This is a genomic window from Staphylococcus sp. HMSC063F05, from assembly GCF_001837075.1.
GTDB lineage: Bacteria > Bacillota > Bacilli > Staphylococcales > Staphylococcaceae > Staphylococcus > Staphylococcus epidermidis.
Genome location: NZ_KV831357.1, coordinates 820 through 50,032 on the forward strand (window position 1 = coordinate 820; position 49,213 = coordinate 50,032).

35 protein-coding genes and 3 pseudogenes are annotated in these 49,213 nt (G+C 31.9%); 26 read left to right on the forward strand and 12 right to left on the reverse strand.

What is annotated here, in order from left to right:
• The 10 genes and pseudogenes from HMPREF2576_RS12665 to HMPREF2576_RS08625 form a co-directional block, all read left to right on the forward strand.
• Window positions 1-694, forward strand: a pseudogene (locus HMPREF2576_RS12665) (adhesin); the annotation flags it as partial.
• A gap of 142 nt (window positions 695-836) precedes the next feature.
• Window positions 837-2,036 carry an accessory Sec system protein translocase subunit SecY2 gene (gene secY2, locus HMPREF2576_RS08585; RefSeq protein ID WP_001831846.1) on the forward strand — a complete coding sequence of 400 codons (1,200 nt, stop codon included), beginning with the start codon at window positions 837-839 and terminating at the stop codon, window positions 2,034-2,036.
• Window positions 2,037-2,053: 17 nt separating this feature from the next.
• Window positions 2,054-3,610: an accessory Sec system protein Asp1 gene (gene asp1 / locus HMPREF2576_RS08590; protein WP_002470356.1), complete on the forward strand. Its 1,557-nt coding sequence runs from the start codon at window positions 2,054-2,056 to the stop codon at window positions 3,608-3,610.
• On the forward strand, window positions 3,591-5,159 hold the full coding sequence (gene asp2, locus HMPREF2576_RS08595; RefSeq protein ID WP_010959331.1) for an accessory Sec system protein Asp2: 1,569 nt from the start codon (window positions 3,591-3,593) through the stop codon (window positions 5,157-5,159). Before asp1 ends, asp2 begins: the two co-directional genes overlap by 20 nt.
• Entirely contained in the window at window positions 5,146-5,718 is a 573-nt protein-coding gene (asp3, locus tag HMPREF2576_RS08600; protein WP_002437878.1) for an accessory Sec system protein Asp3, read from the forward strand. The genes asp2 and asp3 overlap by 14 nt, the downstream gene beginning before the upstream one ends.
• On the forward strand, window positions 5,711-8,101 hold the full coding sequence (gene secA2 / locus HMPREF2576_RS08605; protein ID WP_001832960.1) for an accessory Sec system translocase SecA2: 2,391 nt from the start codon (window positions 5,711-5,713) through the stop codon (window positions 8,099-8,101). Before asp3 ends, secA2 begins: the two co-directional genes overlap by 8 nt.
• Window positions 8,102-8,118: 17 nt before the next feature.
• A complete protein-coding gene (gene gtfA / locus HMPREF2576_RS08610) occupies window positions 8,119-9,627 on the forward strand; it encodes an accessory Sec system glycosyltransferase GtfA (protein ID WP_001831876.1) in 1,509 nt (502 codons plus the stop codon).
• Window positions 9,620-10,960 carry an accessory Sec system glycosylation chaperone GtfB gene (gene gtfB / locus HMPREF2576_RS08615; RefSeq protein WP_002470351.1) on the forward strand — a complete coding sequence of 447 codons (1,341 nt, stop codon included), beginning with the start codon at window positions 9,620-9,622 and terminating at the stop codon, window positions 10,958-10,960. Before gtfA ends, gtfB begins: the two co-directional genes overlap by 8 nt.
• 105 nt (window positions 10,961-11,065) lie before the next feature.
• On the forward strand, window positions 11,066-11,413 hold the full coding sequence (locus tag HMPREF2576_RS08620) for a magnetosome magnetite crystal formation protein family (protein ID WP_001831842.1): 348 nt from the start codon (window positions 11,066-11,068) through the stop codon (window positions 11,411-11,413).
• Window positions 11,414-11,582: 169 nt separating this feature from the next.
• Complete coding sequence (locus HMPREF2576_RS08625) at window positions 11,583-12,062, forward strand: peptide-methionine (S)-S-oxide reductase (RefSeq protein WP_070856300.1); 480 nt, start codon at window positions 11,583-11,585, stop codon at window positions 12,060-12,062.
• 147 nt (window positions 12,063-12,209) lie between these two features.
• Here the strand turns inward: HMPREF2576_RS08625 and HMPREF2576_RS08630 are convergent, their stop codons facing one another.
• The gene (locus HMPREF2576_RS08630; RefSeq protein WP_001831851.1) at window positions 12,210-12,566 is read right to left on the reverse strand and encodes a hypothetical protein; all 357 of its coding nucleotides are present in this window, start codon (window positions 12,564-12,566) and stop codon (window positions 12,210-12,212) included.
• A 340-nt stretch (window positions 12,567-12,906) separates the two neighbouring features.
• Here HMPREF2576_RS08630 and HMPREF2576_RS08635 point away from each other — a divergent pair, with 340 nt between their 5' ends.
• The 3 genes from HMPREF2576_RS08635 to HMPREF2576_RS12350 all read left to right on the forward strand — a co-directional run bounded on the left by HMPREF2576_RS08635 (window position 12,907) and on the right by HMPREF2576_RS12350 (window position 15,479).
• A complete protein-coding gene (locus HMPREF2576_RS08635) occupies window positions 12,907-14,079 on the forward strand; it encodes an MFS transporter (protein ID WP_002470355.1) in 1,173 nt (390 codons plus the stop codon).
• Window positions 14,080-14,240: 161 nt separating this feature from the next.
• Entirely contained in the window at window positions 14,241-14,930 is a 690-nt protein-coding gene (locus HMPREF2576_RS08640) for a flavin reductase family protein (RefSeq protein ID WP_002470347.1), read from the forward strand.
• Between the two features lie 393 nt (window positions 14,931-15,323).
• The gene (locus HMPREF2576_RS12350; RefSeq protein WP_070861197.1) at window positions 15,324-15,479 is read left to right on the forward strand and encodes a hypothetical protein; all 156 of its coding nucleotides are present in this window, start codon (window positions 15,324-15,326) and stop codon (window positions 15,477-15,479) included.
• A gap of 197 nt (window positions 15,480-15,676) precedes the next feature.
• On the opposite strand, the gene HMPREF2576_RS08650 is transcribed toward HMPREF2576_RS12350, so the two are convergent.
• Complete coding sequence (locus HMPREF2576_RS08650; RefSeq protein WP_001831885.1) at window positions 15,677-15,853, reverse strand: hypothetical protein; 177 nt, start codon at window positions 15,851-15,853, stop codon at window positions 15,677-15,679.
• 313 nt (window positions 15,854-16,166) lie between these two features.
• Complete coding sequence (locus tag HMPREF2576_RS08655) at window positions 16,167-16,595, reverse strand: organic hydroperoxide resistance protein (protein WP_001831844.1); 429 nt, start codon at window positions 16,593-16,595, stop codon at window positions 16,167-16,169.
• Between the two features lie 249 nt (window positions 16,596-16,844).
• On the opposite strand from HMPREF2576_RS08655, the gene HMPREF2576_RS08660 reads away from it, so the two are divergent.
• Entirely contained in the window at window positions 16,845-18,875 is a 2,031-nt protein-coding gene (locus HMPREF2576_RS08660; protein WP_002470364.1) for an LPXTG cell wall anchor domain-containing protein, read from the forward strand.
• A 367-nt stretch (window positions 18,876-19,242) separates the two neighbouring features.
• On the opposite strand, the gene HMPREF2576_RS08665 is transcribed toward HMPREF2576_RS08660, so the two are convergent.
• Entirely contained in the window at window positions 19,243-21,210 is a 1,968-nt protein-coding gene (locus HMPREF2576_RS08665) for an amidase domain-containing protein (protein WP_002469034.1), read from the reverse strand.
• A gap of 287 nt (window positions 21,211-21,497) precedes the next feature.
• On the opposite strand from HMPREF2576_RS08665, the gene HMPREF2576_RS08670 reads away from it, so the two are divergent.
• Entirely contained in the window at window positions 21,498-24,356 is a 2,859-nt protein-coding gene (locus HMPREF2576_RS08670; protein WP_002456326.1) for a YhgE/Pip domain-containing protein, read from the forward strand.
• 310 nt (window positions 24,357-24,666) lie between these two features.
• Here HMPREF2576_RS08670 and manA read toward each other — a convergent pair whose 3' ends face one another.
• The 4 genes from manA to HMPREF2576_RS08690 form a co-directional block, all read right to left on the reverse strand.
• Window positions 24,667-25,617, reverse strand: a complete 951-nt coding sequence (manA, locus tag HMPREF2576_RS08675) for a mannose-6-phosphate isomerase, class I (protein ID WP_001831892.1) — start codon at window positions 25,615-25,617, stop codon at window positions 24,667-24,669.
• 15 nt (window positions 25,618-25,632) lie between these two features.
• Window positions 25,633-27,573, reverse strand: a complete 1,941-nt coding sequence (locus HMPREF2576_RS08680; protein WP_070856302.1) for a fructose-specific PTS transporter subunit EIIC — start codon at window positions 27,571-27,573, stop codon at window positions 25,633-25,635.
• 84 nt (window positions 27,574-27,657) lie between these two features.
• Complete coding sequence (locus HMPREF2576_RS08685; protein WP_070856305.1) at window positions 27,658-29,529, reverse strand: BglG family transcription antiterminator; 1,872 nt, start codon at window positions 29,527-29,529, stop codon at window positions 27,658-27,660.
• Between the two features lie 317 nt (window positions 29,530-29,846).
• A complete protein-coding gene (locus HMPREF2576_RS08690) occupies window positions 29,847-29,981 on the reverse strand; it encodes a beta-class phenol-soluble modulin (protein ID WP_001831873.1) in 135 nt (44 codons plus the stop codon).
• 299 nt (window positions 29,982-30,280) lie between these two features.
• Here HMPREF2576_RS08690 and HMPREF2576_RS08695 point away from each other — a divergent pair, with 299 nt between their 5' ends.
• The gene (locus HMPREF2576_RS08695) at window positions 30,281-31,060 is read left to right on the forward strand and encodes a (S)-acetoin forming diacetyl reductase (RefSeq protein ID WP_001831826.1); all 780 of its coding nucleotides are present in this window, start codon (window positions 30,281-30,283) and stop codon (window positions 31,058-31,060) included.
• Window positions 31,061-31,540: 480 nt separating this feature from the next.
• Here HMPREF2576_RS08695 and HMPREF2576_RS08700 read toward each other — a convergent pair whose 3' ends face one another.
• The 3 genes and pseudogenes from HMPREF2576_RS08700 to HMPREF2576_RS08710 all read right to left on the reverse strand — a co-directional run bounded on the left by HMPREF2576_RS08700 (window position 31,541) and on the right by HMPREF2576_RS08710 (window position 34,183).
• Window positions 31,541-32,455: a DUF1672 domain-containing protein gene (locus HMPREF2576_RS08700; protein ID WP_002487793.1), complete on the reverse strand. Its 915-nt coding sequence runs from the start codon at window positions 32,453-32,455 to the stop codon at window positions 31,541-31,543.
• A gap of 103 nt (window positions 32,456-32,558) precedes the next feature.
• Window positions 32,559-33,475, reverse strand: a pseudogene (locus tag HMPREF2576_RS08705) (DUF1672 domain-containing protein).
• Window positions 33,476-33,679: 204 nt separating this feature from the next.
• Window positions 33,680-34,183: a hypothetical protein gene (locus HMPREF2576_RS08710; protein ID WP_001831854.1), complete on the reverse strand. Its 504-nt coding sequence runs from the start codon at window positions 34,181-34,183 to the stop codon at window positions 33,680-33,682.
• A 336-nt stretch (window positions 34,184-34,519) separates the two neighbouring features.
• Between HMPREF2576_RS08710 and HMPREF2576_RS08715 the strand changes: the two genes are divergently transcribed.
• From HMPREF2576_RS08715 to HMPREF2576_RS08755, 9 genes and pseudogenes are all read left to right on the forward strand, one after another.
• Window positions 34,520-35,758: an ArgE/DapE family deacylase gene (locus HMPREF2576_RS08715; RefSeq protein ID WP_070856306.1), complete on the forward strand. Its 1,239-nt coding sequence runs from the start codon at window positions 34,520-34,522 to the stop codon at window positions 35,756-35,758.
• 486 nt (window positions 35,759-36,244) lie between these two features.
• Complete coding sequence (locus tag HMPREF2576_RS08720) at window positions 36,245-37,768, forward strand: M4 family metallopeptidase (RefSeq protein WP_002486087.1); 1,524 nt, start codon at window positions 36,245-36,247, stop codon at window positions 37,766-37,768.
• A 515-nt stretch (window positions 37,769-38,283) separates the two neighbouring features.
• The gene (locus HMPREF2576_RS08725) at window positions 38,284-38,745 is read left to right on the forward strand and encodes an arginine repressor (RefSeq protein WP_001831858.1); all 462 of its coding nucleotides are present in this window, start codon (window positions 38,284-38,286) and stop codon (window positions 38,743-38,745) included.
• A 338-nt stretch (window positions 38,746-39,083) separates the two neighbouring features.
• On the forward strand, window positions 39,084-40,319 hold the full coding sequence (arcA, locus tag HMPREF2576_RS08730) for an arginine deiminase (protein WP_070856308.1): 1,236 nt from the start codon (window positions 39,084-39,086) through the stop codon (window positions 40,317-40,319).
• Window positions 40,320-40,423: 104 nt separating this feature from the next.
• Window positions 40,424-41,431, forward strand: a complete 1,008-nt coding sequence (gene argF, locus HMPREF2576_RS08735) for an ornithine carbamoyltransferase (protein ID WP_001831886.1) — start codon at window positions 40,424-40,426, stop codon at window positions 41,429-41,431.
• Between the two features lie 262 nt (window positions 41,432-41,693).
• The gene (arcD, locus tag HMPREF2576_RS08740) at window positions 41,694-43,097 is read left to right on the forward strand and encodes an arginine-ornithine antiporter (protein WP_002486091.1); all 1,404 of its coding nucleotides are present in this window, start codon (window positions 41,694-41,696) and stop codon (window positions 43,095-43,097) included.
• A 230-nt stretch (window positions 43,098-43,327) separates the two neighbouring features.
• A pseudogene (locus HMPREF2576_RS08745) lies at window positions 43,328-44,014 on the forward strand (Crp/Fnr family transcriptional regulator).
• A 291-nt stretch (window positions 44,015-44,305) separates the two neighbouring features.
• Window positions 44,306-45,064: an alpha/beta hydrolase gene (locus tag HMPREF2576_RS08750; RefSeq protein WP_002469038.1), complete on the forward strand. Its 759-nt coding sequence runs from the start codon at window positions 44,306-44,308 to the stop codon at window positions 45,062-45,064.
• A 253-nt stretch (window positions 45,065-45,317) separates the two neighbouring features.
• Complete coding sequence (locus HMPREF2576_RS08755; RefSeq protein WP_070856310.1) at window positions 45,318-46,484, forward strand: CapA family protein; 1,167 nt, start codon at window positions 45,318-45,320, stop codon at window positions 46,482-46,484.
• 346 nt (window positions 46,485-46,830) lie between these two features.
• Here HMPREF2576_RS08755 and HMPREF2576_RS08760 read toward each other — a convergent pair whose 3' ends face one another.
• Window positions 46,831-48,480, reverse strand: a complete 1,650-nt coding sequence (locus HMPREF2576_RS08760; RefSeq protein ID WP_002456741.1) for an alpha-keto acid decarboxylase family protein — start codon at window positions 48,478-48,480, stop codon at window positions 46,831-46,833.
• A 171-nt stretch (window positions 48,481-48,651) separates the two neighbouring features.
• On the opposite strand from HMPREF2576_RS08760, the gene HMPREF2576_RS08765 reads away from it, so the two are divergent.
• Window positions 48,652-49,098, forward strand: a complete 447-nt coding sequence (locus HMPREF2576_RS08765) for a MarR family winged helix-turn-helix transcriptional regulator (protein ID WP_001831825.1) — start codon at window positions 48,652-48,654, stop codon at window positions 49,096-49,098.
• Window positions 49,099-49,213: the final 115 nt, after the last annotated feature.

The window sequence follows — 49,213 nt, forward strand, 5'->3', positions numbered from 1 at the left end:
CAGTGCATCAACATCAACGAGTGTGAGTGACTCGAACAGTGCAAGTGCATCCATGAGTGAATCATTAAGTACGAGTCTTTCAGAATCGACAAGCACATCGACATCAGAAAGTACGTCTGAATCAACAAGTGTGAGTGACTCAAACAGAGCAAGTACATCGTTGAGTGGCTCAACAAATACAAGTATTTCAGATTCAACAAGAACATCAACATCCGATAGTGCATCTACATCAATGAGTGTAAGCGACTCAAATAGTGCAAGTACGTCATTAAGCGAATCGGCAAGCACGTCCACATCAATGAGTACATCTGAAACTTTCAATTCACAATCTCCTATAAATAGTGAAAGTCAATTTATTGGTGATAGCTCGTCTGAAGATACAATCGTGACTCAATCAAAAAATACGAATATGCTTAATAAAACTGGAAAAGATTATGATTTACAAGAACAAAGTGGTTATACTGATTCAGAACAACACAGTGAAAAACAAAGTAATCAAGCCGATAATCACTCAAACAACCTCGATTTACTTCATCAAAATCGTGCACAAGATAAAGTCGTTAAACAACCGACTAAAGGAGAAGATGGAGTTGTAAGCAACGGTTTTATAGTAGCAGTAGCTATCTTATTGGCTATCTTCGGTTTAGCAAAAAAATCTAGAAAAGACGATGATGATCAAGATGGTAGTAAATAACAGATAGTTTTAATCATATTAAGAGGCTAGGGAACAATAATTGATTGGATAAGTACATGACAACTAAATCCAACTTTAGATTATCCTTAGCCTCTTTAGATATGATTCAAGTGATTAATTATTTAATAATTAGGGTGAAAAAATGTTTAAGAAATTCGAATATAAAATTTTATATAAAAGAATATTTTTTACATGCTTAATTTTAGTTATATATATTATAGGAAGTAATATTTCAATCGTAAGTAATGAAAATTTAAGAACTCATAAAGATTCCTTTTTTAAGTTAGCTATTACTAATGTAGGTGGGGATTTACATACATTAAATATATTTTCACTAGGACTTGGGCCGTGGTTAAGTTCGATGATTATTTTGACACTAATAAACCACAAAAGTAATGATAAGGTTAAAACACAAACTCGTAGGGAACGACATTTCAAAGAGCGAGCGTTAACACTTATCATTAGTGCCGCTCAAGGATTTTACATTATTCATTCATATATTAATAAACATGCGATTAAAGATAGTAATATGCTCATTTTATTATTAGTCTTAATTACAGGAACGTTGTTAATGGTGTGGTTAGCAGATCAAAATACAACGTATGGCATTTCGGGACCTATGCCAATTGTTTTAATGAGTCTTGTTAAATCTATATTTAATACACATTTTCCTAAATTAAATTCAAGCGCATCTTTAATTACTATGATTATTGTCTTATTAGTGCTGGCCTTATTTATACTCTTCTTTATTGAGTTAACAGAATATCGGATAGAATATAATGATATTATGAATATTTCTGCTAAAGATATACCATCATATTTATCATGGAAACTTAATCCCGCTGGTAGTATCTCTATCATGGTGAGTTTGTCATTATTTATGTTAACGAATAATATCGTTAATTTCATAGGACGCTTTATCGTGAATCATAATTTTGAAACACATGTCTTTAATTTTACAAATCCAGTTGGAATTACTATATATCTTCTGTTACAAATGATTTTGGGTTACTTTTTATCAAGATTATTAATTAATACAAAACGTAAATCAAAGGAATTTCTTAAAAATGGGAATTACTTCGAGGGTATTCAACCTGGACAGCAGACAGAAAAATTTCTAGGGAGTAAAGCACGTCGTATTTGTTGGTTCGGTTCAATAGTAGTAGCGATTGTACTCGCTATACCAATGTATTCAGCGCTGCTTGTCCCCCACTTACTTAAAGAAGTTTACTTTACAACTCAAATGATTGTATTTGTCTATATTGGAATTAATATCGCTGAAACAATTAGAGCGTACTTATACTTTGACAGCTATAAGCAAATTTTAAATAAATATTGGTAGGGAGGAGGTTTTGGAATATGAAACGATTTATACCAGCTTGGTATAGCCGTAACAGATGGTGGGAAAGTACCTCAAGACCATTCTATCTAAAAAAACAGTATACAGATTTTGACGATATGATTAGTTTAATGACAATGCATAGTTCGAATAATGTGGATTATCAATTGATAGTTTTAAGTTTTAGTCCATATCTTAGAACATTCCTCCATCGATATGATTTGTATGAAAGTCATTATTGGTCTGTATTTGATGAGATACAGGGCATTGGACATCAAACGCCTCAAGCTATTGATTATCGCGATCTTTCATGGCCAGAAGGCACTGAATTTATTTTTACTCCCTTTCAAATTCAAGCGATTACGGGTGATAACACGTTTTCTAAAATTCACTTCAGCCAAGAGGGGTACCTGATGTGGGTAGAGGATTACAAGTATAGTACAATTCAAAGACGATTTGTATTCGATGATAGAGGATTTATATCGGCAGTGCGTACTTATACACCTGATGGGGATAACAATAAAAAACACTATTTTTCAAAAGATGGGGAAGAAATATTTGTTGAAGACTTAAATGTTAATACAGTAACGATTAATAAAAATTTCCAATCAAAATTTAAAAAGGTTACGTATTCATCTATGGCTGAGTTGATAGAAGAGAAATTCCAATCATATGTAGAAAGAGAATTGAATGAAGATGATTCTGTTATAGTGGCATCTGATGAACGTCATAATTCAATGATGGCTCGCACAATTGATGCACCGTCTTTATGTTTTTCTATTTTTACTGAGCGAAATAAAGTGGTGACACAAGATTTATATGATTCTATTTCGAGAGCATATTATTGTCTCGTTGATACACAAGCTAATCAAAATATGATTGAACACTACGCAGGATTGAATATGAATAATTTTAATCTTTTAAGGGTAACGCCTTTTGATGCGCAGTCATTACCTAACCAAAGTAGTCAATTGTATGACACTTATATTGGATTATGGATAGATGGTTTGGACGAGATTGAAATACGAGAGATTGTAAACAGCTTATTTCAATATATTCAACATAAAGATGGCTATAAGTTGAAAATTTTAACTAAGAGTAGAGATAATCTTACGGAAAATCTTATAGATGAAGTTGCTCATCTCAATGATTTATATCACCAAGAGAAAAAGGAAATAAGTGATGTAATTGAAGACGTGATACAGAATAAAAAAGAAACAATCATTGATATTGAAACAGTACCGTTTGAAGAAGATCTTGTAAGCGTTATTTCAAAATTAAGAGTTGTAGTAGATTTATCTTTAGAGCCGAAACTTTTTTTACAAATCTGTTGTATTGGCGCGGGTATACCACAAATTAATAAAAAGAGAACAGATTATGTTAAACATATGCATAATGGATATATTATTGATGACATATCGCAAACTGTAGAATCTTTAGATTATTTTTTGGCACATTTAAAAAATTGGAATTATTCTTATGCATATTCCATGAGATTAACGGATGATTTTAGTTCAATTAATATTATTCATCAAATTAATCAGTTATTTAAAGGTGATGTTTCAAGTGGCACGTAAATTTAGAGTACTTCAAGTAGGTGGTCATGATTTAGGTTCTTTATTTAATCAAAAAAGTAATGTCGAATGGGATTATTTTGATGTTGGTTTGTTTGATTTTGAAAGTGGCTATCAAGATGTTGTAGTACATATTTTAGATGAAAAAGGACAATTTGATTTTGTTTTTGTACGTGAAAAATATTCTGATTCATTAATGAAACTTTTATCATTAGTCAGTACACCGTATAATACTGTGATTGACAATGAGTATTGGGATAATCAATACCAACAAGATAAGACAATACAACGTAATTTTATAAAACCACTCATTTATGAAAATAAAGAACAATTACAACAAAAACTAGAGGCAGTTACATTTCCTGGGCAATATGGAGATAAAGTTAAACCTATTCATTGTCGCGTTAGTATTCATTTTGATGGTTCTTATCAATTTAATGGAAATGAGTCTATTGAAGTATCAGGACGATTTGGGGAATCATACCAACCCCTCATTACATGGAGTCAAAATATCATTGCTGATGCCAATAAGGTGAATCAAATATGGCCAGAATTTAAAGTTGAAGGTGATGCTAAAATCCAATATACATTGAGATTGACGCCTGTTTATTCAACTGATCAACCAGTAGAAAAGCTAATATATGAACAAGACGATTTAGACACTCCCATAGAACTACCTGCTCGTCCTTATCAAACATATGTGAGTGTATCAATCAAAGCTAAAGGTAAAGGAACATTATTTATAGGTGCTATTCATAAACGTTGGTCACGCTTGGAATTAGGGCAGTTCATATTAGGCGGAAAACGATATAGTGATGAAAATAAGCAAGAATTTATACATTACTTCCATCCTGGAGATTTAAAACCACCACTCAATGTATATTTTAGTGGGTATCGTACTGCTGAGGGCTTTGAAGGGTACTTTATGATGAAACGTATGAATGCTCCATTTATTTTAATAGCTGATCCTAGAATCGAAGGTGGTGCCTTTTACCTAGGGTCAGAGAATTATGAACAGGCAATCCGTAAGGTTATCCAAAATGCTTTGGATTATTTGGGATTTGCGAACAACCAATTAATTCTTTCTGGATTATCAATGGGATCATTTGGCGCACTTTATTACGCTACAAAATTAAATCCAGCGGCTGTTATTGTAGGAAAACCTTTGATAAATCTCGGTACTATTGCTAATAATATGAAACTCGTTCGTCCAAACGATTTTGGAACGTCACTTGATATTTTGCGATTGAATCAAAATGGCATAACTAACAAAGATGTTGTTCAGTTAGATAATCATTTTTGGAAGCAAATTCAGCATAGCGATTTGTCAATGACTACATTTGCGATTGCTTACATGGAGCATGATGATTATGACAAATATGCATTTCAAGATTTATTGCCTGTTCTTACAAAACAACATGCACGTGTGATAAGTAAAAGAATTCCTGGTAGACATAATGATGATTCTGCTACTGTTACTCATTGGTTTATTAATTTTTATCATTTAATCATGGAAGAGCGATTTGGGAGGGTAACACATGCAAGAAGATAGGAAATTTGAAGTCAAATGGCGACTAGTTAATTCATCAACTTTTATGTATGGTACAAAATTACGCTTTAATCAAGATAATATCTATTTTGAGAACCCTTTGATGCCATCCGGTACAATCATTCACAGTTGGTATATGTTAACTGATTTTGCAGAAGACCGTGTAAGCCCAAAGCTACCTATTTTAAAAAAAGGGCGCCAATATCAATTTCAATTTAATTTTGAAGTTGAACCTGAGGGTGCGGCTTATTTTAAAATGAAATTTTATCGTAAGAATAAAGAAATTCTTAGTCATCAAATTCTAAAAAATAAAAAAGAAAATATTGTCTATCCTAGAGAAGCATATTCATATGAATTAGAACTTATTAATGCTGGCATGAATCATCTATCTTTTCACAATATAATTGTGCAAGAATTAAGAGAAGATAGTAATCAAGCTTATGAGGCAACGCAATATATAGATCCTAAGAAAAAACTTAAAGTAATTAATCAAATAATAACCAATATAAGGACACATCATCTAGACTCATCAAACTATCACAGGAGTGATATGAATGGCTAAAGGTGTTAACCAAATTATTAATAATATTAGGTTAAGAAAATTGCGCAAAATATTAAATCAAATTAATGCGCTTAGTGAGGAGTTCTCAAATTTTAGTGATGAAGCACTTCAAGCGAAGACAAAAGAATTTAAAGTTTATTTAAATGATAATAAAGCTTCACTCAATCACATTCTGCCACAAGCTTATGCAACAGTTAGAGAGGCTTCTAAGCGCGTTTTAGGTATGTATCCAAAAGATGTGCAGATTTTAGGAGCAATCGCTATGCATCAGGGGAATATTGCAGAAATGCAAACAGGAGAAGGTAAGACGCTTACAGCTACCATGCCTCTGTACTTAAATGCACTTACAGGTAAAGGTGCTTATCTAATCACAACAAATGATTACTTAGCAAAACGCGATTTTTTAGAAATGAAACCACTATATGAATGGCTAGGCTTGTCTGTATCATTAGGATTTGTGGACATTCCAGAATATGAATACGCTGAAAATGAAAAATATGAACTGTACCACCATGACATTGTTTACACGACTAATGGGCGACTAGGGTTTGATTATTTAATTGATAATTTAGCTGATGATATTCGTGCCAAATTTTTACCGAAATTAAACTTTGCTATTATTGATGAAGTCGATTCTATTATATTAGACGCTGCCCAAACGCCTTTAGTTATTTCTGGTGCACCACGTGTACAATCTAATTTATTTCACATCGTTAAAACGTTTGTTGAAACACTTGAGAAAGATAAAGACTTCATAGTTAATTTTAATAAAAAAGAAGTGTGGCTCACTGATGAGGGCTCGGAAAAAGCAAGCCATTATTTCAAAGTGAATAGTATATACCAACAGCAATATTTTGATTTAGTTAGGATGATTCATTTATCGCTTAGAGCTAAGTATTTATTCAAATATAATTTAGACTATTTTATTTTTGATGGTGAGATTGTGCTTATAGATAGAATAACTGGTCGTATGCTACCTGGAACAAAGCTTCAGTCTGGTTTACATCAAGCTATAGAGGCTCTGGAAAATGTTGAAATTTCTCAAGATATGAGTGTGATGGCAACCATAACATTCCAAAACTTATTTAAGCAATTTGATGAATTTTCAGGTATGACTGGAACAGGTAAATTAGGGGAAAAAGAATTCTTTGATTTATATTCAAAAGTTGTTATAGAGATTCCGACTCACAGTCCGATTGAACGAGATGATAGACCTGATAGAGTATTTGCTAATGGTGACAAAAAGAACGATGCAATTTTAAAGACAGTGATTGGTATACATGAAACTCAACAACCTGTGTTACTAATTACACGTACTGCAGAAGCGGCAGAATATTTTTCAGCTGAGTTATTTAAACGTGATATACCCAACAATTTATTAATCGCTCAAAATGTAGCTAAAGAGGCACAAATGATTGCTGAGGCGGGACAATTATCTGCAGTTACTGTTGCTACAAGTATGGCAGGGCGTGGAACTGATATAAAGTTATCAAAAGAGGTTCATGATATCGGTGGCTTAGCAGTGATTATTAATGAACATATGGATAATAGTCGTGTTGATCGTCAATTAAGAGGACGCTCAGGTCGCCAAGGAGATCCTGGATATTCACAGATTTTTGTATCACTTGATGATGATTTAGTAAAACGTTGGAGTAACTCTAACTTGGCAGAAAATAAAAACCTCCAAACGATGGATGCATCTAAACTAGAAAGTAGTGCACTCTTTAAAAAACGTGTAAAGTCAATTGTTAATAAAGCGCAACGTGTATCTGAAGAGACTGCTATGAAAAATAGAGAAATGGCAAATGAATTCGAAAAAAGTATTAGTGTTCAACGAGATAAAATTTATGCTGAACGTAATCACATACTTGAAGCAAGCGATTTTGATGATTTTAATTTTGAACAGCTTGCACGAGATGTGTTTACAAAAGACGTTAAAAATCTTGACTTAAGTAGTGAACGTGCACTTGTGAATTATATATACGAAAACTTAAGTTTTGTCTTCGATGAAGATGTATCAAATATTAATATGCAAAATGATGAAGAAATCATACAATTCTTAATACAACAATTTACTCAACAATTTAACAATCGTTTAGAAGTTGCTGCTGATTCATATTTAAAACTTCGTTTCATTCAAAAATCAATTTTGAAAGCGATAGATAGCGAATGGATTGAACAAGTAGATAACTTACAACAACTTAAAGCCAGTGTAAACAATCGACAAAATGGACAGCGTAATGTCATTTTTGAATATCATAAAGTGGCTCTTGAAACGTATGAATATATGTCTGAAGATATAAAAAGGAAGATGGTTAGAAATTTATGTTTAAGTATTCTAGCCTTTGATAAGGACGGAGATATGGTCATTCATTTCCCATAAACAAAGAGGTGTTAGACATGACGATTTATAATATCAATTTTGGAATCGGTTGGGCCAGTAGTGGTGTTGAATATGCACAAGTGTATCGAGCAAAACTATTAAGGCAATTACCTTATCCAACAAAATTTATATTTTTAGATTTTATTCAATCAGAAAATATTCAAACACTCACAAGCAACATAGGGTTTAAAGATGATGAAGTTATTTGGCTATATCAATACTTCACAGACGTAAAAATCGCTCCTACAACGTACACAGTTGATGATTTAATTTCAGAGTTAGGTAATGAGGTTACTCGAAAAGAACAAAACGGTAAAGTATTACGACTCTATTTAAATAATCAGCAAACATTCGTAACCTGCTATTTAAAAAATGCTAACGAACATTACGTTGATCGTGCAGAGTTTGTGGTGAATGGAATGTTAATTAGGAAAGATTTTTATAGCTATGTAAGAACATTCTCGGAGTATTATGCTCCTTTTGACAATAAAGCTAAAATATATATGCGTCAATTTTATAATGAAAATGGATCAATTGCATATCGCGAATATATAGATGAAGATGAACATGTTTTTGTGTTTGATGATGCACGTTTATACAGTAAACAAGCACTCGTCGCATACTTTATACGTCAATTGCGATTGAATTCAGAGGATATCATTATTATTGATCGAGCAACTGATGTGGGACAAGCCATATTAGAAAACAAGGGATCCAGTAAAGTTGGCGTAGTCGTTCACGCTGAACATTTCAGTGAAGGTGCGACTGATGGGACTCACATTTTATGGAATAATTATTATGAGTATCAATTCGAAAATGCACAGCATATTGATTTCTTTATCACAGCGACAGATTTGCAAAGGCAGACACTAAGTGAACAATTTAAACAATATAAGAATGATTGTCCACGTATACGTACAATTCCAGTAGGTAGTATAGAATCGTTACAATATCCTGAAAAAGAAAGAAAACCATATTCCATCATGACCGCATCACGTCTTGCTAACGAAAAACATGTTGATTGGATAGTGGAAGCTGTGATTAAAGCTAAACATCAGTTACCTCAATTGAGTTTTGATATCTACGGACAAGGAGAAGAACAAGAAAAAATTAAAAATATTATTACCAAACATCGTGCTGAGGATTACATACAAATTAAAGGACATAGAAATCTTCGTACAATATATCAGCAATATGAATTATTCATAGCGGCCTCACAAAGTGAAGGGTTCGGACTGACATTAATGGAAGCGGTTGGCTCTGGTTTAGGTATGATTGGATTTGATGTGAATTATGGCAGTCCGACATTTATTCGACATCATCAAAATGGCTATTTGATACCGATAGATTTTGAACAAGCGTCTACTGATGATATCACAACGCAAATCGCTCATATGATTATTCGATATTTTGAAGATGGTCCCATAAGGGCACATGAGGTATCGTATGACATTGCAGAATCATTTAAAACATCGCATATTGTTGATCTATGGAGACAACTCATTGAAGAGGTGCTATATGATTAATTTATTCGAAAATTATAATCAAGAAACACAGGAATTACATCAATCTCTTAAGCGTGCTGGTTACAATCACTTTACGATTGTAATTAATGATGATGGATTTTTACCTGATGATGTGACATCGCCGTATCGTTTTTTCGCAGCATATCAAATTTATGAAGATGATACCCCTGCTTTTTTTAATGATATTGATACGCCGCCTTTTTGGGAAATTAAAGGAGATGCGACAATGGCTACCATTACAGATATGGGTGAGCTTAGAGGTGAAATCTTTTATAAGGAACATTATAAGACACGTGTAGTTAGCCATGTAGAGTGGCTTGATTCAAAACAGCGTTTGCGTTCGGTTGATTATTATACAAAAGAAGGATTTAAATTTGCTGAAACAGTTTACGATTTGTTAGGTAATGCAATATTAAAAAAGTATATGACACGTGAAGGTAAAGAAGTGATTTATGAGAATTATGTAACTAACGATGTAGTTGTAGAATATAAAGGGAAATCTTATTTTTTTGATTCATATACAGAGTGGATTAAATTTTACTTGAGTGAAATGGGCATTGAGATAAAAGAAGTTATATTTAATACTTTATCAACACCATTTTTAGCAATTTATCATTTGCCGACATTGAAAAAAGGTATTTTATTTTGGCAAGAACAATCTCAGGGTTATGTCCCAGGAAATATGAAAGTTATGTTATCACCAAACCTTCAAAGTCGCTTTGCCGTTATTGTCCCTAATCAGAATGAATACAAATTGATCAAGGAACAACTATCTAGGGAGGAACAACAGGCAGTATATGCATCTGGTTACTTATATGACACGTATAAACGGAATCATTATTCTAAGAATGTATTAACATTAACAAATTCAGATCAATTACCACATGTTGAAACGTTGATACGTTTGCATAAAGATTATCAATTTCACATAGGCGCTAAAACTGAGATGTCTTCAAAATTATTAAGTTTATCGCAATATGAAAATGTTAAATTATATCCAATAATTAAAGAACAAACAGTTCAAACCTTATATCAACAATGTGACATCTATTTAGATATTAATGAGGGGAACGAAATAGGGAATGCTGTAAGAAGCGCATATAATCATCAATTGTTAATTATGGGATATAAAGAGGTTGTTCATAATCGAGATTTCGTTGCAATAGAAAATCAGTTTCTTGTAAATGATATAAGTCAGTTGAGTAACGCTTTGAAAGAGATAGGAAATCATCGTGGTCAATTTGAAACACGTTTAGCACTACAACAACGTCATGCTAATGCTGTGCCGGTATCAACATTTAAATACGTATTAGTACAAGCATTAAGTGGTTAATCATTAGTATCTTTGTATCGAAACTTACAATATTGTAATTGTATTCCATATCACTTAAATGAATTCTCAGAATGTGTTTATATTTAAATTGAGGTGATTAATTGTATGGAAAATTTTGATAAAAGTTATCATGATAAAACGGGTGATGTATTAGGGGCTTTAAGTTATCTAAGTGTATTTTTCGCACCTGTATTGTTTCCATTAATCGTATGGATTGTTGGACAACCACCAGCATCTACGTATTCAAGAAATGCATTATTTAACCATATTTTGAGTTGGGTGTGTTTGGTATTAGGACTTATATCATTTGCTGCTGGACTATCCTTGATTGATTCGACAAATGGAGTCGCTGTACTAGTGATAGGAGTAATTATTGGAGGTATTCTACTTATCGCTTCGCTTGTATTATTTATTATTAATATTGTGAAGGGTATCAAATTATTGATGATATAGTAAGACAGAATGAACAGAGTAATCAAGTTGATAATATGGAACCTGATACATCAATCATAGGTACAGGTTCTTTTCTTATTTTGATTGTAATTGAATGAACTGAGAGATTTATTTTGAATTCTTTATGATTGAAAAGTGAGTTAACACATTTGCTTTAGGGAGTGAGGATATGGAAACGGTATATTTTGCTGGTGGATGTCTATGGGGAACTCAAGCTTTTTTTAATACGATTCCAGGAGTTATTCAAACAGAAGCTGGAAGGGCAAATGGAACGTCGAAATGTTTAGATGCTCCTTATGATGGCTATGCTGAATGTGTGAAGATACACTTTGATCCTGCAAAAACTTCAATACTTATGCTGATGGATTATTTGTTTGAAATGATAAATCCTTATAGTTTAAATCAACAAGGTCAAGACAAGGGTCAAAAATATCGAACAGGTGTGTATAGTGAAAGTTCGAAGCATTTAAATGAAGCAAAAGACTACATTAAGCGCAGGGAAGACGCGAAACAAGTAATGGTCGAAGTACAACCTCTAAGTAATTATGTGAAGAGTGCAGAAGAACATCAGAATCATCTTGAGAAAATTCCGGAGGATTATTATTTATGTCATGTTCCTCCAGCATTGCTTAATAAATACAAGAAATAATCATTGTCGTATTCATCTAGACTGATGAATTGAATGCCTTTGTTCTTCATTGATAGATAACATAAAAGAAGCGGTAATTCCTTGATAAGATTAATAAGGGAATTACCGCTGTTATTTTATTTAATATATATTTATATGTTGAAGTACTTATTTTTTACAAGAAAAAGTATCTAATAAGCTAAGTGTTGATAAACCTAATAAGTCTAAAGCATGTTGTGCACCCTTTTTACCATGCCCTGCTTCAAAATGTTTGTAAGCTGCAACACCAAGTACTGAAATTGCTGCAAGTGAGCCTAAGCGTGAAATATTTTTATTTAAAAAACTAGCAGCAAATAAACCAGCAGCTGCAGCTTCAACGCCACCTGCTAACTTAACTGAGTTTTCCGGTAAACCAAATGTATTAGTGAAAGTATCAATCATACCTTGATCGCCTTTTAATTTAGGTTTACTTGCATCATATAATTCTTTAGCTAGTTTTAAATTTGTAGCATAACGTAAAACCATTAAAGATTCCTCCTATATATCTGTAAATATGAATTCCTTCTAGACATCTCTTTTCCCTAAAATAAAAATTAAATGCACAATTTAACATAAATGTTGTAATATATTAACGATTTAATCATAGGTTTGTGAAATATTGATATTTAAAGGTAATGGTAATCTTAAATTGAAGTAATCTGTATGTCAATTTTTCAGCTCTCATGTGTCTCTAAAGAAATTAAATGGATACAAGTGTATTTATATTATTTTAATTTTTCGTCAATTTAAATATCTCTTTAGGAATTTGAAACAAACTGTCATAATAATCGTATTGAATAAAATTTAGAAAGGAGTATGGAAATCGATGGAAGAAAGTAAAAACTATAATCTCATTACGACAATCATGTTTATTTCAGGTATCATTGTAATGGCAAGTTTATATACGGCTCTACCTCTTACAGCAACTTTCGCAGAAGACTTTCATGTTCCTAAATCTATAGCAACTTTAAACGGTGTTTTATTCTCATTAACATATTCAATCAGTTGTCTATTTTATGGAACGATTTCTGAAAAGTATGGCAGAATTAAAACTATTTTAGTAGGTATGAGTGCATTAGTTATCATCTGTCTTATGATAGGTATTGTTCATTCATTTACAGTGTTATTAATATTAAGAGCACTACAAGGCGTATTTGCTGCATCATTTTCTCCTGTAGTCATGACTTATACAACTGAAACTTATCCACGTGTGAAACGTGTAACAGCAATTAGTTTCATCAGTACAAGTTTTATGTTATCAGGTGTGTTAGGGCAAAATATGAGTGAATTAGTCGTAAGTTATTTGAATTGGCAGTGGGTATATTTTATTTTAACAATCTTATATTTAATTCTCGTATTAGTTATTTATAAAAATGTACCTGAGAGTCCACATAAAAATCCTGATATACAACTCATTAAGTTTTTCAATAACTTTAAAGATTTCAAAGACAATCTTAAAGTTTTCTATTGTTTATTTATTTCACTAACATTACTGATTATGTTTATAAGTATGTATGATATTTTAAATGAATATGTCACATCACACCAAGTTGGGGGAGACATGTCTGTGTCCTCAATGATGAAATTGTTCGGTGTGATAGGCATGTTATTATCTCTATTAGCAGGGCGTGTAAGCAGTCGTATAGGTATGAAGCGCTTGCTAACTATCGCATTAACAACATGTATTGTGTCGATCATACTCATGGGTGTAACTACGAATATTATACTTATTACAACATTTAGTGTGTTGTTTGTTGCAGGTATCGCATTTGCGATTCCTACTGTTATTTCAAAAATAGGTGTAGTTGTTAAAAACAATCAAGGTTTCTTTTTATCTGTTAATACATTTGTATTATTCTTAGGAACAGCGATTGCACCTATTTTAATGTTATTTGTAGGCGAACTGTCTAACTTTTTCTTACAGTTTTTAATGATTGCTATTGTCGGACTGATTGCTTTAGTTGTATCAATATTTATGCCAGGTGACCAACGTTCTTGAAAATAGCTTCAAATGATAAAAGCAATATTGGTTGTTAAAAGTTTAAAATACTATTTATAACTTTTAACTATATTGAAATGATTGATAAATATTAGACAATGCTAAGTCAAGTCATGTAACCTTAAGTTGATAGAACGATTAACGATAGGAGTGGATATAAAATGAATTATTCACCAAAACAAGGTGTTAAAAGTCATGGATTGCCACATGATCCGTTCAAAAGTAGCACAGTACCTAGACCTATAGGTTGGATTTCTACAGTATCTAAAGAAGGTAAAGATAACTTGGCGCCGTACAGTCAATATCAAAATCTTACATGGGATCCCCCAATGGTAATGTTTGCGGCTAATCAGTCAGTGCTTGGCGATCATGAAAGAAAAGATACAGTTAAAAATGCGGAAGAAACTGGTTGGTTTGTATGGAATATGGCAACATATGATTTGCGTGAAGCAGTGAATTTATCATCCAAAGCATTACCTCCAGAAGATGATGAATTTGACTTTGCTGGTGTGACGAAAGAATCGTGTATCGAAGCTCCTGGAAGTAGGGTAAAGGAATCACCTGTTCATTTTGAATGTGAATATGTTCAAACAGTAAGAATTCCCACTGGAGACCCTGTTTCAACTGTGGATGTAGTCATCGGTCGTGTAGCACAAGTGCATATTGACGATAAAGTAATTATGGACAACGGAAAATTAGACATTAAGTCAATCAGACCTATAGCACGTCTCGGTTATTATGATTACACGGTTGTCGATGAAATATTTGAAATGAAAGCACCTGCAGCTTCGAAAGAAGAATTGGCTGGACTTGAAGGTCGAAATTTTGACAACACTAATAATGAATCATGATACATCAAAAAGAATGAAATCATATTCATATTAAATTCGTCGTTCAGATTCATTAATGAGAACTAAAAATTTAAAAACTTAATATAAGCGTATTTTAAATTTAGCTATCCAAAGTCAATAGCTAAGAGGATGAGACATAATTCCTAGCAAAATAGCCAGTAAATGAGTTTTCTATAAATTCATTTACTAGCTTTTTATTTATAATACTTCGTATTGTTGGCTCGCTTTCTTAGGGGACAGCTTCAGCCTGTAGTCTTCAGCTTGTCCTGTTCCCTCAAGAGTCTCGCCAAAATACTTTGTGCATATATGTAATTTTATATTAAAATACTTTGAAAAATAAGGACCTTTCGTATAATTTAATAAATACCAATAAACTAATTTAAGAGGTGTCTTATGTATAAAAATTATAAAATGACTAAACATACTCTACTAATGGAAACTTCAGTTCTTATCCCTACAAATGATATTTCACGACATGTAAATGATATTGCAGAAACAATTCCCGATACTGAATTCGATGAATTCAGACATCATCGTTGCTTAATATAATAAAGTAAAAGCTCAACGAGCTGAAAATAATAAAAAAAATATAAAAAAGACAATTTCTACATTATTTCAATAGAAATTGTCTTTATTTACTTATCCTGGAACTTTCTGTCCCAGCCACTCTTTTAATAATTACAAAATTTTTAAATACTATGTTTTGTTATAGAGATGTTGGTATGTTTTACAGTTTTGAAAAAAGATTATACGTAGCCATTAACAAAGTGACCGATTAAACTTAAGAGTCCTACTAAAAAAAGGCATACACCGGGTATAAACATTTTTTCCTTAGCATCTATCGGTTTTGAATGATAGATAATTTGACTTAAAACAATAAGCACAACACCAATAATCATAGCGATGATTGATATGGTAAACATAAATAGTCCTCCTTCGGTGATGAGCAACTTTACATTTTATGAAGAAAAAATCTACTTACTTATACTATTCCCATTTTAACCTTTTTATAGTTGTTTTAAAGTGAAATTTTTTAAAAAGTATGAAATTGATTTAAAAAAAGATATTTTGTTTATGAAAAGTAAATTGAATGAGAGATTGGAAATGAAAAACAGAGACTGTGGAAGTATGAAAGTATATAAAAAGAGTAGAACAGAATTCAATTTGAATTCATTATTCTACTCTTTAATCTTGTATAGAAACATTTGCTAAGAATTAGTTGTACGATTACAAGTTTTATTGCGCTGTAACATCTAACTGAACGTCAATGTTACCACGTGTCGCTTTTGAGTATGGACAGAATTGATGTGCTTGCTCCACAAATTTCTCAGCATCTTGTTGGGACATATTTTCAAGTGTGACTTTAATATCTGCGCCGAGTTTAAAACCATTGTCAGTATCATCTTTAAGTAATTCAATAGTGATTTCAACTTCTGGGTTGGCATCACTTATTTTATTTTGAGATAAGATTAATGATAGCGCGCTATTAAAGCATGCACTATATCCAGCAGCAAATAATTGTTCAGGATTAGTATCGTTGCCTCCTTGACCACCCATTTCCTTAGGTGTTGCAAGGTTTTGAACAAATGTATTATCTGGACTAAAAACGCGACCATCACGTCCACCATTTGAAATCATTGTAGTTGAGTAAATAGAATTTGCCATTATAAAAACTCCTTGTTTTTGAATTACACTTAACTTAATATATTAATTAAATAATTAAGTGTGTAAAGAAGTGTAATACCAAATTACTAATAATTACAAGAAATTTGTTTTTTAAATTTGTTATTTTAGGTTCATTATCTACAAATCTATGAAATTATGTATTATAATGTGATATGTATATTTTTGATTAAATCATATAAATCTATTTAAAGAATAATACAGGTAACTTTATTAAAGGAGTATGTGTAAATGAAGAGAACAGATAAAATTGGTGTCTACCTCAAGCTGTCATGTTCTGCGTTGTTACTTAGTGGTTCGCTGGTTGGTTATGGCTTCACAAAAGATGCTTTTGCAGATTCAGAAAGTACATCATCAAATGTTGAAAATACTTCTAATAGTAACTCCATCGCTGACAAAATCCAACAAGCTAAAGATGATATTAAAGATTTGAAAGAACTTTCTGACGCAGATATCAAAAGTTTTGAAGAACGTTTAGATAAAGTCGATAATCAATCAAGTATTGACCGTATTATAAATGATGCAAAAGATAAAAATAATCATTTAAAATCGACAGACTCTAGTGCCACATCATCAAAAACTGAAGATGACGATACATCTGAAAAAGATAATGATGATATGACTAAAGACTTAGATAAAATACTGTCGGATTTAGATTCAATTGCTAAAAATGTTGATAACCGTCAACAAGGTGAAAATAGTGCTTCTAAACCTAGTGACTCAACAACCGATGAAAAAGATGATTCAAATAATAAAGTACACGATACAAATGCTAGTACACGCAATGCAACTACTGATGATTCTGAAGAGTCGGTTATTGATAAATTAGATAAAATCCAACAAGATTTTAAGTCTGACTCTAATAATAAGCTTTCTGAACAAAGCGATCAGCAAGCATCACCATCTAATAAAAACGAAAATAACAAAGAAGAATCTAGTACGACAACAAATCAATCCGATAGTGATAGTAAAGACGATAAAAGTAATGATGGTCGTCGCTCAACATTAGAACGTATAGCATCAGATACTGATCAAATTAGGGATTCAAAAGATCAACATGTCACAGATGAAAAACAAGATATACAAGCAATTACACGTTCACTACAAGGTAGTGATAAGATTGAAAAAGCACTTGCTAAGGTACAATCTGACAATCAACCACTAGATTCTAATTATATAAATAATAAATTAATGAATTTAAGATCACTAGATACAAAAGTAGAGGATAATAACACTTTATCTGATGATAAGAAACAAGCGCTTAAACAAGAAATTGATAAAACTAAGCAAAGTATTGACCGACAAAGAAATATTATTATAGATCAACTCAATGGTGCTAGTAATAAAAAACAAGCAACCGAAGATATCTTAAATAGTGTTTTCAGCAAAAATGAAGTAGAAGACATAATGAAACGTATTAAAACAAATGGCCGAAGTAATGAAGATATCGCTAATCAAATTGCCAAGCAAATTGATGGTCTTGCATTAACTTCTAGTGATGATATTTTAAAATCAATGTTAGATCAATCTAAAGATAAAGAAAGTTTAATTAAACAATTGTTGACGACACGACTTGGTAATGATGAAGCAGATCGTATTGCTAAAAAATTGTTAAGCCAAAACTTGTCGAATTCTCAAATCGTAGAACAATTAAAACGTCATTTCAATAGTCAAGGAACAGCTACAGCTGATGATATATTGAATGGTGTGATTAATGATGCTAAAGACAAAAGACAAGCGATTGAAACAATATTACAAACCCGTATCAATAAAGACAAAGCTAAAATTATCGCCGATGTTATTGCGCGTGTACAAAAGGACAAATCAGATATCATGGATCTCATTCACTCTGCGATTGAAGGCAAGGCAAATGATTTATTAGATATAGAAAAACGAGCAAAACAAGCTAAGAAAGATTTAGAATATATTTTAGATCCTATAAAGAATAGACCATCCTTGTTAGATCGTATTAACAAAGGTGTCGGTGATTCTAATTCAATATTTGATAGACCAAGTTTACTTGATAAACTTCACTCAAGAGGATCTATTCTTGATAAATTAGATCATTCGGCACCGGAGAATGGATTATCTTTAGATAATAAAGGTGGCCTTTTAAGTGATTTATTTGACGACGATGGTAATATCTCATTACCAGCGACAGGTGAAGTCATCAAACAACATTGGATACCAGTGGCTGTTGTACTCATGTCATTAGGTGGAGCGCTCATCTTTATGGCGCGTAGAAAAAAACACCAAAATTAATTTAAAAATTATATATAGTAATAGGCATCATCAATCTTATGTGTAGTTAAACTATTTCACAGTTAGTGATTGAGTTGGTGCAACGCTTACTCAAAGTTTATAACAAGAGTCAGTATAAAAGAGTAGGACTAAGAATTTAAAATCAATTCTGTCCTACTCTTTTTTGACATGCAATAATGATTGATATATATAATGAATAATATACTTTTAGAAATCACTTGAGTAAATTATAAAAATGGACTTTTCAATGTAAAGTTACTCTAATATAGTTATTGAATATAAATAAGCACAAAGATGTATTATAAATTTGAATACATCTATGTGCTATTATTTTGTGGATGGTACCTCAAATAATTTTAAATTTTTACTATTTACCTTTAATGTAATCTAAATCTTGAGCATCTTCTGCATCAATAGTTCTGAATGAAATGACACCTAATCCTTTAACATTTGATTCAGAAATAACAATTGAACCGTCGTCATTAACTTTTTCAACGAAAGCAACATGACCATACTGTGTATCAGCACCTAATTGTCCAGCTTCAAACACAACTGCAGTATGATTTTTAGGTGTGTGCGTTACCGTATAGCCTTCACTTTCAGCACGATTATTCCAATTATGAGCATCACCTAAGTCACCAGAAATGGATGCATCAAATTGATTCATACGGTGGTACACATACCAAGTACATTGGCCATGTGGGTAAGGTGATGTACCGGAAGTTTCAGTAAATGGTTTGAAGTCATTACCAGAGACATCCGTACCTATTGATTTGTTGTATTTCTTCATGTTAGGCATTTTTTCTTTGTCAAAAGATGTTAAATGATAATGTTTAATAATACTATTTAATTTTTTAGAATAATTAGGATCTGTGGCGTATGAGCGTGACAGATGTGAAGTAGCATCTTTATATGATAGAGCTTCACTCTTCCAAGTTGGTTTATAAATTGACGGATTACCATCGATACCATGTTTGATTAAATCTGCATAATCTTCAAGAGATTGTTTAGTACTTGGGTATTTACGGAAACCTGCTTGGATACTGAACATATGATTACTGCTATCAGCTTCTAAAGTATTAAAAGTTACAGATTGTCCTTTGTAGTCACCTTTGATTCCAAACAAGTTATGATTTGGTGATTGTGCAAGTGAACTTTTTCCAGAGTCAGATTCTAAAATAGCTTGAGCAATCATAACTGATGCATATATATCTTGGTCTTTTCCAATCTGATGCGCATCTTTAGCAATTGATTGAATGAAATCACGTGTGTCTTGACTGTCAACAACATTAAATGAATCAGAAGATAAGTCACCATTGTCTAATTCAGGTAGTTGTTGGAAAAGACTTGTTGAACGTGTATTTGAGCGTTTAATGTCATCCTCAAATGATTGTGCAGGTTTTGATTGATGTTTTAATTCATCATCTGTTGGTAATTGTGGATTTTTGTCGGCATTATCACTTTGAGATGTTTTAGTGTGACTTGTATTCTTGCTCTTATTGTAATCTTTTTCTGTTTTCTTAGCGTCCTGACTATATTCATCTAATATAGAGTCTAATGCTGAATCTGTAATACTAGAATATTTCTTGTTATGTTCTGAGCTATCATCATTCGCTTGAGTTTGTTGTTGCTCAGAAGAAGATTGATTTTTGTTTGTATCTACGTCTTCGCCTTCTTGATCTTCTTTATCCATTTCTCCAAGTAAATCACTGACGTCAGAATCGGCTTGATGGTTAGTTGTCTTTTCTTTTTCATCGTTTGATGATTCTTGATCTTGTTTAGCAGACGACTGTGATGGTTCTTGATGTTGTGATGGTTGTTTTGCCTGATCTGCTTGGTCTACTTGATCTTTTTCGTCATTAGAAGAATGGCTTGTCTTTTGTGGCTGTTCGTAATCTGTTATATCAGAATCAAAATCAAATAAATTTTGGATGAGTGACGTTAAACTAAAACTGTCTTCGTATTTATTCGGTTCCCAGTATTTAGAAAAATCTACTGACTGAGACTTAAAATTATCATAAAGTTGATCAACTAAATTATCATCTTTCATTTTATAGTTACGATGTGTTGAGTCAGCTGATAATGGTTTATTAGAGTCTTTGTCCTTGCTGTCAGAAGTGCTTTTTTTATCATCAGAATCGTGTTTAGAATCATCGTTGTTAAATTCATCTTTTTCAGATTGTTTTGATGTTTCTTTTTGTGATTGATGTTGTTCCATTTTATCTGAATTTGTATTTTTATTAGATGAATCTTCAGCAAAAGCTGTTTGTGTAGCGAAGGTTGGCGTGATAAGCGCCGTCGATAGTAAATATACTAAAAATTTATTTTTCTTCATCTTATGTGTGCTCCCTTAAAAATTATTTTTAGTTATTGTCATAACAAATGAGAATTTGATATAATTTATCTTATGGTTTATATAGTTGACAAGTATCAACAAAAATGAATTACGCCTTAATACAAATATTATACTAATCAACATTAGAAAAATAAATCCATTTAATCAAATTTTAATATAATATGTGTATCATCTTTACGTAAGCAAAAAAATATGCACATTTAAGTAATCATCTGTACGGAAATGTATTACAATAAAAAAGAATAATGATAATTAGGAGTGTGAAAATGAAAAACGCACTAAAACTTTTTATCACGGATTTAAAAAGAGTTGCTAAAACACCAGGTGTATGGGTCATCTTAGCTGGTTTAGCAATTCTTCCTTCATTCTATGCATGGTTTAACCTCTGGGCTATGTGGGATCCGTATGGTCATACAGGACATATCAAAGTTGCCGTAGTGAATGAAGACCAAGGTGAAAAAGTTCGTGGTAAGAATATTAATGTAGGAAATAAAATGGTCAAAACTTTAAAAAAGAATGATAGTTTTGACTGGCAATTTGTGAGTAGAGAAAAAGCCGACCATGAAATTAAGATGGGAAAATATTATGCAGGTATTTACATACCGAAGAAATTTACACATGAAATCACTGGTACTTTAAGAAAACATCCTCAAAAGGCGGATATAGATTTTAAAGTAAATCAGAAGATTAATGCCGTAGCAGCTAAGTTAACCGATACGGGATCGTCGTTTGTGATTGATAAAGCAAATAAACAATTTAACAAAACCGTAGCAACCGCTTTACTTTCTGAAGCTAATAAAGTCGGACTATCAATTGAAGATAATGTACCTACAATCAATAAAATTAAGAGTGCTGTATATCAAGCTAATAATTCATTGCCTAAAATTAATCAATTTGCAGACAAGATTATTGAACTAAATAAACATCAAGACGATTTGGATGCTTATGCTAATCAATTTAGAAGTTTAGGAAAGTATAAAGGGAATGTATTAGACGCTCAAGAAAAACTTAATGCTGTTAATTCGTCTATTCCGGCGCTTAATGAAAGGGCTAAATTGATACTTGCACTTGATAGCTACATGCCTAATATTGAAAGAATTTTAAATGTTGCTGCTAATGACGTTCCAGCACAATTTCCTAGAATCAATAGGGGTGTCGATATTGCAAGTGAAGGTATTGATGCAGCGAGTGGTCAGTTAAATGATGCAAAAGGTTATTTGACTCAAGCTAAAGCGAGAGTGGGAGACTATCAAGAAGCAGCTGGCCGCGCTCAAGATGTGAACAACCAAGCAAATCAAAATCTAAGAAATCAAACATCAACTACACCCCAAAGCGCTATAAAGTCATCGCATTCGGAAGGGAAGAGTCATTCAAGTATTAAAACAGTACCTGTGAGTCAATCAGGTGAGAATCAACCCGTTTATGGTGATAACATTTTATCTAACAGTGATGTAAAATCAATGAATACAGCTTTAACAGAAGCTTTATTATCATTATCTAATCAAACAGATCAACAAGCACAAGCTACCCAACAAGACATTAAGTCATTAAAAAATATAGCATATGGTGTTATCGCTTCAGATAAACCATCAGAGTTTAAAGAACCATTAAAAAATATAAAATCACGCTTAGAAAACGCATCTAAGTATAATCAACAATTTATAGATATCTTGTCAGAGTTGGAAAAAAGTGAACATGTTGATCTATCTAATGAAATTAAGCAAGTGAAAGAAGCAAACAATAGCATTAATGATAATTTAAAAAGTACTAATCAATTAATAGATGCATTGTCAAATGGTAGCTCCGGACAATTAGAAGCAGTCAATGTATTACGTGACTTACCTAACTTAAATAAAAGGTTAGATACATTACGAAATTACATTAAAAAAGAACTTAATCGTAATTTACTAGCTGTTTCTAATGAGATTACTGATCAACTTAATAAAGGTCAAAATACATTATCGACAATCCAATCTAAATTAAATACTATTAACCGAGTGATTAACGCTGGTCAAGATATTTTAAATAGCGGTAAAAAGAGAATTGATACGATTCAAACTGCATTGCCAGCAATCGAAAACGCATATATAAATGCAATGCGAACTGCACAAGCTTACTTCCCAACAGCTAAAAAAGATGTCGCGAAAGCTGCAGACTTTGTACGTAATGACTTGCCTGGATTAGAGAGAGAATTAGCTAATGTAACACAGTCTGTAAACCAAAAAATACCATCTTTATTTAGTCGTTATGATAATGCTGTAGATTTATTAAACGAGAAACAGCCTCAAGCAAAAGAAGCACTTGCTTCGCTTGCCGATTTCTCAGAAAATAAATTGCCAGATGTTGAGAAAGACTTGAAAAAAGCAAATAAAATCTTCAAAAAGTTAGATAAAGATGATGCTGTAGATAAGCTAATAGATACATTGAAAAATGATTTGAAGAAACAGGCAGATATTGTTGCTAACCCTATTAATAAAAAAACGACAGATGTGTTCCCAGTAAAAGACTATGGTTCTGGTATGACGCCGTTCTATACTGCATTGTCTATTTGGGTTGGAGGATTATTAATGGTCAGCTTATTATCTGTAGATAACAAACATGAACACTTACAACCTATTATGACGAAGAGACAAGTGTATCTTGGTAAATCTGGTTTCTTTTTCTTATTAGGTATCATACAGGCATTAATAGTATCTATCGGTGATTTAGTTATCCTTAAAGCATCGATAGAATCACCGATATTATTTGTCTCTATTGCCGTGTTTAGTTCTCTCGTATTTAATTCGATTATTTACACATCTGTATCATTGTTAGGTAACCCTGGTAAGGCTGTTGCTATTATCTTACTTGTGTTACAAATTGCTGGTGGAGGAGGTACATTCCCAATTCAAACAACGCCAGAATTCTTCCAAGCGATATCTCCATATTTACCATTCACGTATTCTATCGACGCATTACGTGAAACAGTTGGAGGTATAGTTCCAGAGATACTGATTACGAAAGTGATCATTTTAGGTTTATTCGGAATCGGATTCATGGTTGTAGGTTATTGCTTGAAACCTGTGACTGACCCTATTATCCGTAAAATTGCTGAAAAAGCTGATGAAAGTAAAGTAACTGAATAAGGATCAACGATTTTACTTAATTAATGTTAGAACAGTACGATTTAAAATGATACTTACAGGAAAACATGTTGTATTGTTCTTATCTTAGAAAGATAAATTAAAAAACGGTTATTCACCTTAACAAAAGGTGGATAACCGTTTTTGTTTATCCTAAATTTAACAGTGACAGATTTTATTGCTATAGAAACAGGCACTGTTGTAATTATCGATGCTTCTCTTATATGAAAGAAAAATATATGATTAAGTCAGTTCAAGCAACATGATGTTTTATTCAATTGATTTAAATTAAAAATTGATGCAACCCGTTTATTTAATATGCCTCATCTTTACTAAAACTGACTATTAAATCCATATTACCAACAAATTTAATATATTGATCTTCAGAAGTTAAAATAAAATGATCGCCCTTATCGATTTTATATACTTTGTTATTGATTGAAACTTGCCCGTGGCCGTTAATCATTGACACTAGGCAATAAGTGTGTGGTTTTTGAAAATCTAATATGTCTTTGATAGACCATTCTTCAACCGTAAAGAAATGATTGGCAACAAATTGAGTGTGACAATTGCCATTTATCATTTCAGTCTTAGGTGTTGTATTAGGTTCAGTTGTAGTGATATCAATAACATCTTTACTTTGGTTTAAATGTAATTCACGCGTATGACCATTTTTATCTTTTCTGTCATAATCGTATATACGATATGTTGTATCTGAAGATTGTTGAGTTTCCAAAATGAGGATTCCGGAACCAATAGCATGAACTGTACCGGCTGGTACATAAAAGAAATCACCCGGTTTAACAGGTACATGTTTAAATAAATAGTCGAATTGATGATGATCAATCATATGTTCAAGTTCATTTTTACTTGTAGCATTAACACCATAGATTATTTCAGCACCAGGTTGAGCGTCTAAAATATACCAACATTCAGTTTTACCGTATTCGCCTTCATGTTTAAGCGCATATTCATCATCAGGATGTACTTGTACTGACAAACAATCATGTGCATCTAAAATTTTAGTGAGAAGTGGAAAATCTTTACGTGAGTCATTTCCGAAAAGTGCTTTATCTTCGTCCCAAACTTGTTTTAAAGATTTCCCCTTATGTTTTCCGTTGAGAATTGTGTTAGGACCGTTTTTATGTGCGGAAATTGCCCAGCATTCGCCGGTAGAATTATTCGGAATATCGTAGCCAAATTGAGTGAGATTGGTGCCACCCCATAAACGTTCTTGAAATACGGGTTGAAGAAAAAGTACCATTTGTCATACGCTCCTTTATATCTCTTTTAAAATATTAAATATTTCATCACGACTTTGAGCATGAATTAACTCATCACGCGTATTATCTTTCATGAGCGTTCGTGATAACCGTTGTAGCAGTTTTAAATGTGTATCGTTATTATCATTGGGAACTGCAATAAGAAAAATGAGCTGAGGATTTGATTCATCTAGACTTTCCCACTTTACACCTGCTTTATGATTTAATACAGCGACGATAGGACGTTTAACTGCATGAGATTTAGCATGTGGTATTGCAACGTTCATTCCGATAGCAGTTGTTGACTCAGCCTCTCGTTTAAGGATTGCGGTTCTTACCTCTTCTATATTCGTAATGTAATGACGATGGCATAACTTAGTAAGTAATCTATCAATAGCTTGATCTCTTGTCATTGGTTCCTTGGTAATTTCAATGAGTGATTTATCGAACACCATATGATGTGAGAGTTGTTTGCTGTGATTAATAGATTGGTCATCAGAAAATACATTTTCAGTTCCAACAGAAGTATCATTTCCATTATTGCTTTTTGCTATAGCAGGGGTGTGACGCTTAAATAACAAGACTGTGAACATGGTTACTAAGCTTCCAACGACAACAGCTATAAAGAACCATAAAATATTACTTATTCCACCTAGTACAGCGACAATAGGACCTCCATGAGCAACTTTATCACCGACACCTCCAACCGCCGCTATTACTGAAGCAATCATCGCGCCAATCATATTGGCTGGAATGATTCTTAGAGGATCTTGTGCAGCAAAAGGGATTGCCCCTTCAGTAATACCAAATAATCCCATCGTAAATGATGCCTTACCCATTTCTTGTTCTGCTTTATTGAATTGGTGTTTACGAACAAATGTAGCTAAACCTAAACCAATCGGTGGTGTACATACTGCTACAGCAACCATTCCCATCACAGTGTAGTTGCCTTCAGTAATTAATGCAGAACCGAATAAGAATGCTACTTTGTTTACTGGACCTCCCATATCAAAAGCAATCATCGCGCCAATAATAAGAGCAAGAATAATGATGTTAGCACCTTGCATTCCTTTTAACCATGATGTTAATGCACCAAATATATTTGAAATTGGTGTGCCTATTACAAATATAAAAATGAGACCAACTATTAAAGAAGATAGAATAGGTATAATAATAATAGGCATAATAGGAGCCATAGCTTTAGGAACTTTAATCTGTTTAATCCATTTTGCAATATAGCCCGCTAAGAAACCTGCGACGATACCACCAAGGAAACCGGCTCCTGCTTCACTTCCATATAAACTACCATCAGCAGCAATGGCACCACCAATCATACCTGGAACAAGACCAGGCTTATCAGCAATACTCACCGCGATATAACCAGCAAGGATGGGAACCATGAATTTAAACGATAAACTACCAATATTTTCAATAGATTTCCAAAATGAATCTTCGGTGATAACTAATCCTTTTGGAGTGGTGTGTCCTCCAAGAGTTAAGGCAATAGCTATGAGTAAACCGCCAACGACGATAAATGGAACCATGAAGGAAACACCATTCATTAAATGCTGATATACCATTTGAATATTACTTTTATGAGGTTCTTCCTGGTCTCTAGATATATTTGAAGAAATATTTTGATCATGGTAAATTTGTGCATCTTGGTCAATCACACGTTGTATTAATTCCTTGGGTCTATGAATACCTTCACGTACACTTTCATTGATGAGAGGTTTACCATTAAACCTTGATAAATCTACCTGTCTATCGGCAGCAATGATGATTCCATCAGCTTCTTTGATTTCTTTAGAAGTGAGCACATTTTCTGCTCCGACGCCTCCTTGAGTTTCAACCTTAATATCAACGCCCATATCTTTTGCTGCTTGTTCTAATTTTTCTTGAGCCATATATGTATGAGCAATTCCATTTGGACATGATGTAATTGCAAGTATTTTCATAGTATGCACGCTCCTTTTCCTAACAATAATTGTAAACGCATACATTTAAGCATAAAAAAGAATAATTGCCGTCAATAGTGGCAATTATTCTTTAAAACGTGCATACAAAGTGTTTTTTAGTTGTAAATCATCTAAAAGACATAATTGATGGATGTCATCTTCTTCTAATTGAGCAATTGTTTGTATAATTTTACGGTTAATATTTAAATCTTTTTTATTCATTGCTAAAAAGAAAACAAGTTTAACTTCATGTTGTTTCCATGTTATAGGTTGAGAAGGTTTAAATATAATCATGTGTGATTTCAGTACTTTTTCAGGGTTGCCGTGTGGGAGTGCTATCCCTTTACCTATATATGTTGAAGATTGTTTTTCGCGATCTATGGCACTTTCTATATAGCCATCTAGAGTTGCATGATGATAATCTAAAATTTCTTTGGATTTCTCAAAAATTGGAAGAATGTGATTTGAATGATTCATTTTGAAATTGGACTCAACACTCAACTGAATTTTTGATAATATATCATCTTTTGATAATGGGTTTTGCATGTCTTTTACAAAGAATTCGATTTTTTTAGCATCTTCATCTGAAAATAAAGGTGATACTTGTATGACTTTAGGTATTTGTAAAAGTTGACTTGTATCAAAGTCGTGAGTAGTAATTAATAAGTCAATCCCTTCAAAATGATAGTTGTTAATATCTTCAAGTTTTAATGTATCTACGATCTGTATTGCATGATTAAGTTGTTTGATTTTCTCAGCAAGCAACGTTGAAATGCCTAAGCCATAATAACAAGCAATTACAACATGAATATGTGATGACTTATGGCGTTCGATAGAAGACTGAAAATGTATAGTTAAAAAGGCAATCTCATCTTCGCTTAATTGGATATTGGTATCTTGTGATAATTGTCGAATACTATCATATAGTGTATTAAAGACAAAGGGATATAGTCGTTTGATTTGACTTGTTAATGGATTATTTAGATAAACATGACTCATTAATCGCAAATATGTACGACTAAAGTGGACGTTCATATTATCTTTTAAAATTGTATCTTGTGAAAAGGGAAAACCAATATGTTGCTCCATTAATTCAATGAGTCGATCGATATAACTTTGAATAAATAGTTGTTGGATCCCTAAATCAAACTTATTGAAATGGTAGCTAATAAAAAAGGAAAAGCATTCACTTGTTTTATTGTTAAGTTGATATCCAAGGGTTTCATTGATATCTTTTATACACTTTTTCGCAATAGTTAAAGATTCTGTATCAGTGCTCCAATCTTCTTCCTCTGGTTGAGAATGTTTGATAATTAAAATTAGATGCACAAGTAATTGTTGTATTTTATTTTCAGAAGTTGATAATTGATGATTATCTATATGCTTTGAGATAATTTGTTTTATTTTTCTAGTATGGGCTTGAGGTAACTCTTGTAAAATAAGGTTTTCAACTTTAAAGTCATCGTCTGTAAGTTGATTGATATGAAGTACAGCATTACTGATACTCGTTGTACTCGCATCGATCATGATACCTTGCTTCTTTTTTATTGATAAATAAATATCAAATTTTATAGCCCACGTTTGTATACGTGTTACATAATCAATCACTTTTGATTTTGTTAAATGGTAAGTTGAAGATAGCTCTTTGATAGTGAATGTATGCTTTTCCATAAATAACCTATAAGCAATTGTGATAAGCAATTTATTCTCTTTTACAATAACTGACTCTAAAGCAGATTGTATCTCATCAGGTGTATAAAGACATGTATTTAGCATATAACCTTTAGATTGTACACTTAAAATTAATTCATTTAGAAATGTAGTATGTATAGTTTTAATATCATTACGTATAGTTCTATTAGATACATTTAACTGTTTGGCAATATCATGGCCACTTATATACGTATCTGTATAATTTAATAACAATTTGATGAGTTTGATTTGTCTATCAATCACGATTAATCACTCTTCTTTATATAAACTTTGAGAAAACGCTTTAATAATTTACTTTAATTCTATTATTAAAATTGAGCACAATCAATATGAGGGAAGATGATGAAGTATTAGAATAAATGATTTTATTAGAGAAATAGAGGGCTAAAATGATAAATTCTAAAAAGGCTATAGAATTAGTATTTTAAGATGAATAGTATAGTCACTTGTTCAACTTAATTAGCATCTACAAATACAATAAAACAAGGCAAGGACACGAATGTATCCCAGCCTTGTTTTATTGTATTTAGAAACAATGAGGTTTCATATGCTATTTTGAATTAAACAAATTTTAAAACTTGGTCAACGATTTTTGCAACTGTATCTGCAATACCGAATCCCATGTCTACCCAATCTTGTTTTACGTGTAAACCAGCGTTTACAGCGTTATGTAATGATTCAACGATACCTGACATAATATAATCCTCCCTTGTTGTTGTTTGTGATACGCTTACATAATTATTTCTAACATACACATAGATATATGTAAATGGAGTTGAGAAATTTTAACAAATTCTTTAAAAACAAAATAAAATTGAGGGCTATGAATTCGAAATATTGTGACTTCTTATAATTTGATTTATTGCAATAGATAAACATTGAAAATTTAAATGTTAATAAAATTGTGCATTTATTCACAATATATTCACATCAAATTGCGTAAATTATGATAATTTAAATATATAATCTTAAGAAATATTGAGGAGTGGTTTTGTTGAGTAACTCAAAAAAAGTAGCCGTTGTCACAGGTGCAGCACAAGGTATTGGCTTGAAAATTGCTGAGCGTCTATTTGAAGATGGATATAGCATCGCGCTTGTAGACTTTAATGAAGCGGTAGCTAAAGAGTCAGCTGAAAAATTATCAAAAGAAGGGCAAGAGGCAGTTGCTTTTAAAGCAGACGTTTCAAATCGCGATCAAGTATTTAGTGTGTTAAATCAAGTCGTTGAACACTTTGGCGATTTAAATGTCCTAGTTAATAATGCTGGTCTTGGACCAATGACACCAATTGAATCAGTAACACCTGAACAATTTAATCAAGTTGTAGGTGTTAACGTAGGTGGTGTATTCTGGGGTATCCAAGCTGCAATTGAACAATTTGATAAATTAGGACATGGCGGTAAAATTATCAATGCCACATCTCAAGCAGGTGTTGAAGGTAATGCAGGCTTATCTCTATACAGCAGTACTAAGTTTGCTGTTAGAGGATTGACTCAAGTAGCAGCACGTGATTTAGCTGAGAAAAATATTACAGTCAATGCATTTGCACCTGGTATTGTTGAAACACCAATGATGAAAGGTATCGCTGAAAAACTTGCTGAAGAAAACAACCAACCAATGGAATGGGGTTGGAAACAATTTACAGATCAAATTGCCTTAAAACGCTTATCTAAACCTGAAGATGTAGCTAATGTAGTAAGCTTCTTAGCAGGTAGCGATTCAGATTATATTACTGGCCAAACAATCATCGTTGACGGTGGTATGAGATTCCACTAAGATAAATATCAATGAGATATAAAAAAATTGAGTAAAGTTAATTCTAGAGAATTTAACATTTCTAGAATTAACTTTTTTAAGTATAAAATATAACAATCTTCCATCCTGTAAAAATAACTTAAGCTATTTAAGGTGCTTTAACTTATTAGAAAATGGTCAATATTTATTACAACAGGTATACGCTCAGAAAAATAGTTACTCTCAAATCTAGAAATGATATGAAATCTAGCAATTGCAATTATTAGATAATCTTTAGGTGAACAAAGATTGATACTTTGATTTGTTCATTGCTTTATCATTTAAACAAACATAATGATTTTAATTTTTATTAATATACATCTTAGTTAGCACCAACTGCTACTATAGAATTTGATGTGGATTCATCATCGTAAGAATCAATTTTTACCATTAACTGTAAATTTTTTATTTTTAGTATTTTGATATACCCAAAAGCCATTTATTTCAGCTATATCCATATCATTAATTTTTAAATCCGTCATGGTGGAACACCCCATACTCATTAATTTGATTGTTATTTATGTTTGGATCGTTGATTTTTAATTTGTTATTGCTAAATAATAAGTGGAATGTGAAATTATGTGGAATAGATGGCTCTTTTCTTATTTCTTTAGCCATGGATATACTATTTTTTCTAATGATTTTTTCGTCATATTCATCAAGAGTACTGAAAAGTGTAGTTGTTATTTCTGTATTAAGATACGTATCTTTTTTAGACTTTAATTGTTTCATATGCTTTCTAAAATCATCGTTACTTTCTTTAATTAAAGGTTCAAAATGTTTTCTATAATCTCGTAATTTCGTGGAACTAGTAGTAATGTAAAAGTAATTATTTTGATAACCTATATTTTGAGTTTTAGTTATTGCTTCATCGGTGAATCCAGTATAGTGATATTTATCTTCTTTATCTTTGAGGTATTTTTCTAAGTTATCCATTTTTTCCTTATTTGCTCTATACTCAAAACCGCTTAACACAGTTCCTACCATATCACTCATAGTATCTCCATTATCATTGCTTCGCATGGAGCCTTCTTCATGTATTGCTTCCTTATCAAAAAGGATGCTTGCATTAAACACAATGTCATGATCATCGCAATGAACGTAGACTTCGACGCCATCACCACTTCCTACAACATTTGTGGCTTTAACATTAAGGCTAAAATTATCTTTAAAAAATTGTTCGCCAAGTTTTTCGTATTCTTCACGATGTTTTTTCGCGTGTGCGATAGCACTTTTTTCAGCTACTGGTTGGAAACCTTGACCTTTGTATTGACTTGCGGGAATTGATTGTGATGCATAATTTTCTTCTTCATTCATTGTCGAACAACTTCCTAATATTAGTGTTGAAACGATAATTGTGGCGATTATTTTTATCATGATACACCTTTCTTTACTAATATTACATCTTAATTAATATGAAATACATTATTTAAATCAAGCCCAAAAGCTATTTAATTCAGCAATATCTCTATCATTGATTTTACTCATGTTTATGCACTCCATATTCTAATGGGTTATTAGCATCATAAAATGCGCGTGTAGAATTAATTTTTGGCTCACTTAATTGTAAAGTTATGTTTGTGTTTTCAGGTTTTTCTTTGTAATGATATAAATCATCACTTAAGAATAATAAATCTTTCTTAGAGTTATTTTTAGTGAAATCAGATTTAGTACTGAATAATGTTGAAACGACTTCAATTTTGGCTTTGAAATTTGTTGCTTCATTTGCTTTTTTCATACCTTCTTTGAAACTCTTAGAATCTTTTTTTATTAAAGGTTCATAATATTTTCTATAATTATTAATATTAGTAACGTTACCTGCTAAATAATAATACTCATTTTGATATCCAACATTCTGTGTCTTATGTATTGCTTCTTTAGTAAAACCGGTATATTGATATTTTTCTTCATTGTTTTTAAAGAACTTTGTTAAGTTATCATATTTTTCTTTTTGTGCTTTATATTCAAAACCACTTAACACAGTTCCAACCATATTACTCATGGTATCTCCATTATCATTGCTTCGCATGGAGCCTTCTTCATGTATTGCTTCCTTATCAAAAAGGATGCTTGCATTAAACACAATGTCATGATCATCGCAATGAACGTAGACTTCGACGCCATCACCACTTCCTACAACATTTGTGGCTTTAACATTAAGGCTAAAATTATCTTTAAAAAATTGTTCGCCAAGTTTTTCGTATTCTTCACGATGTTTTTTCGCATGTGCGATAGCACTTTTTTCAGCTACTGGTTGTGGAAACCTTGACCTTTGTATTGACTTGCGGGAACTTCTTCAGGAATTGATTGTGATGTATGTTTTGCTTCTTTATGCACCGTGGAACATCCTCCAATTAATAATGTTGAAACGATAATGGTAGATATCAGTTTTCTCATGATACACCTCAATATAAGATTAGTTACTTTAATTTTAACTTAATTTATAAATTATATAAATAGAATTTATAAAAGTATTGAACAAATATAACATTTTTCACATATTAGTTATATTGATTTTATAGCAATTTCAAACATATTCGAATAAAAAAATAAAAAGCTTACACAATGTAATTTGATACATGCATAAGCTTTGTCATATGATTAACGATTTTTATTCTGATTATCATTTGTTCCATGATTTTGATTGTTGGAATTATTATTTGAGTTGCCATTTTGTTGTGAATCAGATTGATTATTATTAGGTTGTGACGACTGTTGTGGTGTTGATTGTGATGGTTGATAATCTGATTGATTAGTTTTGTTCTGATTCGGTTTCTGTTTGTTATTTTCTGAAGAGTTATTTTTATTTGAACCAGACTGTTGATTATTATTTGGGTATTGATGATAGTTAGGTTGTTGTGCTGGTTGTTCAGTATCTGATTGATTATCGTTGTTATAGTCATTATTTGTTGGTTGAGTTTGGTCTTGGTGTTGATTAGTATCACGATTCTGATTTGAAGTATCATTTTGTTTATTTTTGCGATTGTGTTCTATTTTTTTATCATTCTTATTAGAATTCGTATGGTGGTTAATAGCTGCATATAATGAAAAGCCCAATGCGCATATAAGAATGATTACTACTATTGTAGCTGAAAATTTTTTCAAAGCGTATATCCTCCATCCTTTTTATCAACTATATTTTATTATAATCCTTTTTTTTATTGTAAGTAGAATTATTCTATAAAGTACATTAAAAATTCCAGATTTAATTTTCTAGTAATATATTACAAGCTAGAATTATCGTTTAACGTCTAAGCATGATGTCATGACTGAACCATTATGCTTGTTATAATAATTAAATATAAGAGATGACTTTAATAATGAATTGTATATAAGTATTGTAATGGTATTAATATAAATACACGAGATACATTGTAGGATTGAAGTTGTAATTACATTGATAAAGTTAAAGTTTTACAATTTATGAAAGGCGGTATCATGATGAGCGTATTATCTAATGAAGAAAGAGTTGAAATTTTATCCGATATAGTCTCAATAAAAACTGTAAATAGTAATGAATTAGAGGTTGCACAGTATTTTGAAAGACTATTTAGTCAGTATGGAATTCGTTCATATATAGATATTGTTGCAGACGGGCGAGCGAATTTAATAGCAACGGTTGGTTCCAGTCATCCAGTTATTGGGATATCTGGACATATGGATGTTGTATCTGAAGGAAATCATGATGATTGGACGTATGATCCTTTTACACTAACAGAGGACCAAGGCTATTTATACGGTAGGGGAGCTGCGGATATGAAGTCTGGATTAGCAGCTTTAGCCATTGCTCTTATTGAAATTAAAGAAAGTGGTAAGTTAACACAGGGAACTATTAAATTCATGGCAACAGTGGGTGAAGAAATGGAACAATCAGGTTCGCAACAGTTGTTTGAAAAAGGATATGCTGATGATTTAGATGCCTTACTCATAGCAGAACCATCATTTCCTAGTTTGGTGTATGCACATAAAGGTTCAATGGACTTTAGAATAAAATCTAAAGGACGTGCTTCACATAGTTCAATACCATTTTTAGGACAAAATGCTATTAAACCATTATTAGAGTTTATTCAAAATATAAATCAAGAATATGAAAAAATAATGCAAACAGTAAAAGGTGAGTCCTTAGATTTTTCAAATATGATTAATAAATTAGAGAATCAATTACCTAACCATATAACAAAAGAAAAAGCACAAGAGCTTATACAGGGGCTTGTTATGACAAATAGTATCGTTCAAGGTGGTACACAAGTAAATTCAGTACCAGATTTTGCTACAGCTGAATTTAATGTACGCACAATACCAGAATATAATAATAACAAAGTAAAAGCGTTATTTAATAAATATGTAGAGCAAGCAAATCACAATGGTGCTAGTTTGACTCAAGAACTTTATCTTGATTTAGAACCTGTAGTAACAACAGGTCAAAATCGCTTGGTAGAGCTAGGATTTGATATTGCAAAAAGCCATTTTTCTAACGAAAGAGATTTAATCATTACTCATACTGTAGCAGTTACTGATGCTTCAAACTTATTAAAAGGAAAAGATGAAAATTTTCCATTTTTAATGTTTGGCCCAGGAAATGGACCTCATCAAATTAATGAATGCGTTGAAAAAGTAAATTATTTAGAATTTGTTGAATATTATATAGAGTTTATCACTTCATATTTAAATGAAAAGTAATACTTTTTTATTCAAATAGCAGTGCTTCACAAATGTTCTGAGTCATACGGTAAATATTGTGTTGGCTCACATAAAAAAGAAGTAAAATAATTTTGACTTTAGGCAAATTTGTCATTTGAGCAGTTGAACAACAATAATAATCTATATAAACATAGTCCAAAATGTATTTCTATACAAATACACTTTGGACTATTATTTTAAGCTGTTCGAAAAATTAGAGTTGTTAGCAACAAAGTAATGCCACACAAAACTTCTTTGTGATTATAATTTTAATAAATATAATTTTGTATAATAAAAATAAACGATTTCAACAGAACAAAGATAAAATAATAACATATGCTAATATAAAAATAAACGATTTATTTATATTTAAAAAATATAAGTGATAAATATGTGAATCAAATGATATTTTCATTTACTTTTCTGAAAATTTTAATTATTATTATATAGTAAGTTGTTTTTCATTAATTTATAGGAGGTAATAAAATGAAGAATTTTTCTAAATTCGCACTTACAAGTATTGCTGCATTAACTGTGGCAAGTCCTTTAGTCAATACGGAGGTTGACGCTAAGGATAAAGTATCAGCAACTCAAAACATCGATGCGAAAGTAACCCAAGAATCTCAAGCAACTGACGCATTGAAAGAGTTACCAAAATCTGAAAATATAAAAAAGCATTACAAAGATTATAAGGTCACTGATACTGAAAAAGATAACAAAGGATTTACGCATTACACATTGCAACCGAAAGTGGGCAACACGTATGCACCAGACAAAGAAGTAAAAGTTCATACGAATAAAGAGGGTAAGGTAGTTCTTGTCAATGGTGATACTGATGCTAAGAAAGTTCAACCTACGAATAAGGTATCGATAAGTAAAGAAAGTGCCACAGATAAAGCTTTCGAAGCAATAAAAATTGACCGTCAAAAAGCTAAAAACTTAAAAAGTGATGTCATCAAAACCAATAAAGTTGAGATTGATGGAGAAAAAAATAAATATGTATATAACATAGAAATTATTACAACTTCACCAAAAATCTCTCATTGGAATGTGAAAATTGACGCTGAAACTGGTCAAGTGGTTGATAAATTAAATATGATCAAAGAAGCAGCTACTACAGGTACAGGTAAAGGTGTACTAGGTGACACGAAACAAATTAATATTAATAGTGTCAGTGGTGGCTATGCACTACAAGATTTAACTCAACAAGGTACACTTTCAGCTTACAATTACGATGCGAATACTGGTCAAGCTTACTTAATGCAAGATAAAGATAGAAATTTTGATGATGATGAACAACGTGCAGGTGTAGATGCAAATTATTACGCTAAAGAAACGTATGACTATTATAAAAATACTTTCGGCCGAGAATCATATGATAATCAAGGCAGCCCAATCATTTCACTCGCACATGTAAATAATTTCCAAGGTCAAGATAACAGAAACAATGCGGCTTGGATTGGTGATAAAATGATTTACGGTGACGGAGATGGACGTACATTTACAGCGCTGTCTGGTGCAAATGATGTTGTTGCACATGAAATTACACATGGTGTAACACAGCAAACTGCTAATCTTGTTTACCGTTCTCAATCAGGTGCATTAAATGAAAGTTTTTCAGATGTATTTGGTTACTTCGTTGATGATGAAGATTTCTTAATGGGTGAAGATGTATACACACCTGGTGTAGGCGGAGATGCCTTAAGAAGTATGTCTAATCCAGAGCGTTTTGGACAACCATCTCATATGAATGATTTTGTTTATACAAATTCTGACAACGGAGGCGTACATACGAATTCAGGTATTCCGAACAAAGCAGCTTACAATACAATTCGTAGTATTGGTAAACAACGTTCTGAACAAATTTATTATAGAGCATTAACTGTTTATTTAACTTCAAATTCTGATTTCCAAGATGCTAAAGCATCATTACAACAAGCAGCACTTGATTTATATGGCGACGGTATTGCTCAACAAGTAGGTCAAGCATGGGACAGTGTTGGTGTGTAAGCGAACCGTTTTAAAATAAAAATATGTTAACAAGTATCTAAAAAATGAATTTTTAAAAGCCTTAACAAAGAAGAAGTAATGTTAAATATTTACAATTATTAAAGCCTTAATCGAAATGAGTGTTGACTTAATTTCCACTCAGCCTGAGACAAACTTAACTGTCTCAGGTTTTTTTATTTCATCATAAGAGTGAACTAAAGTCATCAAGATTTTTCAAAAAAATACAAAGCTCCTTATTGCACCTTGAGGTAAGGCTACGGTTTGTCTAGCGTAAGTGTGACCGCATAGTAATAATGATATAAAACCTACTAACAATAAAAAGGAAATATAGATAAAATGATAATTAAATAAATAGATTAATTTTAAATTTGAATGTATGTTTACGTACTTTGTCACAAACGACATAAAAATTCTTATAATTTTCAACAATAAAATGATAAAGTATAATTAAATAAAAAGAGATTTTAATTTATAAATTAAAATAAATCAGTTATCTATAGGAGGTTGATCATTCAATGAAAAAGAGTAAACGACAAGATTTAGTAACTATGATTGTTAAGCAAAATCACATTTATAAAAAAGCAGATATTATTGATTACATTGATGATCACTTTGGTGTACGTTATAGCATGACTACTATTGCGAGAGATTTAAGAGAACTTCATATTTATCGCCTGCCTGTGAAGGCAAATCAATATGAATACAAATTACTTACGCAACAATCTCAATTAGACTCAAGAGTAAGACTAAATGATTATATAGAAACAGAAATTATTAACACTATGATTAAAGAATCGTATATACTAATAAAGACGACACCAGGATTTGCACAAAGCATAAATTATTATATTGATCAGTTACAACTGAAAGAGATTATAGGAACGATAAGTGGTAATGATACAATTATGATTCTTACACATTCCCAGTCTATAGCTGAATATGTCTATTACAAAATATTTAATCATAATTATTCATAAAAATTTATAAATTTGTCCATTATAAATATATCCTGGTAAGCGTATACATCGTTTATCAGGTGTTTTTTTATTTCAATAAATATGAGTGTTGTTATTTGACTAAGTATTCAAAATTATGAATAAAAAACTTTTATTCATAAAGATGTAAAGGTTCATATTACTCAAATATTCATTTTTTCAACGAAAGTATGCAATAGTAATGTATATTCAAACACAATTATGTATTGAATAACCAAATGTTGCGAAACTTTTTACATTTAGCATGTGATAATCATCACGAACTAAGTTATTGATCAGTTTTATACTTATAATGTAGCGAAGAAAAGGAGGAAATGAGTATGACAAATGGACCTATTCAAGTTAACAGTGAAATCGGCAAACTAAAGACGGTATTACTTAAAAGACCAGGGAAAGAATTAGAAAACTTAGTGCCTGATTACTTAGATGGATTATTGTTTGATGATATTCCATTTTTAAAGGTAGCTCAACAAGAGCATGATCATTTTGCTCAAGTTCTTCAAGATGAAGGAATAGAAGTGCTTTATTTAGAAAAATTAGCAGCACAAAGTATAGAAGATTCAAATGTCAGAGAGCAATTTATAGATGACGTTTTAGCAGAATCTAGAAAAACTATCCTAGGTCATGAAAAAGAAATAAAAAAACTCTTTTCAACTTTGTCAAATCAAGCATTAATTAATAAGATTATGGCTGGCGTACGCAAAGAAGAAATACAACTTGAATCGACACATCTTGTAGAGTACATGGATGATAAATATCCGTTTTATCTTGACCCAATGACTAATCTATATTTCACACGTGATCCTCAAGCTTCAATTGGTAGAGGTATGACAGTAAATCGTATGTTTTGGAGAGCGAGACGCAGAGAATCGATTTTCATTTCATATATTTTAAAACATCATCCTAGATTTAAAGATGAGAATATTCCTTTATGGGTGGATCGTGACTGTCCGTTCAACATTGAAGGTGGAGACGAACTGGTGTTATCTAAAGATGTACTTGCAATAGGGATATCTGAACGTACTTCTGCACAAGCAATTGAACGTTTAGCACGACGTATTTTTAAAAATCCGTTATCTACTTTTAAAAAGGTGGTGGCGATTGAGATTCCAACTAGTCGAACATTTATGCACTTAGATACTGTTTGTACAATGATTGATTACGACAAATTCACTACACATTCAGCAATTCTTAAATCAGAAGGAAACATGAATATATTTATTATCGAATACGATGATAAAGCTGAAGATATCAAAATCCAACGTTCCAGTCATCTTAAACAAACATTAGAAAAAGTGCTCGATGTTGATGAAATTACATTAATACCAACTGGAAATGGTGATATCATCGATGGTGCTCGTGAACAATGGAATGATGGTTCGAATACTTTATGCATCCGTCCCGGTGTGGTTGTAACTTATGATCGTAATTATGTTTCTAATCAATTGTTACGTGAGCATGGTATCAAAGTTATTGAAATTCCTGGAAGTGAACTTGTACGTGGTCGAGGAGGCCCTCGATGTATGAGTCAACCATTAATAAGAGAAGATCTATAGATATAAGATAGGGTGTTGAATAGATATAGCTTGAACATCACGAAATACATTCACTTATGCTATTAAATTTGATAGCGACTTATAAAATGAAAGGGGCGCATCCCATGAAAAACATCAAGAAACCCTTTGATTTAAAAGGTAAGTCATTGCTAAAAGAGTATGATCTTACAGGTGAAGAATTTGAAGGTCTAATCGATTTTGCTATGACATTAAAAAAATATAAACAACAAGGCACACCACATCGATATTTAGAGGGTAAGAACATTGCTTTACTCTTCGAAAAGACATCTACTCGGACGCGTGCCGCATTTACAGTCGCATCTATTGATCTAGGTGCACACCCTGAATTTTTAGGGAAAAATGATATTCAATTAGGAAAAAAAGAATCTGTTGAGGATACTGCTAAAGTTTTAGGCAGAATGTTTGATGGAATTGAATTTAGAGGTTTTTCACAAAAAACTGTTGAACAATTGGCCGAATTCTCTGGAGTACCAGTATGGAATGGGTTAACTGATGATTGGCATCCTACACAAATGTTAGCTGATTATATGACAATTAAAGAAAATTTTGGATATTTAAAAGGCATCAACCTAACTTATGTAGGAAACGGACGTAATAATGTTGCACATTCGCTTATGGTGGCGGGTGCGATGCTTGGCGTAAATGTACGTATTTGTACACCCTCATCATTAACACCGAGAGATGTATATTTTAATATTGCTAAAGATCAAGCGTCTAATTATGGAGGTTCAGTTAAGATGACTGATAACATTCATACTGCTGTCAAAGATGCAGATGTTATTTATACTGATGTTTGGGTATCAATGGGTGAAGAAAGTGAATTCGAAACACGTATTCATTTATTGAAAGACTATCAAGTTAATAGAAAAATGCTTAATTTAACCGGTAAAGTAGATACGATATTTTTACATTGTTTACCAGCTTTTCATGATACACAAACAGAATATGGGCAGAATATTTTTGAAAAATATGGCTTAACTGAAATGGAAGTGACAGACGAAATCTTTAGAAGTGAGCATTCTAGAGTGTTTGATCAAGCTGAAAATCGAATGCATACGATTAAAGCCGTGATGGCAGCAACTTTAGGCTAGATTTACTACAAGAAAAATAATTAGGGATAAGATCACGTGTATGCTTCATTAAATAAACGAATATTTAATTTTGCAAATATTGTCACATAATAAAAATAACTTTTTTCAAAATCATGTTTAGAGGCTGATATAGAACTTCTGACAATGACTATCAAAGATGTGTCGTTACTCATCTATATCTTTCCGCTATACATCTATATATGCATGTGTATTTTAAAAGGCATATACGTTTTCAATCCCTCCTTCTAAAGGAGAAATGAATATGAATGACACAGGAGATAAAAGATTAAGTCGAACATCATTAATCGGTCTTGTTATAGGTTCGATGATTGGTGGCGGTGCTTTCAATATTCAATCTGATATGGGAGGCCACGCTGGAGGATTAGCAATTATAATTGGATGGTTGATTACTGCTATAGGAATGATTTCATTAGCACTTGTCTTTCAAAACCTAACTAATGAACGATCTGATTTAGATGGTGGTATTTATAGTTATGCTCAAGCAGGTTTTGGTGATTTTATAGGATTTGCAAGTGCTTGGGGATATTGGTTCTCAGCTTTTTTAGGTAATGTCGCATATGCAACGTTATTAATGTCTTCTATAGGGAACTTCTTTCCAATATTTAAAGGGGGCAACACATTTCCTAGTATCATAGTGGCATCAATATTATTGTGGAGTGTGCACTTTTTAATATTAAAAGGAGTTGAGACGGCTGCTTTAATCAATAGTATTGTCACTATTACAAAATTAATTCCTATCTTATTAGTGATTATATGTATGATTGTAGCCTTTAATTTTAATACATTCAGGATAGGTTTCTTTGGAATGGATGGATATGGATCATTATCATTTCATTTCGCTAATACGATGTCACAAGTTAAAAGTACGATGTTAGTGACAGTTTGGGTATTTATTGGTATTGAAGGTGCTGTTGTATTCTCCGGAAGAGCTAAAAATAAAAAAGATGTTGGAACTGCCACTGTTATCGGACTTATTTCAGTATTGCTCATTTACTTCTTGCTGACTGTATTAGCACAAGGTATTGTGATTCAAAATCATATTTCTAAACTTGAGGCACCATCAATGGCACAAATTTTAGCTTATATAGTTGGTGATTGGGGAGCAACATTTGTCAATATTGGTCTTATTATTTCAGTATTAGGTGCATGGCTAGGTTGGACATTACTCGCCGGAGAGTTGCCTTTTATTGTAGCTAAAGATGGTTTGTTTCCTAAGTGGTTTGCAAAAGAAAATAAAAATGGGGCACCTATGAACGCCTTATTCATTACTAATGTATTAGTTCAAATATTCCTTATTAGTATGCTGTTTACCAAAAGTGCTTATCATTTTGCATTTTCTCTCGCGGCAAGTGCTATACTTTATCCATACATGTTCAGTGCGTTTTATCAGGTGAAATATACAATAGAATACAAGTTAACTGCAACGCCTAAACAATGGATTATAGGAATTCTAGCATCTATTTATGCAATTTGGCTGGTTTACGCGTCAGGTATAGATTATTTGTTACTTACCATGTTGCTCTATATCCCGGGGATTATCGTCTATGTTGTTGTTCAAAAAAATAATCAAAAGCGACTTACACAATTTGACTATATTTTCTTCGGTCTTATCGTTATTTTAGCATTGATAGGGTTATTACGATGATGTAATTCATATTTCTAAATGTTATAGATATTGATTAATCATGAGTTAAAAAGGGAGTTTAATCGATAAAAAATCAAAGAAAGAAAAGTATATAAAATATTTGATATATAAACTATTGGTATAATAAGAACAGTGGTTCATGGGTATATACAGAATTGTAATAAATTTTAAATCGGAGATATTTTAGCATCCTCTTTGACCATAGTCTAAGGCAGTAAGGAGTTATTTTTATGACTGGAAATCAAATGTTTTGTAGAGAAAATGAACTTGATGAAAGTTTTAAACAATTAGCATCTTATATCAATATTCCTGTAGGCGTATTACTGCCATTTAAAAGTCAATGTTTTGTGAGACATTACAACAAAGGACAAATTGTCTACTATTCGTCTGATGAAACCACGCATATTTATCTACTCTAAAAAGGTAATATTATGAGAGAAAATTTTAATTTGAATGGTGATGTATATCGATATCTGAATAGAGAAAAAGTGCTCTTTCCTTTAAATAACTTATTTCAAGATAAAGTTCCTAATGAAATGTGTACAGCCCTAACAGATTGCGAAATGATTGGAATACCAAGAGATTTAATAGAATATTTATGCAAAAATCACGAAGAGATTTTTGTGAAATTATTCTCCTTATTAAGCGAAACACAGTGTCAACATATTGAATACAATATGGCTTTAACGAGTAAATTAGCTAAAGAACGCGTGACTAAGATTTTACGTTACCTATGTCAAACAGTAGGTTATGATCATGACGAGTTTTATGAAATTAAGCATTTTATGACAATACAGTTATTGAGTGATATGGCAGGAATATCTAGAGAAACGACGAGTCATATCATAAATGAACTTAAAGAAGAGAAAATACTCTTTAAAAACAGTAAAAATTGGTTGGTTAGTAAAGACTTATAATGAGTGCGTATCACTCATACATAATTGAAAATAAGCGATGGTCGGATAGATTTTTATGAAATCATTCACTATCGTTTTTTTATTTCATGATTTATTGTTTTAGAAATACATCATATTTAAAGGTTAGACAATCGATACTGAATCAACTTGTTTAATATAGAGAATAAAATTTTAGTTCCGCATTGGAAAGTATAGAAATTTATATAATCTATAGTCAAAGTTGCGTTTTTTCTATAAATTAATGAAAAGAATAAGTAAAATAATAGATAATACAGTAGAGGAGTGACATATATGGCTTTAATAACAATGAATTACAATTCACCAACGATAGGAATGCATCAAAATTTAACGATTATTTTACCGGAGGATGTAACATTCTTTGATAGTTCAACAACAGCGAAACAATTGCAATCAATGTTGTTATTGCATGGATTGTCTAGCGATGAAACAACTTACATAAGATATACAAGTATCGAGCGTTATGCAAATGAACATCAACTTGCGATTATAATGCCTAACGTCGATCATAGTGGCTATGCAAATATGGTATATGGACATAGTTACTATGATTACATATTAGAAATTTACGAATATGTACATCAAATTTTACCACTATCTAGAAAAAGAGAAGATAATTTTATTGCAGGACATTCAATGGGCGGTTATGGAACGATTAAATTTGCGCTAACTCAAAGTGATAAATTTGCTAAAGCTGCACCACTTTCAGCAGTTTTCGAAGCACAACGTTTCATTGACTTGGATTGGACTGATTTTTCCCCTCAATCTATCACAGGCAACAATACTCAAATTAAAGGTACAGAACTCGATACGTACTACTTACTTGATCAAGCCATCGATGCTAATGTAGATATTCCTGAATTGTTTATCATGTGTGGTAAAGAAGACTTTTTATATCATGATAACCTTCAATTTATTGAGACATTAAATAAAAAAGGGGTTTCTTATAAGTTTGAAGATGGTCCAGGAGATCATGATTATGCTTATTGGGATAGAGCTATTAAACGTGCGATTAAGTGGTTTGTCCAGTAATGATACAAAGGGTTGAATTTGGATATTTAGGCGGACATCTTATTAAACGAATATGAAAATGATTGTTACTCGTCTTAGTATTTTCACTTATTGATTTTGTGCGGTGTTACTGTTAATCCAGATGAAAGGTAAGTCAACTATAGTTATTTATTAAAATCGACATGTTCACATATCGTATATTGTTTATTAAAGTGTATAGCGATATGATGAAAATAAATACAAAGGTTTATAGAAGGAGAGAAAGTATTAGAAAATGAAAACAGTATCTAAATATTTTGTATATATGATGATATTAGTTACGTTTTTCATAGTTGTTAGTGGGTGTTCGATTAATCAATCTTTTAGCGATAAACAAAATACAAATAAAACAATACGTGTGGTTGCTGTAGGTGATAATTTAATTCACCCAGTTGTATATAAAGATGCACAAATTACGGGGAATAGTTTTGATTTTAAACCTATGTATCAACCAGTAAAAAAAGACATTCAAAACGCAGATATTTCTTTTGTTAATCAAGAATCACCATTAGGTGGGGATGATAGGCCTTATTCAGGATTTAAAAACTTTAATACACCGAGTAGTATTGCTCAGGATTTAGTAGATACTGGCTTTAATTTTGTAAACGGTGCAAACAATCATGCCTTAGATCAAGGAGAGCAAGGTGTAAGAAATCATATTCATACTTGGAACAAATTTAAAGATCAAGTTTTGTTCACGGGTGTATATGAATCAGAACAAGCACACCGTCAAATTCCTATTAAAACAATTAAAGGTGTGAAAGTTGCTTTATTAAGTTACACATTTGGTACAAACGATCATCAACCAACTCATGATTATACGGTAGATACGTTTGATGAAAATAAAATTAAGCAAGATGTTAAGAAAGCCAAACAACAAAGTGATGTAGTACTTGTTTCAGCACATTGGGGTAATGAAGGTAAGCATCAGCCTAACGCCACTCAAAAAAAATATGCACAAATTTTCGCTGATGCAGGTGTTGATGTAGTTTTAGGTACACATCCTCATGTGATTCAACCAGTAAAATGGGTTGACGGTAGAGAAGGGAATCGTACACTCGTAGCATATTCATTAGGGAATTTCTTGAACGGTCAGTCAACAGGGAATGAAAGTAATGATTTATTAGGACGGATAGATTTTAAAATTAGTAAGAAAGATAAACAGTTTCAAGTTCAAGATGTGAAGTGGAGAAGTATGGTGAATTATTACGAATTAACTCAACACCAAAACCAGTTCCTTAAGTCGAACTTTAAAGTGATGATGCTAGATGACTATAATGACAAAGATGCCACTCATCATGGTCGCAATCAAATGGATAGTTCTTCGATGAGCCCTGCACACTTACGAGATATCACACGTTCAGTTATTGATAAACAATATTTAGACACTCGGAGTTTATAGAGAATTCAAGTAAGCCTCACATTAAAGAATGTGCAGGCTTATTTGTATATTTGGAATTTTTAACTTGGAAGTTAAAACAAATTCTAAAACTATAGCAATGGCTAAAGATATGATTAAGTTCATTAAAAAAGGTGTCTTAAGAATGATTTATTAGAATCATAAATGTTTGTGATTATTCATACATGTTACTTTTAATCGATATAAAATATAACGTTAAATGAATGTTGTTTCACGGGAAACGTCATTTTTTAAGTTTCAACTTCTATAAAGATATATTTAACACCCGTATAACTAGAGAATTATACGGGTGTTTGAATTGCTTATATTATAGAATTTTAAAAAGATATTAAGATGATTTGTTTTGTGATGCGAATGCTTTAGCTATATTACTTAATTTAACTGGTGCATCTTCAACAGCCATTTTCACTTCTACAAAGTGCATGCGATCACTATTAGATTTAATATTTTCGAAGGTGAGCATGAGTTCTTCTGAAGTGTTTACATCATGAACTAAAACATTGTCACCACCAAATACAGAAGGTAATGATTTGTAATCCCACATGCGAATGTCATTGTAAGGTTCTTTCATACCATGAATCATTCTCTCAACTGTATAACCATCGTTATTAATTACAAATATCACAGGGTTTAAATTTTGACGAATCATTGTAGATAATGATTGAACAGTTAATTGTAGTGATCCATCACCAATTAATAGAATGTTTCGACGATATGGATTTGCAATTTGTGTTCCTAGCGTTGCTGGTAGTGTATAGCCGATAGATCCCCATAATGGTTGCCCGATAAAAGTATTATCTTTGTACAAGGCTAAGTCATAAGCACCAAAGAATGATGTACCTTGTTCAGCGATTAAAATATCATCTTGTTGTAAAAAATCTTGCATCATATTGAAATAAGTCTCTTGAGTTAATGGCTGATCACTAAGTTCGTAATTGTGTGATTGTGGTCTCTCATATTGTGGGAAATCATTAGTGTTTTTGTAGTGAATATACTTATTTAAACCATTTAATATATTTGGTAATGAAAATGCTTCGATGCATGTATCATTAATTTTAAATTCATTATGATTTAGCATAATCACTTCATTAATATCAAATTGATATGAGAACCCAGCTGTTGCAGAATCTGTTAATTTAGCACCAATATTCAAAATAGCATCACTTTGATTAACATAATCTTGAATATCTTGTTCTGCTATTGAACCATCAAAGATACCCATATAATAAGGATTTTCTTCATTAAATGCACCTTTACCTAAAGATAACTGAACAACTGGAATTTGAGTTTGATTAACGAATTGTTCGAGTTCTTTATGCAGATGGAAACTATTTATTTCATGTCCTGTAATAATGACAGGTTGTGATGCCGATTCAAGTTTGTCTTGAACCATATTGATATAACTTTGAACGTTTTTTTGTGGTTCGACTTCTGGTTTGAATGGGTTTGAAATTTCAATCTCTGTTAGTGCGACATCAATAGGTAAATGAATGTGAACTGGACGACGTTGTTGAAGCGCCGTATTGATTACTCTTGGAATTTCTGTGGTAGCATTATCAGGTGTAATATAAGCTTGCGCTGTTGTAATAGGCTCAAACATTTTTCTATAATCATCAAAAGTTCCTTCGCCAAGGGAATGGTGAACGTATTTGCCTTCTTGTTCTACAGCTCGAGTAGGTGCCCCAGTGATGGCAATAACTGGCACACGCTCAGCATAAGATCCAGCGATTCCGTTGACAGCACTTAATTCACCCACTCCAAATGTTGTTACCATTGCACCGATGCCATTAATACGTGCATATCCGTCGGCAGCATAACTTGCATTAAGCTCATTTGTATTACCAATCCATTTAATATCATTATGTGCAATAATATCGTCTAAAAAGGCTAGATTAAAATCTCCTGGGACACCAAAAACTTTGTCAGCACCTGCTGAATAAACCGCGTCCATTAAATATTGTCCTACGCGTTGTTTCATATATAATTCCACCTTTGATTTCTTTTATCTTACAAGTATCATATTAACGTCAATTTGAAATAAAGTCAACTAAGTTGACCTATTAAAAGTTTGAACAGTTTCTGAAATATATGACTATCAGTCAAAAGTTTATTATAATAACGATATTGAATAAAAAAAGGATAGTGTTAAATGTCTAAAAATAAAAATGATTACGAACATATGCTGTTTTACTTCGCGTATAAGACTTTTATTACTACAGCGGATGAAATTATTGAGCAATATGGCATGAGTCGCCAACATCATCGATTCTTATTTTTCATTAATAAATTACCGGGTATAACAATTAAAGAACTTTTGATTACGCTTGAAATATCTAAACAAGGATCGCATGCAACGTTACGTAAATTAAAAGAAGAAGGTTTAATCGTCGAACAAACATCTAAGCAGGATAGACGAGTAAAAAAACTTTTTACCACTGAAGCGGGTGATGATTTAATAGGTAAGTTAAACCAAGCACAAGATGAATTAATTCAACAGACACTACAAAAAGTAGGCCATGATTGGTACGCGATGATGGAAGAACTAGCTAATTATCGTGAAGGATTCAAAACAATTGAACATTTGAAAGAAGATTAACAAAGATTTTGTAACATAAAGGTCTTAGAAGAAGAAAAAGACAATTTCTATATTTATTCAATAGAAATTGTCTTTTTTATAATTGTATAAAGAAAACCATGCGCTATGCGTATGG

Excerpts from the sequence above, each read along its gene's own strand:
- HMPREF2576_RS08640 (WP_002470347.1), top strand. The coding sequence starts at position 14,241 with ATGAATTATTCACCAAAACAAGGTGTTAAAAGTCATGGATTGCCACAT.
- gtfB (WP_002470351.1), top strand. The coding sequence starts at position 9,620 with ATGATTAATTTATTCGAAAATTATAATCAAGAAACACAGGAATTACAT.
- HMPREF2576_RS08655 (WP_001831844.1), bottom strand. The coding sequence starts at position 16,595 with ATGGCAAATTCTATTTACTCAACTACAATGATTTCAAATGGTGGACGT.
- HMPREF2576_RS08755 (WP_070856310.1), top strand. The coding sequence starts at position 45,318 with ATGAAAACAGTATCTAAATATTTTGTATATATGATGATATTAGTTACG.
- HMPREF2576_RS08665 (WP_002469034.1), bottom strand. The coding sequence starts at position 21,210 with ATGAAGAAAAATAAATTTTTAGTATATTTACTATCGACGGCGCTTATC.
- HMPREF2576_RS08765 (WP_001831825.1), top strand. The coding sequence starts at position 48,652 with ATGTCTAAAAATAAAAATGATTACGAACATATGCTGTTTTACTTCGCG.
- HMPREF2576_RS08750 (WP_002469038.1), top strand. The coding sequence starts at position 44,306 with ATGGCTTTAATAACAATGAATTACAATTCACCAACGATAGGAATGCAT.
- asp3 (WP_002437878.1), top strand. The coding sequence starts at position 5,146 with ATGCAAGAAGATAGGAAATTTGAAGTCAAATGGCGACTAGTTAATTCA.
- HMPREF2576_RS08630 (WP_001831851.1), bottom strand. The coding sequence starts at position 12,566 with ATGGTTTTACGTTATGCTACAAATTTAAAACTAGCTAAAGAATTATAT.
- HMPREF2576_RS08760 (WP_002456741.1), bottom strand. The coding sequence starts at position 48,480 with ATGAAACAACGCGTAGGACAATATTTAATGGACGCGGTTTATTCAGCA.
- HMPREF2576_RS08670 (WP_002456326.1), top strand. The coding sequence starts at position 21,498 with ATGAAAAACGCACTAAAACTTTTTATCACGGATTTAAAAAGAGTTGCT.
- argF (WP_001831886.1), top strand. The coding sequence starts at position 40,424 with ATGAAAAACATCAAGAAACCCTTTGATTTAAAAGGTAAGTCATTGCTA.
- HMPREF2576_RS08690 (WP_001831873.1), bottom strand. The coding sequence starts at position 29,981 with ATGTCAGGTATCGTTGAATCATTACATAACGCTGTAAACGCTGGTTTA.
- gtfA (WP_001831876.1), top strand. The coding sequence starts at position 8,119 with ATGACGATTTATAATATCAATTTTGGAATCGGTTGGGCCAGTAGTGGT.
- HMPREF2576_RS08720 (WP_002486087.1), top strand. The coding sequence starts at position 36,245 with ATGAAGAATTTTTCTAAATTCGCACTTACAAGTATTGCTGCATTAACT.
- asp2 (WP_010959331.1), top strand. The coding sequence starts at position 3,591 with ATGTTTCAAGTGGCACGTAAATTTAGAGTACTTCAAGTAGGTGGTCAT.
- HMPREF2576_RS08660 (WP_002470364.1), top strand. The coding sequence starts at position 16,845 with ATGAAGAGAACAGATAAAATTGGTGTCTACCTCAAGCTGTCATGTTCT.
- HMPREF2576_RS08700 (WP_002487793.1), bottom strand. The coding sequence starts at position 32,455 with ATGATAAAAATAATCGCCACAATTATCGTTTCAACACTAATATTAGGA.
- HMPREF2576_RS08725 (WP_001831858.1), top strand. The coding sequence starts at position 38,284 with ATGAAAAAGAGTAAACGACAAGATTTAGTAACTATGATTGTTAAGCAA.
- HMPREF2576_RS08620 (WP_001831842.1), top strand. The coding sequence starts at position 11,066 with ATGGAAAATTTTGATAAAAGTTATCATGATAAAACGGGTGATGTATTA.
- arcD (WP_002486091.1), top strand. The coding sequence starts at position 41,694 with ATGAATGACACAGGAGATAAAAGATTAAGTCGAACATCATTAATCGGT.
- HMPREF2576_RS08650 (WP_001831885.1), bottom strand. The coding sequence starts at position 15,853 with ATGTTTACCATATCAATCATCGCTATGATTATTGGTGTTGTGCTTATT.
- manA (WP_001831892.1), bottom strand. The coding sequence starts at position 25,617 with ATGGTACTTTTTCTTCAACCCGTATTTCAAGAACGTTTATGGGGTGGC.
- HMPREF2576_RS08680 (WP_070856302.1), bottom strand. The coding sequence starts at position 27,573 with ATGAAAATACTTGCAATTACATCATGTCCAAATGGAATTGCTCATACA.
- arcA (WP_070856308.1), top strand. The coding sequence starts at position 39,084 with ATGACAAATGGACCTATTCAAGTTAACAGTGAAATCGGCAAACTAAAG.
- asp1 (WP_002470356.1), top strand. The coding sequence starts at position 2,054 with ATGAAACGATTTATACCAGCTTGGTATAGCCGTAACAGATGGTGGGAA.
- HMPREF2576_RS08715 (WP_070856306.1), top strand. The coding sequence starts at position 34,520 with ATGAGCGTATTATCTAATGAAGAAAGAGTTGAAATTTTATCCGATATA.
- secA2 (WP_001832960.1), top strand. The coding sequence starts at position 5,711 with ATGGCTAAAGGTGTTAACCAAATTATTAATAATATTAGGTTAAGAAAA.
- HMPREF2576_RS08635 (WP_002470355.1), top strand. The coding sequence starts at position 12,907 with ATGGAAGAAAGTAAAAACTATAATCTCATTACGACAATCATGTTTATT.
- secY2 (WP_001831846.1), top strand. The coding sequence starts at position 837 with ATGTTTAAGAAATTCGAATATAAAATTTTATATAAAAGAATATTTTTT.
- HMPREF2576_RS08625 (WP_070856300.1), top strand. The coding sequence starts at position 11,583 with ATGGAAACGGTATATTTTGCTGGTGGATGTCTATGGGGAACTCAAGCT.
- HMPREF2576_RS12350 (WP_070861197.1), top strand. The coding sequence starts at position 15,324 with ATGTATAAAAATTATAAAATGACTAAACATACTCTACTAATGGAAACT.